54 protein-coding genes (1 of these 54 running past the window's edge) are annotated in these 55,303 nt (G+C 56.6%); 30 read left to right on the top strand and 24 right to left on the bottom strand.

What is annotated here, in order from left to right; translation table 11 throughout:
* The first annotated feature begins 155 nt into the window (after positions 1–155).
* Positions 156–410, top strand: coding sequence for an FAD assembly factor SdhE (locus tag ADIMK_RS02705; RefSeq protein WP_036183138.1), 255 nt, complete (start codon positions 156–158; stop codon positions 408–410).
* A 414-nt stretch (positions 411–824) separates the two neighbouring features.
* Here the strand turns inward: ADIMK_RS02705 and nadB are convergent, their stop codons facing one another.
* On the bottom strand, positions 825–2,432 hold the full coding sequence (nadB, locus tag ADIMK_RS02700; RefSeq protein ID WP_036183137.1) for an L-aspartate oxidase: 1,608 nt from the start codon (positions 2,430–2,432) through the stop codon (positions 825–827).
* Between the two features lie 246 nt (positions 2,433–2,678).
* Here nadB and rpoE point away from each other — a divergent pair, with 246 nt between their 5' ends.
* The 18 genes from rpoE (at position 2,679) to adk (ending at position 21,037) form a co-directional block, all read left to right on the top strand.
* The gene (gene rpoE, locus ADIMK_RS02695) at positions 2,679–3,266 is read left to right on the top strand and encodes an RNA polymerase sigma factor RpoE (protein WP_036183136.1); all 588 of its coding nucleotides are present in this window, start codon (positions 2,679–2,681) and stop codon (positions 3,264–3,266) included.
* A gap of 73 nt (positions 3,267–3,339) precedes the next feature.
* On the top strand, positions 3,340–4,164 hold the full coding sequence (locus tag ADIMK_RS02690; RefSeq protein WP_036183135.1) for a MucB/RseB C-terminal domain-containing protein: 825 nt from the start codon (positions 3,340–3,342) through the stop codon (positions 4,162–4,164).
* Between the two features lie 4 nt (positions 4,165–4,168).
* Complete coding sequence (locus ADIMK_RS02685; RefSeq protein WP_036183134.1) at positions 4,169–4,603, top strand: SoxR reducing system RseC family protein; 435 nt, start codon at positions 4,169–4,171, stop codon at positions 4,601–4,603.
* 42 nt (positions 4,604–4,645) lie between these two features.
* Positions 4,646–6,064, top strand: coding sequence for a DegQ family serine endoprotease (locus tag ADIMK_RS02680; protein WP_036183133.1), 1,419 nt, complete (start codon positions 4,646–4,648; stop codon positions 6,062–6,064).
* Between the two features lie 137 nt (positions 6,065–6,201).
* Positions 6,202–8,001 (top strand): translation elongation factor 4, encoded by a 1,800-nt coding sequence (lepA, locus tag ADIMK_RS02675; protein ID WP_036183132.1) that lies wholly within the window; start codon positions 6,202–6,204, stop codon positions 7,999–8,001.
* A gap of 8 nt (positions 8,002–8,009) precedes the next feature.
* The gene (lepB, locus tag ADIMK_RS02670; RefSeq protein WP_036183131.1) at positions 8,010–8,822 is read left to right on the top strand and encodes a signal peptidase I; all 813 of its coding nucleotides are present in this window, start codon (positions 8,010–8,012) and stop codon (positions 8,820–8,822) included.
* 11 nt (positions 8,823–8,833) lie between these two features.
* The gene (locus ADIMK_RS02665; RefSeq protein WP_036183129.1) at positions 8,834–9,211 is read left to right on the top strand and encodes a DUF4845 domain-containing protein; all 378 of its coding nucleotides are present in this window, start codon (positions 8,834–8,836) and stop codon (positions 9,209–9,211) included.
* Positions 9,208–9,897 carry a ribonuclease III gene (gene rnc / locus ADIMK_RS02660; RefSeq protein ID WP_036183128.1) on the top strand — a complete coding sequence of 230 codons (690 nt, stop codon included), beginning with the start codon at positions 9,208–9,210 and terminating at the stop codon, positions 9,895–9,897. Before ADIMK_RS02665 ends, rnc begins: the two co-directional genes overlap by 4 nt.
* On the top strand, positions 9,894–10,811 hold the full coding sequence (era, locus tag ADIMK_RS02655) for a GTPase Era (RefSeq protein ID WP_036183127.1): 918 nt from the start codon (positions 9,894–9,896) through the stop codon (positions 10,809–10,811). Before rnc ends, era begins: the two co-directional genes overlap by 4 nt.
* A 9-nt stretch (positions 10,812–10,820) precedes the next feature.
* Positions 10,821–11,504, top strand: a complete 684-nt coding sequence (gene recO, locus ADIMK_RS02650; protein ID WP_036183125.1) for a DNA repair protein RecO — start codon at positions 10,821–10,823, stop codon at positions 11,502–11,504.
* Between the two features lie 3 nt (positions 11,505–11,507).
* On the top strand, positions 11,508–12,281 hold the full coding sequence (gene pdxJ, locus ADIMK_RS02645) for a pyridoxine 5'-phosphate synthase (protein WP_036183123.1): 774 nt from the start codon (positions 11,508–11,510) through the stop codon (positions 12,279–12,281).
* Complete coding sequence (gene acpS / locus ADIMK_RS02640; RefSeq protein WP_036183122.1) at positions 12,278–12,658, top strand: holo-ACP synthase; 381 nt, start codon at positions 12,278–12,280, stop codon at positions 12,656–12,658. Before pdxJ ends, acpS begins: the two co-directional genes overlap by 4 nt.
* Before the next feature lie 208 nt (positions 12,659–12,866).
* Entirely contained in the window at positions 12,867–13,763 is an 897-nt protein-coding gene (gene cysM / locus ADIMK_RS02635; protein ID WP_036183119.1) for a cysteine synthase CysM, read from the top strand.
* Between the two features lie 238 nt (positions 13,764–14,001).
* Positions 14,002–16,269, top strand: a complete 2,268-nt coding sequence (gene relA / locus ADIMK_RS02630) for a GTP diphosphokinase (protein ID WP_036183117.1) — start codon at positions 14,002–14,004, stop codon at positions 16,267–16,269.
* Positions 16,266–17,072, top strand: a complete 807-nt coding sequence (mazG, locus tag ADIMK_RS02625; RefSeq protein WP_197027453.1) for a nucleoside triphosphate pyrophosphohydrolase — start codon at positions 16,266–16,268, stop codon at positions 17,070–17,072. Before relA ends, mazG begins: the two co-directional genes overlap by 4 nt.
* A gap of 3 nt (positions 17,073–17,075) precedes the next feature.
* Complete coding sequence (locus ADIMK_RS02620; RefSeq protein ID WP_036183115.1) at positions 17,076–17,459, top strand: hypothetical protein; 384 nt, start codon at positions 17,076–17,078, stop codon at positions 17,457–17,459.
* A gap of 77 nt (positions 17,460–17,536) precedes the next feature.
* The gene (ppc, locus tag ADIMK_RS02615; RefSeq protein WP_036183112.1) at positions 17,537–20,146 is read left to right on the top strand and encodes a phosphoenolpyruvate carboxylase; all 2,610 of its coding nucleotides are present in this window, start codon (positions 17,537–17,539) and stop codon (positions 20,144–20,146) included.
* A 237-nt stretch (positions 20,147–20,383) separates the two neighbouring features.
* Positions 20,384–21,037, top strand: coding sequence for an adenylate kinase (adk, locus tag ADIMK_RS02610; RefSeq protein ID WP_036183109.1), 654 nt, complete (start codon positions 20,384–20,386; stop codon positions 21,035–21,037).
* A gap of 48 nt (positions 21,038–21,085) precedes the next feature.
* On the opposite strand, the gene ADIMK_RS02605 is transcribed toward adk, so the two are convergent.
* The gene (locus ADIMK_RS02605; protein ID WP_036183107.1) at positions 21,086–21,676 is read right to left on the bottom strand and encodes a hypothetical protein; all 591 of its coding nucleotides are present in this window, start codon (positions 21,674–21,676) and stop codon (positions 21,086–21,088) included.
* 206 nt (positions 21,677–21,882) lie between these two features.
* Between ADIMK_RS02605 and rlmB the strand changes: the two genes are divergently transcribed.
* On the top strand, positions 21,883–22,635 hold the full coding sequence (gene rlmB / locus ADIMK_RS02600; protein WP_036183105.1) for a 23S rRNA (guanosine(2251)-2'-O)-methyltransferase RlmB: 753 nt from the start codon (positions 21,883–21,885) through the stop codon (positions 22,633–22,635).
* A 119-nt stretch (positions 22,636–22,754) separates the two neighbouring features.
* Positions 22,755–22,889 (top strand): hypothetical protein, encoded by a 135-nt coding sequence (locus ADIMK_RS22275; RefSeq protein WP_255344262.1) that lies wholly within the window; start codon positions 22,755–22,757, stop codon positions 22,887–22,889.
* Here the strand turns inward: ADIMK_RS22275 and ADIMK_RS02595 are convergent.
* The 20 genes from ADIMK_RS02595 to accB form a co-directional block, all read right to left on the bottom strand.
* Positions 22,886–24,070: an acetate/propionate family kinase gene (locus ADIMK_RS02595; RefSeq protein ID WP_036183103.1), complete on the bottom strand. Its 1,185-nt coding sequence runs from the start codon at positions 24,068–24,070 to the stop codon at positions 22,886–22,888. The two genes, ADIMK_RS22275 and ADIMK_RS02595, sit on opposite strands and share 4 nt — an antisense overlap.
* Positions 24,071–24,073: 3 nt before the next feature.
* Positions 24,074–25,021, bottom strand: a complete 948-nt coding sequence (locus ADIMK_RS02590) for a bifunctional enoyl-CoA hydratase/phosphate acetyltransferase (RefSeq protein WP_036183101.1) — start codon at positions 25,019–25,021, stop codon at positions 24,074–24,076.
* Between the two features lie 125 nt (positions 25,022–25,146).
* Entirely contained in the window at positions 25,147–25,512 is a 366-nt protein-coding gene (locus ADIMK_RS02585; RefSeq protein ID WP_036183098.1) for a histidine triad nucleotide-binding protein, read from the bottom strand.
* Positions 25,513–25,569: 57 nt separating this feature from the next.
* Positions 25,570–27,096, bottom strand: a complete 1,527-nt coding sequence (locus tag ADIMK_RS02580) for a SpoVR family protein (RefSeq protein WP_036183096.1) — start codon at positions 27,094–27,096, stop codon at positions 25,570–25,572.
* Positions 27,093–28,379 carry a YeaH/YhbH family protein gene (locus ADIMK_RS02575; RefSeq protein ID WP_036183093.1) on the bottom strand — a complete coding sequence of 429 codons (1,287 nt, stop codon included), beginning with the start codon at positions 28,377–28,379 and terminating at the stop codon, positions 27,093–27,095. The genes ADIMK_RS02580 and ADIMK_RS02575 overlap by 4 nt, the downstream gene beginning before the upstream one ends.
* A 64-nt stretch (positions 28,380–28,443) precedes the next feature.
* Positions 28,444–30,366, bottom strand: coding sequence for a PrkA family serine protein kinase (locus tag ADIMK_RS02570; RefSeq protein ID WP_036183091.1), 1,923 nt, complete (start codon positions 30,364–30,366; stop codon positions 28,444–28,446).
* A gap of 181 nt (positions 30,367–30,547) precedes the next feature.
* Positions 30,548–31,657, bottom strand: a complete 1,110-nt coding sequence (locus ADIMK_RS02565; protein ID WP_036183088.1) for a dihydrolipoamide acetyltransferase family protein — start codon at positions 31,655–31,657, stop codon at positions 30,548–30,550.
* Positions 31,626–32,642 (bottom strand): alpha-ketoacid dehydrogenase subunit beta, encoded by a 1,017-nt coding sequence (locus ADIMK_RS02560; RefSeq protein WP_051692355.1) that lies wholly within the window; start codon positions 32,640–32,642, stop codon positions 31,626–31,628. The genes ADIMK_RS02565 and ADIMK_RS02560 overlap by 32 nt, the downstream gene beginning before the upstream one ends.
* On the bottom strand, positions 32,639–33,718 hold the full coding sequence (pdhA, locus tag ADIMK_RS02555; protein WP_051692353.1) for a pyruvate dehydrogenase (acetyl-transferring) E1 component subunit alpha: 1,080 nt from the start codon (positions 33,716–33,718) through the stop codon (positions 32,639–32,641). Before pdhA ends, ADIMK_RS02560 begins: the two co-directional genes overlap by 4 nt.
* A 24-nt stretch (positions 33,719–33,742) precedes the next feature.
* A complete protein-coding gene (locus tag ADIMK_RS02550; protein ID WP_036183073.1) occupies positions 33,743–34,789 on the bottom strand; it encodes a Leu/Phe/Val dehydrogenase in 1,047 nt (348 codons plus the stop codon).
* Positions 34,790–35,081: 292 nt separating this feature from the next.
* Positions 35,082–35,882: a tetratricopeptide repeat protein gene (locus ADIMK_RS02545; RefSeq protein WP_036183071.1), complete on the bottom strand. Its 801-nt coding sequence runs from the start codon at positions 35,880–35,882 to the stop codon at positions 35,082–35,084.
* Positions 35,883–35,920: 38 nt separating this feature from the next.
* Positions 35,921–36,535 carry a LysE family transporter gene (locus ADIMK_RS02540; protein ID WP_036183069.1) on the bottom strand — a complete coding sequence of 205 codons (615 nt, stop codon included), beginning with the start codon at positions 36,533–36,535 and terminating at the stop codon, positions 35,921–35,923.
* Between the two features lie 74 nt (positions 36,536–36,609).
* A complete protein-coding gene (gene purD, locus ADIMK_RS02535; protein ID WP_036183067.1) occupies positions 36,610–37,899 on the bottom strand; it encodes a phosphoribosylamine--glycine ligase in 1,290 nt (429 codons plus the stop codon).
* A gap of 17 nt (positions 37,900–37,916) precedes the next feature.
* A complete protein-coding gene (gene purH, locus ADIMK_RS02530; RefSeq protein WP_036183064.1) occupies positions 37,917–39,500 on the bottom strand; it encodes a bifunctional phosphoribosylaminoimidazolecarboxamide formyltransferase/IMP cyclohydrolase in 1,584 nt (527 codons plus the stop codon).
* Positions 39,501–39,542: 42 nt separating this feature from the next.
* Positions 39,543–39,839 carry a DNA-binding transcriptional regulator Fis gene (fis, locus tag ADIMK_RS02525; protein WP_036183061.1) on the bottom strand — a complete coding sequence of 99 codons (297 nt, stop codon included), beginning with the start codon at positions 39,837–39,839 and terminating at the stop codon, positions 39,543–39,545.
* Positions 39,840–39,855: 16 nt separating this feature from the next.
* Positions 39,856–40,830 (bottom strand): tRNA dihydrouridine synthase DusB, encoded by a 975-nt coding sequence (gene dusB / locus ADIMK_RS02520; RefSeq protein ID WP_036183058.1) that lies wholly within the window; start codon positions 40,828–40,830, stop codon positions 39,856–39,858.
* Between the two features lie 180 nt (positions 40,831–41,010).
* A complete protein-coding gene (locus ADIMK_RS21185) occupies positions 41,011–41,994 on the bottom strand; it encodes a zinc-ribbon and DUF3426 domain-containing protein (RefSeq protein WP_051692350.1) in 984 nt (327 codons plus the stop codon).
* Positions 41,991–42,899 carry a 50S ribosomal protein L11 methyltransferase gene (gene prmA, locus ADIMK_RS02510; RefSeq protein ID WP_036183056.1) on the bottom strand — a complete coding sequence of 303 codons (909 nt, stop codon included), beginning with the start codon at positions 42,897–42,899 and terminating at the stop codon, positions 41,991–41,993. Before prmA ends, ADIMK_RS21185 begins: the two co-directional genes overlap by 4 nt.
* Positions 42,900–43,027: 128 nt before the next feature.
* Entirely contained in the window at positions 43,028–44,368 is a 1,341-nt protein-coding gene (gene accC, locus ADIMK_RS02505) for an acetyl-CoA carboxylase biotin carboxylase subunit (protein ID WP_036183054.1), read from the bottom strand.
* A gap of 37 nt (positions 44,369–44,405) precedes the next feature.
* Positions 44,406–44,864, bottom strand: a complete 459-nt coding sequence (gene accB / locus ADIMK_RS02500; protein ID WP_036183051.1) for an acetyl-CoA carboxylase biotin carboxyl carrier protein — start codon at positions 44,862–44,864, stop codon at positions 44,406–44,408.
* Positions 44,865–45,422: 558 nt separating this feature from the next.
* Here accB and ADIMK_RS02495 point away from each other — a divergent pair.
* Complete coding sequence (locus ADIMK_RS02495; protein WP_231516984.1) at positions 45,423–46,400, top strand: DUF2333 family protein; 978 nt, start codon at positions 45,423–45,425, stop codon at positions 46,398–46,400.
* Positions 46,401–46,447: 47 nt separating this feature from the next.
* The gene (locus ADIMK_RS02490; protein ID WP_036183047.1) at positions 46,448–47,218 is read left to right on the top strand and encodes a ParA family protein; all 771 of its coding nucleotides are present in this window, start codon (positions 46,448–46,450) and stop codon (positions 47,216–47,218) included.
* Between the two features lie 225 nt (positions 47,219–47,443).
* On the opposite strand, the gene ADIMK_RS02485 is transcribed toward ADIMK_RS02490, so the two are convergent.
* Entirely contained in the window at positions 47,444–48,004 is a 561-nt protein-coding gene (locus tag ADIMK_RS02485) for a hypoxanthine-guanine phosphoribosyltransferase (protein WP_036183044.1), read from the bottom strand.
* A 186-nt stretch (positions 48,005–48,190) separates the two neighbouring features.
* Between ADIMK_RS02485 and upp the strand changes: the two genes are divergently transcribed.
* Together upp and ADIMK_RS02475 are read left to right on the top strand one after the other, a co-directional pair.
* Positions 48,191–48,817: a uracil phosphoribosyltransferase gene (upp, locus tag ADIMK_RS02480; RefSeq protein ID WP_036183042.1), complete on the top strand. Its 627-nt coding sequence runs from the start codon at positions 48,191–48,193 to the stop codon at positions 48,815–48,817.
* A 10-nt stretch (positions 48,818–48,827) separates the two neighbouring features.
* On the top strand, positions 48,828–50,135 hold the full coding sequence (locus ADIMK_RS02475; protein WP_231516983.1) for a uracil-xanthine permease family protein: 1,308 nt from the start codon (positions 48,828–48,830) through the stop codon (positions 50,133–50,135).
* A 20-nt stretch (positions 50,136–50,155) separates the two neighbouring features.
* Here the strand turns inward: ADIMK_RS02475 and ADIMK_RS02470 are convergent, their stop codons facing one another.
* Positions 50,156–51,055 carry a helix-turn-helix transcriptional regulator gene (locus ADIMK_RS02470; RefSeq protein WP_036183039.1) on the bottom strand — a complete coding sequence of 300 codons (900 nt, stop codon included), beginning with the start codon at positions 51,053–51,055 and terminating at the stop codon, positions 50,156–50,158.
* Between the two features lie 355 nt (positions 51,056–51,410).
* Between ADIMK_RS02470 and ADIMK_RS02465 the strand changes: the two genes are divergently transcribed.
* The 5 genes from ADIMK_RS02465 to ADIMK_RS02445 form a co-directional block, all read left to right on the top strand.
* Positions 51,411–51,617, top strand: coding sequence for a Flp family type IVb pilin (locus ADIMK_RS02465; RefSeq protein ID WP_036183037.1), 207 nt, complete (start codon positions 51,411–51,413; stop codon positions 51,615–51,617).
* Between the two features lie 106 nt (positions 51,618–51,723).
* Positions 51,724–52,305, top strand: coding sequence for an A24 family peptidase (locus ADIMK_RS02460; protein ID WP_051692348.1), 582 nt, complete (start codon positions 51,724–51,726; stop codon positions 52,303–52,305).
* Positions 52,302–53,708, top strand: coding sequence for a DUF8689 domain-containing protein (locus ADIMK_RS02455; RefSeq protein WP_231516982.1), 1,407 nt, complete (start codon positions 52,302–52,304; stop codon positions 53,706–53,708). Before ADIMK_RS02460 ends, ADIMK_RS02455 begins: the two co-directional genes overlap by 4 nt.
* Positions 53,701–54,513, top strand: coding sequence for a Flp pilus assembly protein CpaB (cpaB, locus tag ADIMK_RS02450; RefSeq protein WP_036183279.1), 813 nt, complete (start codon positions 53,701–53,703; stop codon positions 54,511–54,513). Before ADIMK_RS02455 ends, cpaB begins: the two co-directional genes overlap by 8 nt.
* A 59-nt stretch (positions 54,514–54,572) precedes the next feature.
* Positions 54,573–55,303: the 5' end (the start) of a type II and III secretion system protein family protein gene (locus ADIMK_RS02445; RefSeq protein ID WP_036183031.1), read on the top strand. 895 nt of this gene lie beyond the right edge of the window; 731 of the gene's 1,626 nt are visible here — the first part of the coding sequence; it begins with the start codon at positions 54,573–54,575; its stop codon lies beyond the right edge, outside the window.

Raw genomic sequence — 55,303 nt, 5'->3', positions numbered from 1 at the left:
GCCAGGCACCTAATGATCCCGAAAGGGAGTGAAGAACCCCAGTACCGAAAGGTGCTGGGGTTTTTTGCGTCTGGGACAGGTGAAAAGCGCTGGTACTGGTCGAGTAAAGTCGGTTAAATACCTCGGGTTGGCATACCTGAGCAGCAGGAGGTGAGATGTATACAGAAGAAGACATTAGGCGTTTGGCCTGGCAAAGTCGTCGCGGAATGCTTGAGCTAGACGTTTTGTTTGTGCCGTTCGTGGAAGAGGCATTTCGTAGTTTGGATGCCGATGATCAAGATAGATTTGTAAAACTGCTGGCCTGTGAAGATCAGGACTTGTTTGTCTGGTTTATGCAGAGGGAAACTCCAGAGGATCCTGACCTTGCACGTATCGTTAAGATCATACTCCAGCGCGTTCAGCCCGCTTGAGCTGACATTTAAGAGATCATATCTACTGCCGGCTATGGTCGGCAGTGCTCATGTTATAGCTCTCTTCGCGCTCTTTATTGTTGGATTGGAGCTCTTTGTCCTGATTGTTTGCGTATTGACAGTGATGCTGTCAATGGCGATTGCTATCAGGCATTTTTTTCATTGCTCACCTGGTGAGCGCGTGGCTGGACTTAGCTGGTTTCCAGATCGAAAACGCTTATCCTTCTATCTCGAAAATGGGGAGTCACTGACGGTGGCTGAACTGCACCAGCGTGCGCTCATTCCGGGAATGATCGTATTAAAATTCGTACCGGATAACCGCTATTTACCTATTTGGTTAATAGTTACAGCGGATCAGTTGGACGCAGCTGCTTGGCGGCGCCTGTGCATAGTGCTGAAGTGGGCGCCGCCTGTTCAGCGTGACGCCTCGGGCCAAGGATAGTTGATCGGCGCAAGGATCGTATCCTGTCTCTCCGGTGCAAGTTCTGGGTAATCGAGCGTGTAGTGTAGCCCTCTACTTTCCTTTCGTAGCATTGCGCTACGTATAATCAGTTCAGAGACAGTAGCCAGGTTCCTCAGTTCGATCAGGTCACGGCTGACTTTGTAGTTGCTGTAGTATTCTGTGATCTCCTGCTGAAGCAATTCTATTCTATGTCGTGCTCGCTGTAGGCGCTTGTTGGTGCGCACGATTCCGACGTAGTCCCACATGAAACGTCGAAGCTCTTCCCAGTTGTGGGCGATGATAACGTCTTCATCCGAGTCTGTTACTTGGGACTCATCCCAGCAGGGTACTTCGGGGAGTTCCTGTTGTTCGGCGGCAAGTTCCATCGCTATCGCGTTAGCGGTCGAACGTCCGTATACAACGCATTCAAGTAGTGAGTTTGAGGCAAGTCGATTTGCACCATGCAGCCCGGTAAAGGCTGTCTCTCCGATTGCATAGAGCCCCTTGAGGTCTGACCGCCCTTGCTGGTCTGTTATTACGCCGCCACAGGTGTAGTGGGCGGCCGGAACTACTGGTATCGCTTCTCGTGTTATATCTATTCCGTAACTAAGGCAGCGTTCGTAGATAGTCGGGAAGTGGCTGCGTATAAAATCTGCCGGTCGGTGGGATATATCAAGATAGACATATTCACAGCCCAAGCGTTTCATTTCGTGGTCGATGGTGCGGGCGACAATGTCGCGAGGTGCAAGCTCGGCTCTTGGGTCGAACGTGGGCATAAAGCGTGTGCCATCGGGGAGTCGTAGTATGCCGCCTTCTCCTCGAACGGCTTCCGAGATCAGGAATGACTTTGCCTTGGGGTGGAAAAGGCATGTCGGATGGAACTGGTTGAACTCCATGTTGGCGACTCGGCAGCCGGCGCGCCAGGCCATGGCAATTCCGTCGCCAGTGGAGCCGTCAGGGTTGCTTGTATAAAGATAAGCCTTCGAGGCGCCGCCGGTTGCAAGAACAACGTGCTGTGCTTTGAAAACTTCAACGTGTCCTGTCAGGGCGTTTAGTACGTATGCCCCCACGCAAGCGTTTCTCGGTAGGTGGAGCTTGCGCCGCGTAATAAGGTCGATCGCGATGTGGTGCTCGAATAGGCTTACATTTTCTGCCCGGCTTGTTCTGGAGAGAAGTGTTTCTTCGACGGCGCGTCCTGTCGCATCGTTGGCATGAATGATACGGCGGTGTGAGTGTCCACCCTCCTTGGTGAGGTGATAGCTTGCAGCATCCTGAGTAAATGGCACACCTTGTTGAATGAGCCATTCAATGCCGTCGCGGCTGGCCGATACAGTGTGATTGACGGATTCGGGGCGGCTTAGCTCTGCGCCGGCTATGAGGGTATCTTGTATATGTGCGTCGACGCTGTCTTCCTCATCCAGTACGGCTGCTATGCCACCCTGAGCAAACCAGGTCGATCCGTTTTCCAGCTTGCTTTTGCTGAGTACACAGATGCGGGCTGTACTGGGGAGGTTGAGTGCCAGAGTGAGGCCCGCTGCGCCGCTACCGATAATCAGCACGTCATATTCATGCACACTCATCTACCCGCGTTGTCCTTCTATCCAATACGAAAGTTTTATTATGCACGCTGTGGCTCTGGCAAGGCAGCGTGTTCGCAAAAAAAACTCTACAGGTGGGAACTAAAAAGTGGGTGGCGGTTCTTACGTTCAGGATAGGGTCAGTACAGGATTCTTATTGCAATGCGTTAGTTGTGAACGACATACTCTTTGGATAAGCGCCCATTAGTCAGGGGCAGTGTATCGTGAGCGTGATGTAAAGGAATCTTTGTGTCGAACGAGAGTCAGGCCGCGGCTGACCAGAAACTTGTAAAACGAGTGCAGGCAGGTGATAAGCGCGCCTTTGATCTGCTGGTAAAACAGTACCAGCACAAAATAATCGGACTGGTCGGGCGTTACGTGTATGACCATGGTGAAGCGCTGGACGTCGCTCAGGAAGCTTTCATTAAGGCTTATAGGGCGCTGCCTAATTTTCGTGGTGAAAGCGCCTTTTACACGTGGCTATACCGCATCGCGATCAACACGGCAAAAAACTATCTGGTAGCGAGAAGCCGCAGACCGCCGGACACCGATGTTGATGTCGCGGATGCTCATTACATCGAGGGTGACAGCGAACTAAAAGATATCGAGACGCCCGAAAACAGCCTTTATCGAGATGAGCTGGAGAGGGTTGTCAAACAAACGCTGGACCAGTTGCCGGAAGATTTGAGGGTGGCGCTAACATTGCGGGAGTTCGAGGGTATGAGCTATGAGGACATAGCCAGCATTATGGATTGTCCGATTGGTACGGTCCGGTCCCGAATTTTCCGAGCGCGAGAGGCGATCGATAGAGAGATTAAGCCTTTGCTTGAGCCTTGATCCACTAGGCGTTAATAACGAAAGAGAAGTGTGTGATTCAACCGAAATGCGCCCGCATGTTGAGGAAAGAGCCATGAGTGAGTGTAAGGAAGGGCTATCGGCCCTGATGGATGGTCAGACTAGTGACTTTGAGACTCGGCGACTGCTGCAGCAGGTTGCAGGTGACGACGAGCTTGGACAAACTTGGCGCCGATATCAGGTTGTACGATCCGTGCTGCAGGGTGAAGCCTTAGGTCATGCTCGCGACGATCTGAGCGCGCGTATAGCGGCGTCTATCGATGTCGAGCCTGCTCATCACGAGAAGGTGTCTTCACACGATGGACAGAGCTTTTCTGGTATCTGGCGGTCGGTAGCGAGTATGGCGGTGGCAGCATCGGTAACTGCCGTGATCATACTCGGTGCGAACAACTTCGGTAGTGACAGTTCGACGCCGGCGCTGTCAGCGCCAAGCACTGCTTATGTGCCGCCGCCGACACCCATTTCAAATGACTTGGTGCGCGCTCAGTTTGGTGACATTACCCGGGTTACTCAGTCCTCGTCACAGCAGTCGGATGTGATCCGCCTGTCACAAGGGCTGAAGAGCTATATTGATCAACATCAACAGTTGTCGAAGGTTGGGCAACCACAATGGGAGACCGCCTGGATTCCAGATGGATATCACGCGGTACGTCATGACATGTTGCCGCACGGTGAATTGATGGTGTATTCAAACGGTGAAGGGACGATTTCCGTCACCGTTGAGCCGCGTCGATATCAACGCTCTTCTGAAGGTGTAGTTCAGTCGGACGGACTGGTGGCAGTAGGCCGTAGACAAGGCGATAATTTTGTAACCGTAGTGGGGGACATCCCGCTGATGATTGCAGATCGTATTGCGACTAACGTTACGCAGATAAGGTAGGGCGATGATCGAAGAGGTTGTGCACGTCTCTCGTGTCGAAGATGACAAAATCTGGATAGAAGCATCCCGTCAGAGTGCATGCTCGGCCTGCAATGCCAAAAAAAGCTGTGGACAGGGTGCGTTGTCCGACTGGATGTCGGGTAGCTCGGTCGAGTTGTCTGTTGTTAATCCGGCAGGACTTCGTCCCAGTATCGGGCAGGCCGTTGTCGTAGGTCTCGAAGAAGGGAGTCTTATTAAGGCTTCCGTTCTGATCTACATGGTGCCTTTGTTGGCGCTTGTTTGCTTTGCGCTGTTCGCGCGAGTGTTTGGTGCATCCGAGGGGCAGCAGATCGTTGCCGCCGTTGCGGGCTTGGCCGTGAGCTTTCCGGCAGTGCGCTGGTATACGTCCCGAGCCAGCGACGGTGACTGTTACCAACCGGTCCTCTTGCGCCTCGCCTAACGGTTCCCCCCACAATATTTATATTCAAGTAAAGTGATTTCGATGCTGAAGACTAAAGCTGTTGTACTCGTTTCGTTGGTTTGGCTGACGACCCTTGTGGCACAAGCAAGTCGAGCGGCCTCATTGCCAGATTTTACCGAGCTTGTTGAAGATTCCTCCCCTGCGGTTGTAAATATCAGTACTGTTCAAGCGACCGAATCTGAACGGAGTTCGGCGTTGGGGCAGTTTGGTGCTCCAGATAGTGAGGATATACCTGAGATATTCCGGCACTTTTTCCGCAACCTCCCCGATATGGAGCCTCGTCCCAAGCGTACGCCTCAGTCTTTAGGTTCGGGGTTTATTATCTCTGAAGATGGTTATGTACTGACCAATAACCATGTCGTTCAAGGTGCTGAGCGCGTACTTGTACGATTGAATGATCGTCGGGAGCTTGAGGCGGAGATCGTCGGCACCGACGAGCGCTCCGATGTGGCGCTGCTCAAAATCGAAGCGGAAGATCTACCTGTAGTCAAAATTGGTAAAGCAAGGGACCTCAGGGTAGGTGAGTGGGTTTTGGCTATCGGCTCTCCCTTTGGTTTCGATCATACTGTGACCGCCGGTATTGTCAGTGCCAAGGAACGCGCATTGGCAAATGAGACCTATGTACCCTTCATTCAGACGGATGTAGCGATTAATCCCGGTAATTCGGGGGGGCCGCTATTTAACCTTGATGGTGAAGTTGTCGGAATCAATTCGCAGATATACACCCGATCCGGCGGCTTCATGGGGTTGTCGTTTGCGATTCCGATCGATGTGGCAATGGATGTGGCCGATCAACTCAAGAGTCAGGGACATGTTAGTCGCGGCTGGCTCGGTGTGATTATCCAGGAGGTTAACCGCGACCTCGCTGAGTCGTTCGGTCTGGACAAACCGGCAGGTGCTTTGGTCGCCAAGGTATTGCCCGATAGTCCGGCACAGGCAGCAGGATTGCTCGAAGGCGATGTGATCACATCGTTCAATGGTCGGAGTATTGCGCTGTCGTCGGATCTTCCTCATCTGGTCGGTCGCGTAAAACCGGGGACGGAGGCGAAAATGGACGTCATCAGGGACGGAGAGCGTACGACAATTAATGTCGAAGTGGGTCTCCTTCCTGAGGATGGGCAAGCAGTAGGAGGCGAACCTCAGGTTAAGCCTGCAACCCTGAATCGTCTCGGTTTGAAAGTGGAACCCTTGAGTGATTCGTACCGGGAGAAGTGGAATGTTCGCTCGGGTGTCGTAGTGTCAGAAGTCGCTGATGGCGCGGGCGCCCGGGCGGGGGTTGTGGCTGGCGATGTGATCACTATGCTAAATGGCTCGCAAATCGAGAGCGTCCAGCAGTTTGCTGATGTGGTGGATGCCCTGCCGGAAGATCGTTCTGTACCGATGAGAATCGTGCGCCGCGGTAGCCCGTTGTTCATACCGCTGAAACTGGTTCAACAGTAGTTTATCAAGGGGCCTGAGGCCCCTTTTTTCATCCTGTCGATATCGGCATTACGTGCTGTAGAAAGGGAAATGCGATAAACTGCTGCGCTTCTTGTAATCCTGTTCTCCGACGTCAGTTCGAACCGAGTAGCCCTATTGTGAGCAAGCTGGACCATATACGTAATTTCTCAATCATTGCCCATATCGATCACGGAAAATCGACGTTGGCCGACCGCCTTATTCAAACCTGCGGCGGGCTATCCGAACGAGAGATGGCCGAACAGGTTCTGGACTCGATGGATATCGAGCGAGAGCGCGGTATTACTATCAAGGCTCAAAGCGTTACGCTCAATTACACCGCCGATAGTGGGAAAACCTATCAGCTCAACTTTATCGATACCCCGGGACACGTCGACTTCTCCTATGAAGTTTCGCGATCCCTGTCTGCATGTGAAGGTGCACTTCTTATCGTTGATGCAGCGCAGGGGGTTGAGGCACAGTCTGTGGCGAACTGCTACACCGCCATTGAGCAGGGGCTTGAGGTTCTGCCAATACTGAACAAGATGGACCTGCCCCAAGCTGAGCCAGAGCGTGTGCGGCACGAAATCGAAGAGGTTATCGGCATCGATGCCACCGACGCTATTGCGTGCTCGGCGAAAACCGGGATGGGGATCAAGGATGTGCTGGAAGCGCTAATCAAAGTGATTCCTGCACCGGAAGGGGATGTGGAAGCACCCCTGCAGGCACTTATTATAGATTCATGGTTCGATAACTATCTGGGCGTTGTCTCACTGGTCAGGGTCAAGCAGGGCACGCTCAAAAAGAAAGACAAGATACTGGTCAAGTCCACCGGACAGGTTCATCAGGCGGATCTGGTCGGCATCTTTACGCCAAAGCAGAAAGAAACGGGTGTATTGCGGGCCGGCGAAGTGGGTTTTGTAGTAGCGGGCGTCAAGGATATCCACGGCGCGCCAGTAGGCGATACATTGACCCACGCCAAGACCCCCGACGTGGATAGTTTGCCGGGTTTCCAACGTATCCAGCCTCAGGTTTATGCCGGCCTTTTCCCAACCAGTGCCGATGACTACGAGGATTTCCGTGAGGCGCTCGACAAACTGACGTTGAACGATGCGTCGTTGTTCTTCGAACCCGAAACCTCCGATGCGCTTGGTTTTGGCTTCCGTTGCGGCTTCCTTGGTATGTTGCATATGGAAATCATCCAGGAGCGACTTGAGCGTGAGTATGATCTCGATCTGATTACCACCGCCCCCACGGTTGTGTATGAAATCGAAATGGGCAACGGGGAAGTCGTCTATATCGATAGCCCCTCGAAGCTGCCTGATCCAGGGGCGATCAAGGAGATGCGGGAGCCTGTTGTCGAGGCAAATATCCTTGTGCCTCAGGAGCATTTGGGCTCGGTGATAGGCCTGTGTGTTGAAAAACGCGGTGTACAGAAAAACATGCAGTTCGTCGGCAGCCAGGTACAGCTTAGCTATGAACTTCCGATGGCCGAAGTCGTTCTCGACTTTTTTGACCGCCTCAAGTCTGTCAGCCGTGGCTATGCCTCTTTGGAATACAGTTTCAAGCGATTCGAGCCGGCTAAGCTCGTGCGCATGGATATTCTGATCAATGGCGAAAAAGTGGATGCGCTGGCGGTCATATTGCATCGGGATAACGCACTCTATCGTGGCCGCCTGCTGTGCGAAAAGATGAAAGAACTGATTCCTCGACAAATGTTTGATGTGGCAATTCAAGCTGCGTTAGGAGGAAAGATCATTGCTCGAACCACGGTAAAAGCACTGCGCAAGAACGTACTGGCAAAGTGCTATGGCGGTGACGTCAGTCGTAAGAAAAAGCTGCTGGCAAAGCAGAAAGAAGGTAAGAAGCGGATGAAGCAGGTAGGCCGGGTTGAGATTCCTCAAGATGCCTTCCTGGCTGTGTTGAAAGTGGATAACTGAGGCTAAGGATGAACTTCGATTTTGCCCTGATTTTGGTGTTGGCGACATTGGTCACCGGGTTGCTCTGGTTGTTGGACCTTGTGGCTTTTCAGCCGCGGCGACAGCAGCGGGTTGAAGAGGCTGAAATCAGGGCAGGTGGTGAATTGCCCGAGCAGACACGAAAAGAGCTCTACCAGCCCAGCGGATGGGCAGATTTGTCACGGTCGATGTTTCCGGTGCTGGCACTGGTTCTGATACTGCGCTCCTTTTTGTATGAGCCGTTTCAGATTCCTTCCGGGTCTATGCTTCCGACGCTTAAAATCGGCGACTACATTCTGGTCAATAAATATCATTATGGCCTTCGTCTTCCGGTTCTGAATACCAAAATCCTCTCTATCGAGGAGCCCGCGCGTGGTGATGTGGTGGTGTTCAAATATCCGGAACAGCCCAGCATCAACTATATCAAGCGTGTCGTAGGCTTACCGGGCGATGTCGTGACCTACAAAGATAAAGTGGTGTATATAAACGGCGAACCACAAGCGCAGGTATTGGAAGCTCAGTTACCGCCTCTCAATCCGGAGCGTTTGCTGGTGAACGAGACGTTGGGCGGTGTCGAGCACGAGATCTATCGGGATATAGGGCGGCCCACTTTGAACGCGCAGTGGACGGTCCCGGCGGGGCACTATTTCGTAATGGGTGACAATCGTGATAATAGCAACGATAGTCGCTATTGGGGCTTTGTTCCCGAAGAACTATTGGTTGGCAAGGCAGTGGCCGTCTGGATGCATTGGTCGGAGCTTCTAAGCCTTCCTGATTTCAGTGCGGTTCGTTCAATCAAGTAAAGGAGAACGGGATGAGCGTATACAGATCCGGAGAAAAAGGGGCGTCCATATTGGCGACGCTGATCGTCATCATGGTCGCTGGCGTGTTTTTTACGGTCGGGTTCAAGTTATACACCCCGTATATGGATCATTGGACGATCAAATCGATCGTAGAGAATGTGACGCTTGATCAAGATGAACTTAAAAAGCCGATACCAGAAATAAAACGTGATCTAGAGCGCCGTTTCGGTATAAACCAAGTTCGGTTGCCTGACCGTGAATCGCTGAAGATCGAGCTCGAAGAAGGCGTGTATCATTTCGATCTGAATTACGAACGACGAGTGCCGATGTTTTATAACGTCGACGCGGTGGTTGTCTTTAAAGAGCATTTTGAAGTTACAAAGCCTTGATAAAACCTACAGCTGAACTGGCTCGCCGACTGGGACATAACTTTTCTGATCCTGGTCTGTTCGAGCTTGCATTGACTCACCGCAGTTGCGGTAAGCGGAACAATGAACGTCTCGAGTTTCTCGGTGACTCCATCCTTAACTTTGTAATAGCCGAAGCGTTATATGCAAAGTTTCCGGCTGCCCGCGAAGGTCAGATGAGCCGACTGCGTGCCCGCTTGGTAAAAGGGGAAACGCTGTCAGAAATCGCGCGAGAGCTTGATATCGGTGATTATCTGCGTCTGGGATCCGGCGAGCTTAAAAGCGGCGGCTTCCGGAGGGACTCCATTTTAGCCGATGCGGTGGAAGCCATTATCGGTGCCATTTATCTCGATACGGATCTGAGTTGCGTCAGGACGTTTATACTTAACTGGTTCGAGTCTCGATTGCAGAGCCTGGATCTGAATGAAACGCTCAAGGATTCAAAAACCCGACTTCAGGAGTTTCTGCAATCCAGACGTGAGGCGTTACCCAACTACGAGTTGTTATCGGTCGAGGGTGAGGCGCACGCTCAGACATTTCATATCCGGTGTGAGGTCGCGCTTTTGAACAAACCGACAGAGGGGGTCGGCAGCAGTCGACGCCAGGCCGAACAGGAAGCCGCACGTGCTGCATTGATGGCTCTCGACGTAAAAGGGGGCAAGTCATGAGTGAGCAATATGATGACGTACAGGACACGCGCTGTGGCTATGTGACCATTGTTGGCCGTCCCAACGTCGGCAAGTCGACTCTGATGAATCGCATTCTTGGACAGAAGCTCAGCATCACATCTAAAAAACCACAAACGACACGCCATCAGATACTCGGGATCAAGACAGAAGATGATCTGCAGGTCATCTATGTGGATACGCCGGGACTGCATATCGATGACAAGGGGCGTGCGCTTAACCGCTACATGAACCGGGCCGCGTCCGAAGCGCTGCGGCATGTTGATGTCATCGTGTTTCTGGTTGACCGTACGGCCTGGACCGAAGAGGACGAGGCGGTTCTGGAAAAACTCAAGTTTGCTCGCTGTCCCGTCATTCTTGCGGTGAACAAGGTTGATTTGCTGAAGGACAAGAGTGCACTGCTGCCGCAGTTGGAACTGCTCTCCTCGAAGCTGGATTTCGCTGAAATTGTGCCTATATCTGCGGAAAAGGGGCACAACGTTGAGCATCTTGAAGAGGTTGTAGAGGGATTCATTCCGCAAGGGGTGCACCTCTACCCAGAGGATCAAATTACTGATCGAAGCTCTCGCTTCGTTGCAGCTGAGCTTGTGCGTGAAAAGCTGATGCGTAATCTTGGCGATGAGGTGCCTTACGGCACAACAGTCGAGATCGAGGAGTTTCAGCATGATGGTGCCTTGCTGACGATCAGTGCATTGATACTGGTGGAGCGTGAAGGGCAGAAGCGTATCGTCATTGGCAATAAGGGTGAGGTCCTCAAGGGGATCGGCCGTGATGCTCGTCAGGATATGGAGCGGATGTTCGACTGCAAGGTAATGCTCAACCTTTGGGTAAAGGTCAAGCGAGGTTGGGCGGACAATGAGCGTGCGTTGCATAGCCTGGGCTATAAGCACGAGTAACGCCCTGGCATGAGTCAGCGGGTCGAATCATCGGCCGGGTATGTTCTGCATACCCGGCCTTATCGTGAGAGCAGTCTACTGGTTGATCTCCTTACACTGGAAGAGGGGAAAATCAGTGCTGTTGCCCGCGGCGCCAGACGCCCCAAGTCACGTTTACGTGCAGCGCTCCAGCCTTTTCAAGTACTGCAGCTGGGGTGGCATGGTCGTCACGAGTTGAAGAACCTGGGCGGGGTGGAGCACGTCGAAGTGCAACCACCGCTCTCCGGTACTGCCCTTCTGTGTGGGCTGTATGTCAACGAACTCTTGCAGCGCTTGCTGCAGTCCGGTGAGTCTTGCCCGCGAATCTTCCTATACTATCGCTATGTATTGAATGAGCTCCAATCCGGTGAGGATATCGAAGGGGCTCTACGCACATTTGAGCGACAGTTGCTTGAAGAGTTGGGCTTTGGTCTTGGATTGCACGGGTTGGACACGCGCCTTGAGTACCGCTTCGAATCCCAGCTTGGTCTGGTGCCCGCGGTGGCCGGGCAAGGCGGTTATTCTGGGCGGTTGTTGGCCGCCATTGCCGAAGATAACTATCGGGATGAAGAGGTCCGTCGTTGTGCCAAGCGTTTGATGCGCCAGGCACTGGGCGATCTGCTTGGTGACCGTCCTTTAAACAGTCGTTTGCTATTTTCCAGAATAAAGGAGTGACACGTGGTAGATCCAAATCGTCTTCTTCTGGGCGTCAATATCGATCATATCGCGACCCTGCGTCAGGCTCGTGGTACCCGTTATCCTGACCCGGTCTACGGTGCTTTGTTGGCCGAGGAAGCCGGTGCGGATGGCATTACCGTCCATCTGCGTGAAGACCGACGACATATCCAGGAGCGTGATGTGCGTGTGCTGGCGCAAGTCCTGAACACGCGCATGAATCTTGAAATGGCGGTTACCGAAGAGATGATCGCGTTCGCTGAAGAGATTCGTCCGGCTCATGTGTGCCTCGTGCCGGAGAAGCGCGAAGAGTTGACCACGGAAGGCGGGTTGGACGTCTGTGGCCATTTCGATGAGGTTTCCGCAGCCTGCAAGCGCCTCTGTGCCATCGGATGTGAGGTTTCACTGTTTATTGACCCTGAGCCCAGCCAGATTGAAGCGGCGGCCCGTTGTCAGGCCCCGGTTATCGAATTGCATACCGGAGCCTACGCTGATGCTGAAACCAGCGAGTGCCAGCAAGCCGAGCTTGAGCGGCTAAAGCGCGCGGCGCGGCGCGCCCGAGAGCTGGGGCTGGTGGTGAATGCCGGTCACGGGTTGCACTATCACAACGTTGAAGCGGTGGCCGAGATTCCGGAGCTGCACGAGCTCAATATCGGCCATGGCCTGATCGCGCACGCGCTTTTCGTGGGGCTCAAACAAGCTGTGGCGGAGATGCGTGAGCTGATGGATCGTGCTCAGCAGCGTGTTCAGTCTCAGCGAGATGCTGTGCGCAGATGATCGCAGGACTGGGCACCGATATTGTCGAAATTGCTCGTATTGAGGCGGCGCTCCAGCGTACGCCTCGATTGGCTGAGCGTATTTTGACGGCAGATGAGTTAGTCGCCTACCAAAGTTCTAATAATCCTGCGCGATTTCTGGCCAAGCGCTTCGCTGCCAAAGAGGCGGCGGTGAAGGCTTTGGGTACCGGCATTGGGCGGGGGGTTGGCTGGCAGCAGTTAAGTGTGTCTCATGCTGACAGCGGACGACCGTTGATTGCCGTTACGGGCACTGCCGGCGAAATTGCCGCATCGCGTCGCATTGGCGCCTGGCACCTCTCGTACAGTGATGAACAGCATTACGTGATCGCAACCGTGATCGCTGAAATACTCCCCTGACTGGCAGGGTGTTTGCTTGCACGTAACGGGAGCGAGCCATCACCGGGATTTTTGTCGTTGTTGCGACAATAGCGGGGTTCTTGAGCATTAAGCTGGGCCAGTTGTGACCCTTCCGGTCGGCTGATATGATTCTCGTCCAAATGCGCAGGAATAAAGATAATTTTTTTTATTCCTTTTAGTTAGTGCAACCTCTTCTTGAGTCATAACCATGTCTGTGCAATATCCGACTATCGCCGACTGTGTCGGTCATACGCCGCTGGTCCGTTTACAGCGGATCAAGGCTGCCAACGACAATATCATCCTGTGCAAGCTGGAAGGCAACAACCCGGCGGGCTCGGTCAAGGACCGCCCTGCGCTGAGCATGATCGAGCTGGCGGAGATGCGTGGAGAGATTAAGCCCGGGGATACGCTGATCGAAGCCACGTCCGGCAATACCGGGATTGCGCTGGCTATGGCTGCTGCGATCAAGGGTTATCACATGACGTTGATCATGCCGGACAACATGAGCGACGAGCGTAAATCAGCGATGACCGCGTATGGCGCCGAGTTGATCGAGGTAACACAGGCAGAGGGGATGGAGCGGGCTCGCGACCTCGCGTTGGAAATGCAAGCCGCCGGCAAAGGCCGGGTGCTGGATCAGTTTTCAAACCCGGATAATCCCGAGGCTCATTACCGCAGCACAGGGCCTGAACTTTGGCAACAGACTCAGGGGACGCTGACCCATTTCGTCAGCTCTATGGGGACTACCGGCACCATCATGGGCACCTCTCGCTACCTCAAAGAGATGAATCCAGATATCCAGATTGTCGGCTTACAGCCCAAGGAAGGGTCCCAAATACCGGGGATTCGTCGTTGGCCGGAAGCCTATCTTCCCAAAATATTTGAAGCCTCAAGGGTAGATCGGGTGATTGATATCACTCAGCAGGAGGCAGAGAACTGCATGCGCGATCTGGCCCGGCGCGAAGGGATATTTTGCGGCGTCAGCTCAGGCGGTGCGGTAGCCGGTGCTCTGCGTCTGGCCGAGGAGGTCAAGGGCGCGACGATCGTGTGCATTATATGTGATCGGGGCGATCGTTATCTGTCGACGGGCGTGTTCAGCGGCTGAGTCAGTCGATGGCGGGTAGAGGCTAATCGCTCTATGCTGGTTAGATAGGCTGAACTTACTCGCTTGGCAGGGTCATAGAGATTAGAATAAGCCGCCGGCAGCCAGGGAGGCGAAAGGTGGGGCAGGCTCTGTTGGGCTCTCGTATCAACATCGCTTATCGGCGAGAGCTTTTTAATGACTGAGCTGTTGAAGTGCATATGGCGACGGCAGAAGCGCGAGACAGGAGTGGTATAACTCCATGGTAAAAGTTCGAGAAGACCACCCGATTCGGGAAGATGGCAGTGTTGATCTGGACCTCTGGCTGGAGCGTCTGGAAGAGCAGGTCAAACTGTCCGACCTGGCTCAGGTGCGCAAGGCCTGTGAGGTCGCGCGTCAGGCTCAGGCCGACGTGTCGCCCGAAGAGGATTTTTGGGGCAGCAGCACGCTGGGCAGCTTTCTGACCGGCCTTGAGATGGCGCAGATCCTTGCCGAGTTGCAGCAGGATCAGGAAACACTGGTCGCGGCTATCCTTTATCGTGCCGTGCGCGAGCAGAAGCTTGCGCTTGAGCGTGTCCGTAGTGAATTTGGTGAAACCATCGCGCATCTGATAGACGGTGTGTTGCAGATGGCCGCTATCGGTTCGCTCAAAAATCCACGTAGCGAAGAAAACGTATTAGGTACCGGAGTGGCGCAGGTCGATAACCTGCGCAAGATGCTGGTCGCCATGATCGATGACGTGCGTGTTGCATTGATCAAGATCGCTGAGCGGACCTGTGCGATTCGAAGCGTCAAGGACGGTTCACGCAAGAAACGTTATCTCGTGGCGCGAGAAGTATTCGATATCTACGCGCCGCTGGCCCATCGCCTGGGTATCGGCCACATCAAGTGGGAGCTGGAAGACCTCTCCTTCCGCTATCTCAAACCCAACGACTACAAGCATATAGCGCGATTGCTCGATGAGCGTCGGTTGGACCGGCAGCTGTACATCAATGAAGCGGTGGAACTGTTGCGCTCACGCCTCAAGGACGCTGGAATCGATGGTGATGTGATGGGGCGTGCCAAGCACATCTACAGCATCTGGCGCAAAATGCAGCGCAAGAATATCGATTTCAGCCAGGTGTACGATGTCCGTGCCGTGCGTATTCTTGTGCCCGAAATTCGCGACTGTTACACCGTTCTGGGCATCGTTCATGGCCTGTGGCGCAACATAGCGCATGAGTTTGACGATTATATCGCATCACCCAAACCCAACGGTTATCGTTCTCTACATACCGCCGTCTTCGGACCTGAAGGCAAGGTGCTTGAGGTTCAGATACGAACTTTCAACATGCATGAGGAAGCCGAGCTGGGGGTGTGCGCACACCACCTGTACAAGGGAACGGATACCAAGGCGCGACGCGATGGGTACGAGGAGAAGATCTCCTGGTTGCGTCAGGTGCTTGAATGGCACGATGAGCTGGGCGACAGCGAAGCCTTCGGTGATATGTTGCGAGGCGATGCGGTTCAGGATCGGGTTTACGTCTTCACGCCGGACGGACATGTGGTTGACCTGCCCAGCGGTGCCACGCCGATCGACTTCGCCTATCGCGTTCATACCGAGATTGGGCACCGTTGCCGGGGGGCTCGAATCAATGGACGTATCGTTCCGCTCAACCGCCAGCTGAAAACCGGCGATCAGGTTGAGGTTTTGACCGGAGAGGAACGCCCACGGCGTGACTGGCTTAACTCCAACCTGGGTTATGTCACCACATCCCGCGCGCGCGCCAAGGTCGCCCACTGGTTCAAGCTTCAGGCTAAGGACCAGAACGCCGATGCGGGTCGCGACATGGTGCAGCGTGAGTTTCGTCGCCTGGCAATCGATCTCCACCAGATCGATATGCCGATGGTCGCGCATCATCTGAACTACAAGCACAGCGAAGATATGTATGCTGCTGTCGGTGCGGGTGATCTGAGGCTGTCGCAGATTATTAACGAAGCGCAGCGCCAGGTTGAGCCCGAAAAACCGGAAGAGCAGCTCGATCTTGCCTTGCCCAGCGGTACCCAGGACGAGCCACGAAAAGGCGGCAGCGGTGTGCGTATTCTGGGGGTCGGAAACCTGCTGACAACCGTAGCGTCCTGCTGCAAACCGGTTCCCGGCGATCCAATTATGGGGTACATCACTCAGGGCCGCGGCATCTCCATCCATCGTGAGGATTGTAGCAACCTGCTGGCGCTGCGTGACCACGAGCCGGACCGGGTGATCGGTGTCGACTGGGGCGATGAGGAGAGCACGACCTATCCGGTGGATATCTCGATTGAGGCGTTCGACCGCTCAGGCCTGTTGCGTGATGTAATGATGGTGCTGGCCAACGAGCGTATCAACGTTCTTGCCGCTAATACCGCTACTGATCGCAAGAGCAATCTGGCCCGCCTGTCGCTAACCATCGAGATCAAACGTCTCGACATGCTCGGTCGCGTGATGGATAAGATCAATCAGATACAGAACGTTATGGATGTGCACCGGGAGCGTCGAGGGAGCCGTTCGTGACCTATTCCCTCGATGATCTGATCTACCTGATGCAGAGACTTCGGGACCCCGAATCGGGCTGTCCCTGGGATCAGGAGCAGAACTTTGCTTCGATCGTGCCCCATACGCTGGAGGAAGCGTATGAGGTCGCGGATACCATCGAGCGTGAGGATTGGCCCCATCTCCAGGATGAACTCGGCGATCTGCTGTTTCAGGTGATCTTCTATGCTCGCCTTGCAGAAGAGGAGCAGCGTTTCGATTTTCACGCCATCGTTGATCAATTGGTGACCAAACTCCTGCGCCGCCACCCCCATGTATTTCCTGATGGAACCTTGCGCGGTGAGCGTCGGCAGGACGAGATCGGAACTGCCGAGATCGGTGAGCGTTGGGAGTCGATCAAACAACAGGAGCGTGACGCCAAGGCGCGCTCCGGTGTTTTGGATGAAATTCCGATCGCCTTGCCAGGTCTGAGCCGGGCGGCCAAATTGCAAAAACGGGCTTCGAAAGTCGGCTTTGACTGGGGAGAAGCCCTACCCATATTGGACAAGATCGAGGAAGAGATCGCCGAATTGCGCGAGGCAATTCTGGCCGGTCGACAGCAGGAGATCGCGTCTGAAATGGGTGATCTACTCTTTGTACAGGTCAATCTGGCGCGTCACTTGGGCGTTGATCCTGAGCAGGCGATTCGGGCAACCAATGCCAAGTTCGAGCGACGCTTTCGCTATATTGAGCGGCAGGTTGAGCAGCGCGGTGGTGATTGGAGCCGTTTCAGTCTGGAAGAGCTCGATAACTGGTGGGACGAAGCCAAGGCCAAAGGGCTTTAGCCTATGTTGCGTCGTCCGGTTTTCGTCATCGCCCTGCTGGTCATTCTGGGGTTGGGATATGTCAGCTGGCAGAGGAGTGAGCAGCAAAAGGTCACACTTCAAAACGATGGCTTTACCCTTTCCCAAAGTCTGGGCGGCACACCCGAACTGGTTATCGATACCCAAGCGAGACAGATGGCGCTGGTTGGGCCTGATGGCTATGAACGCTTTGGTTTCGATGACTATCGCGGTGCAAACATTATCTCGAAAGAGCTAAGGGAGACAGAGGTCAATTACCGGATCGAGCTTAGCCTCAGTCAGCAGCGCACGCGTGCCATACGGTTTTCAACCGAATGGGAGGCGCGACGTGCTCTGGACCGGTTGTCTGAAATCCTGAACGCTCAATGACGGTACTTTAGCAGGGGTTGGCAGCGCGTTGCTTTGCGGTAGGATGGCATAAAGCGTCTTGATGAACGGAGCCATCCATGAGTGATCTGCACGAAGACCTGCGCGATGACGTGCGCATGCTTGGAGAAAGCCTGGGCCGAACCATCTCCAGCGATCTTGGGCCGGAGTTTCTCGAACGCGTAGAGTACATACGCCAGTTGGCCAAGGCCGGACGAAATGAGGAAGAGCCGGAGCATCTTCAGCTGCTCGAAGCGATTGGCCAGTTGCACGAAGATGAAGTGCTGCCGATAGCCCGTGCCTTCACCCAGTTTCTCAATCTTGCCAATATTGCCGAAGAGCATCACCGTGTTCGCCGTCGACTCGACAACGCATCGGCTCAAGACGCGCCCGACGAATTTCAGGACCTGTTGACCCATCTGCGAGAGCAGGGCTTCAGCGCTGACCAATTGGTCGAGACCCTCAAAACGCTGGATATCGATCTCGTACTGACTGCCCACCCCACGGAAGTAAACCGTCGTACACTGATTCAGAAGTACGATGGCATCACCGATTGCCTCAAGAAACTGGACCGGAAAGTCCCCTGCCAGACCCGGGTCGATGAGCTTGTCAGCCAGATCTGGCATACCGATGAGATACGAAAACAGCGCCCGACACCGGTCGACGAGGCCAAGTGGGGATTTGCGGTTTTGGAGAACTCGCTCTGGTCGGCTGTCCCGCGTTTCCTAAGGCGGCTCGATAACGAGTTGAGGGCGTCACTGGGCCAGGGGCTGCCGCTGGATTGTTGTCCGGTACGCTTTTCGTCGTGGATGGGGGGCGACAGAGATGGCAATCCCAACGTAACGGCCGAGGTAACAAAGGAAGTTCTGTTGCTGGCGCGCTGGGAAGCTCTGGATCTCTATATACGTTCGGTGGATGAGCTCCGCGGTGAGCTGTCGATGTTTCGGGCAACTGCGGAGATGAAGGCGCTGGTGGGTGAGGTTGATGAACCCTACCGCACCTTGCTGGGCTCGCTAAAGCATGACCTGCTGATCAGCCGCGAGGGCATAGAGTCGCAACTGGACGGTTTCCAACCTGAAGCAGAGCTGCCGATCAATACCCCGGAACAGCTGTTGGCGCCGCTCCAACTGTGCCACCGCTCGCTCATCGAGAGCGGCATGGCCAGTATCGCCGCTGGAAAGCTCGAGGACTTGATTCGCCGTGTGGCATGCTTCGGACTGACCATGGTGCGGCTGGATATCCGTCAGAACGCCGATCGTCATGCGGCGGTGCTTGATGAGTTGACGGGCTTCTACGGGTTGGGACGATACAGCCAGTGGAGCGAAGCTGACAAACAGGCATTTTTGCTTAGAGAACTGGCTTCGCGCCGCCCGTTGTTACCCCGGCATTGGCAGCCGACCGCTGAGGTGCAGGAGGTGCTCGACACCTGTCGGGTTGTTGCCGAGGCTGACCCCAAAGCGTTGGGCTCCTATGTCATCTCCATGGCCAGCCAACCCTCTGATGTGCTGTCGGTCATCCTGCTGCTGCGAGAACAGGGGATTCGGCATAATCTGCGAGTGGTGCCTTTGTTTGAAACGCTGGATGATCTCGATAACGCCAGAGCCTGCATCGAGGCGCTGTTCGAAATCGACTGGTATCGCAGTTACGCACAAGGGCACCAGGAGGTGATGATCGGCTACTCGGATTCGTCCAAGGATGCCGGTCAGCTGGCCGCGGCCTGGGGGCAATACCGAGCTCAGGAGGCACTGACGCGTCTCTGTGCTCAACACAATATCAAGCTGACACTCTTCCATGGCCGTGGCGGTACAGTGGGGCGCGGTGGCGGTCCGAGCCACACGGCGATACTGGCGCAACCGCCGGGTTCTGTGGCCGGTAGCCTGCGCGTCACTGAGCAGGGCGAAATGATCCGGTTCAAGTTCGGTGTGCCCGAACTGGCTATTCGAAACTTGGAACTCTATACCGGTGCTGTCCTGCAGGCCACGCTAGCGCCGGCGCCCGCCCCGGACGACGCCTGGCGTGAAAATATGGACGCACTGGCCGCATCGGGGCTAGCCTCCTATCGTGCGATTGTCCGTGACGACCCGCAATTCGTGCCCTATTTCCGTTCGGCCACGCCGGAACAGGAGCTGGCGAAACTCCCCTTGGGCTCACGTCCGGCGAAGCGTCGCGCCGACGGGGGCGTTGAGTCATTACGCGCCATTCCCTGGATTTTTGCCTGGACGCAGATACGTCTGATGCTGCCGGCCTGGTTGGGCTCCGATGCGGCTCTCGGGCAGGCCATCAAGGAGGGAGAGTTGCCACGTCTTCAGCATATGTATAGCCACTGGCCCTTCTTCCGCAGCTACATCGACATGCTGGAGATGGTGCTGGCCAAGAGCGATATCAATATCGCGGCATACTATGAGCAACGCCTTGTATCGCCAGAGCTGACAACGCTGGGCTCGGCGCTCAGGTCTCGGCTGTTGACCGCCGTCGAGCATGTCAAACGTATCAAGAGTGTGACCCATCTTCTGGACCATAACCCAGTCATCCGTCAGTCGATCGATGTACGCAACCCCTATATCGATCCGCTGCATTTTCTGCAGGCGGAGTTGTTATACAGAGACCGCAACCAGCCGGATCAGCGTCTGGAGCAGGCCTTAATGGTCACCATGGCCGGTATCTCCGCCGGGATGCGCAACACCGGCTAAAACTGCTGAGGTCTGTATCGGTTGAACTCTTAGGGCGTGATGGCGTACTCTGGTCGTTTCGGCCCGCCAAAGGCATGGTGTCTGTTAGTGCTAATGTCGAATTGAGGCCCGGTGTGAAGACGGGCTAAGGTTTGTGCCTCATAAGGCGGAGCCCATAACAAATTTCAGTATCCGACGGTCTAACGTCGGGTACTCCGGTTTGCTGGCTTAATGTAATTATCAGGAGACTATCTTCTTATGCGTATTATTCTTCTTGGCGCCCCAGGTGCCGGTAAGGGGACCCAGGCTCAGTACATCACCGAGAAATTCGGCATTCCGCAGATTTCGACCGGTGATATGCTGCGCGCGGCTGTCAAAGCCGGTACCCCTTTGGGCGTGCAGGCCAAAAAGGTGATGGATGAAGGTGGTCTGGTTTCCGATGAAATCATCATCGGATTGGTGAAAGAGCGTATTACCGAAACCGATTGTGCAAACGGATTCCTGTTTGATGGCTTTCCCCGCACAATCCCGCAGGCAGATGCCCTGAAAGAAGCGGGCGTCAATATCGACGCCGTTGTTGAGATCGACGTCGCGGACGAAGAGATCATCAAGCGTATGAGTGGCCGTCGTGTACACCCGGGCTCGGGTCGTACCTATCACATCGTGTACAACCCGCCGAAAGTTGAAGGCAAGGATGATGTGACCGGTGACGAGCTGGTACAGCGTGAAGACGATCGGGAAGATACTGTCCGTGCCCGCCTGAAGGTCTACCACGAGCAGACAGAACCGCTGATCAGCTACTACCGTGGCTGGACAGAAGAGGCGCCTGAAACGGCACCGAAATATGTCTATGTAGCCGGTGTCGGCAGCGTCGACGATATCCGTGACAAGGTATTTGAAGGCCTGGCGTAAGCTGGATGCCATCAACTGAAACGGGCTGCTGATGCAGCCCGTTTTCGTTTACGTCCTATCCAGAATCTCAAACGACTCGACAAAGATCAGTTCACAGGCTCCTTGACCTGTGTCGTCACGTGTAAGTGAGCTCTGCCAGCGCCAGCCATCGTTGCCAACAGCGCGGACCAGAAATCCTTCGAGCCGTATCAATGACCCGGGAACTGCATCGGCGATCTGCTCTTCGATCCAGTCATTTGCCGCAATCATGTGCATATTGGCACTGGAGCGCTCGATATCGCGTCGGGGAATCGGCAATTGTTGCGTCTTCCAGTGGTACCAGCGGCCAGACTGGGAGATTTCGATCTGTTCAAGCACCCGGTTATCCGACATGGGGCCCCAGCCAAGTGCCAGATCATACCGGGCCAGATCGGATTCCCGGTCCAGACTGTAGCGCTCTTGTCCGAGTACGCGGGCTTCCAGCTGGAACCCCGCCAGACGCTCGATCCGATAGCCTTCAAACTGGAATGACGAAGGGGAGATCTGCGCCTGAATCGGTGATGACGGGACCAGCACGCCATCGGGTTGGGTCTGTTCCGATTTTTGCAGGTAGAGCGTCGCGATCAATGCTATGACGGCGATAAACAATACTCTGCGCATGGGCCTGTTCCTTATCGGCAAAAGCGTGGGAGCGGGGTAGTGGCCTTATCGATTATGTTGTTTTCCTGATACAGGAACAACATCGTAGGTTTTATCAGATCATAACGGCCGAAGCGGATAAAAACGGCCCTCGTCTGGGATTCCTGTGCCGATTTGGGGATAATGTGCGCCTTCTAACCCAGTCACCGATTCGTCACGGAGTTGTCATGAAAGCGGATATCACCTTCGGCATCCACGCCGTCAGCACGTTGCTCAAGCGTGATCCGGGGCGCGTGCGTCGTCTGCTCCTGCTTCAGGGACGACTCGATAAGCGCTTGCAGGCGCTGGTGACAGACGCCGAGAGCGCGGGTATTCCGATCAAGCTGGTGCCACGTGCCAAGCTCGATGAACTCTCTCAGGGGGTGCATCAGGGTGTAGTCGCGGAGACTGCTGCGCTCCAGGCTGGTAACGAGCAGGATCTTGAGCGGCTGTTGGAGGGGTTGGAAGGGCAGGATCAACCGGCTCTGCTGCTGGTACTCGATGGCGTGACCGATCCGCATAATCTGGGTGCGTGTCTTCGTAGTGCCGATGCGGCGGGCGTTCAGGCCGTCATCGCGCCCCGCGACAAATCCGCACCGCTGAATGCGACGGCGATCAAGGTTGCTTGTGGCGCGGCAGAAGCGGTGCCCTATATTCAGGTTACCAATCTGGCCCGAACACTACAGCTGTTGCAGCAGTACGGAATTTGGATCACCGGGACCGCGGGCGAGACCGATGTTGAACTGTACGACGCGGATCTTAGTGGTCCCGTCGCGTTGGTGATGGGAGCCGAGGGAAAGGGGATGCGGCGTTTGACCCGGGAGCATTGCGATCAGCTGATCCGTATTCCAATGGCCGGCGAGGTCAGCAGTCTCAATGTATCGGTTGCGACGGGGGTGTGCCTGTTCGAAATTGTGCGCCGTCGACGGGTAGCAACGTAGTCAGGAACGTATATCAATCGACAGGATGTCAGAACATGCCCGCTCGTTTTCTTTGTGATCAATGCCGCGCTCTTAGCGACAGGCGGAAACCTTTGCCCGCACACAGCGGATTGCGCCCCATGCTTGATCTAAGCGGTCGCCAGCTCTACCGCTGCCGTCACTGCGGCGCCTTTGCAACGTCGCCCACCGAAGGGGGCGACGAATGGAGTTTCAACGTACATGGTCAGGTGGTCATGCCGGGCGGGGATGACTAGCCCGCCAGCAGCTCGGCGACACGCTGAGCGATCATCGCTTCTTCATTTGTCGGAATGACACGCACACTCACCGCCGAACCGTCGGTATCGATGCGCCGGTCATGGCGTTCGTTGGCGTTGGCGTCGAACTCGATACCCAGCCAGCGGCTGCGTGACAGTATGCGGGCACGCACGTCGGCATCGTTTTCGCCCACGCCACCGGTGAACACCAGCTGTTCGAGCCCCTCAAGTGCGGCGCTCAGTCGCCCAAGCTCCAGCGCGGCACGATAGCAGAACAGGTCGATCGCCTCCTGCGCTGCAGGCGATTCGGATTGATGCAGGGTGATCATGTCGGAACTGATACCGGACACGCCCAACCAGCCGCTCTGCTTGTAGATCAGGTCTTCAATCTGTTCCAGTCCCATCTGGTGCTCATGCATCAAATACAGCAGTACACCCGGATCAAGATTGCCGCACCGGCTACCCATAGGCAGGCCGTCAACCGCGGTAAAGCCCATGGAGCTTGCGATCGAGTGGCCATCTTTTATTGCGCACATGCTAGCGCCTGCTCCGAGATGGCAAACCACGGTTTTTAGCTGACCACAGCCTATGGCAGCCAGCTGATGCTGGATATAGTCATAGGAAAGACCGTGAAAGCCGTACTTGTGTACGCCCGCGTCGGAAAGTTCTCGCGGTATCGCGTACAGGCGCTCGAGTCGGGGCTGGCGACTGTGAAACATGGTATCGAAGCAGCCCACCCGAGGTATGTCGGGTGCAAGATCGCCGCACGCTTCCAGCAGCTTGAGGTTATACGGTTGATGCAGTGGCGCCAGCGGGATATACCGTTTCAGTTGCTCAAGCTCGGTCTCACCGATCAGAATCGGAGCGGAAAAACGGTCGCCGCCGTGTACGATGCGATGCCCTGTCGCCACCAGATTGACCTCGCTCAGGTGCTCCTGAAGCCAGCTTAATACATGCTTGAGGGCGGCCTGATGGCGTAGCTCAGGGTCGATTGCGCTGAAGTCCAGATCCAGGTGTTCAAGTGGTGCATCCCGCTCATCCATGATGTCAAAGCGAGCCGTTTCGCCAAGCAGATTGCCGAGCTTTAAGTGGTACAGGCAATGCAAGCCCTCGTCTCTGAGCGTATAGAGACCGCATTTCAGGCTGGATGAACCGCCATTTACCGTCAGAATGGTATCCATTGCTCAGATCTCCTTTGAGGCGTGCAGTACCATATGTGAGGCCAGTGCACAGGAGGCCAGTCGTCCCAGAGGCCCCTCTGCCCGGCTGGTCAGGATGATCGGAACCCGGGCACCGACGGCGATGCCGGCGGACTTCGCGTTCGCCAGGTAGATCAGCTGTTTGGCAATCATGTTGGCGGATTCGAGATCGGGTGCTAGCAGAATATCGGCCTCGCCGGAAACCGGCGAGTCGATATGCTTGTCGATTGCTGCCTGACGTGAGATGGCGTTATCGAACGCCAGCGGACCGTCGATGATCCCGCCGGTAATCTGGCGGCGGTCCGCCATTTTGCACAGGGCCGCGGCATCGAGCGTGCTTTGCATGTTCGGCTTCACTTTCTCCACGGCAGCCAGCACGGCGACCTTGGGCTCGGTGATGCCGAGAGAAAGGCAGAACTCGATGGCATTCTGGACTATATCGCGCTTGATCATCAGATCGGGCTCGACATTGATCGCGGCATCCGTAATGACCAGTGGTTTGTGATAGTTCGGTACATCAAACACGAACACATGGCTCAGGCGGCGCTCCGTGCGGATCCCCCGGGTCTTGTGTACGACTGCGCCGAGCAGCTCCGACGTGCCAAGGCTGCCTTTCATCAGTGCTTCGGCTTCGGACATGCGTACCAGCTCACAGGCGCGCTCGGCCGCCATGTGGCTGTGCTCGGTGGCAATGATTTTATAAGGCGAGAGGTCGATGCCTTCCTCTTCTGCCGCCGCCTGAATCTTGTGTGCTGGGCCCACCAACAACGGCTCGATCAGACCCTGTTCGGCCGCTTCAATGGCGCCTTTGAGGCTGTTGTGGTCCACCGGGTGGACGACGGCCGTGCGAATGGGACGGGCGCGACGCGCTTGCTCGATAAAGAACTCAAGCTGGTCATGAGCCGGTGGAGTACCGGTTTCGATGATCGCCATCCTTTGCTCCCTCTATTCAGTGATTAATGGACCATATGCTGTCGATATTACTGAATAATGATGCATTGCAGCAAAGGGTGTTTTAAACAGACTCCCCCGCCGGTAGCGGGGGAGGAGAGGCAGGCTCAGACAGGGGTCTTGAGCGTGTCCTGATAGGGTGGCCAACCCATCGGCTTGCCGCCGAGCAGGTGCAGATGAATATGGTAGACGGTTTGGCCGCCGTGGGTATTGCAGTTGAACACCGTACGGTAGCCGGTTTCCGAGAAGCCCTGCTCCTTGGCGATATCGCCCGCGACCTTGAGCATATAGCCGACCAGTTCGCAGTCTTCATCGGCTATATCGTTGATGGTCGGAATATGACGCTTGGGAATCACCAGCGCGTGAAAGGGCGCCTGGGGGTTGATATCGCGAAACACCGTCACACGGTCATCCTGATACAGGATATCCGCCGGTATCTCACCATCGACAATTTTGCAGAACAGACAATCCATCGGCTTCTCTCGGGTTGCAGGTTGAGAGGTCAGTATAGCCAGCGCAGTTGTGCCGGCTCAAGCAAGCTCGATCGTGCTCTCTCGGGGAGGGCAGTGGTAGGCGTGGATAACCTCGTTCTTGGGCGTCACTGACTCCAGCAGCACATCAAACCCCCAGAGCCTGTGGACATGCTTGAGCACCTCGTCGGTGGTATCGCCAAGCGGTTGGCCATTGTGCATGTAGTGACGCAGGGTCAGACTGCGATCACCGCGCACATTGACGTTATAGACCTGGATGTTGGGCTCTCGGTTGCCGAGATTGTATTGCGCCGACAGCTCCTCCCGCAGGCGGCGATAGCCCATCTCGTCATGTATCGCATCGACTCTCAGTGTCGGACGTTCAGCATCGTCGAGTATGGCGAACAGGCGCAGTTCGCGCATCAGACGCGGCGACAGGAACTGCATGATGAAGCTCTCATCCTTGTAGTTGCGCATCGCCTTGTCGAGGGTCTCTATCCAGTTGCTGCCGGCGATATCGGGGAACCACTCCCGGTCCTCATCTGTTGGCTTTTCGCAGATACGACGAATATCGCTCATCATGTGGAAGCCCAGGGTATAGGGGTTGATACCGCTGAAGTAGGGGCTGTCGAAAGGGGGTTGGTAGATAACGCTGGAGTGGGAGTGCAAAAACTCCATCATGAAGCCGTCAGTGACCAACCCCTCGTCATAGAGCTGATGCAGCAGGGTATAGTGCCAGAAGGTGGCCCAGCCCTCGTTCATGACCTGAGTCTGCTTCTGGGGATAAAAATACTGCGCGATCTTGCGAACGATGCGGATCACCTCGCGCTGCCAGGGCTCGAGTAGGGGAGCATTCTTCTCGATGAAGTAGAGCAGGTTCTCTTCGGGCTCTTTGGGATAGCGCACCACCATCGCCTCTTCGGAGACCTCCTTGCGCGGGATCGTATTCCACAGGTCGTTCAGGTGGCGCTGAATATACTCCTCCCTGGCCATCTGGCGTTCGCGCTCTTCGGCTGCGGTTAGCGGACGGGGGCGTTTGTAGCGGTTAACGCCGTAGTTCATCAACGCGTGACAGGAGTCCAGGAGCTGTTCCACCTCATCGACGCCATAGCGCTCTTCACACTGGCTGATGTAGTTCTTGGCGAATAACAGGTAATCGATGATTGCCGAGGCGTCGGTCCAGGTCTGGAAAAGATAGTTACCCTTGAAAAAGGAGTTGTGGCCGTAACAGGCGTGGGCGATTACCAGCGCCTGCATGGTGATGGTGTTCTCCTCCATCAGGTAGGCGATACAGGGGTTCGAGTTGATGACAATCTCGTAGGCGAGCCCCATCCGGCCGCGTTTGTAATTCTGCTCGGTGTCGACAAACTGCTTGCCGAATGACCAGTGGCTGTAGTTAAGCGGCATGCCGATGGAGGCATAGGCGTCCATCATCTGCTCCGAGGTGATCACCTCGATCTGGTTCGGATAGGTGTCCAGACCGAAATTCTTTGCCACACGGCCGATTTCGCGGTCGTAATCTTCTATCAGGTCGAAGGTCCACTCCGACCCGGTGGAGATGGGTTTGCGCTTTTTGGTGGCACTCATGCAGCACCCTCCGTACGCTTTTCAAACAACTTGCGAAAGACCGGGTAGATTTCGCTGGCATCGGTGATGTGCTGCATGGAGAACTCGTCCGGGAACGCCTGATGCACATGCTCGTACTCGTACCAGAGGTTCTGATGCGGACCTGTGGTGATCTCCACATAGGCGAAATACTGTACTTTCTTCAGTATGCGCTTCATCAGCAGGTCCGAGCAGGTGGCCGAGTCGCCATCCCAGTTGTCGCCATCCGAGGCCTGCGCCACGTAGATGTTCCAGTCGGCGGGGGAGTATCGCGCATCGATGATGTCGGCTGTCAGCTGCAGTGCGCTGGACACGATGGTGCCCCCGGTTTCGCGGGAGTAGAAGAACTCCTGCTCGTCGACCTCCTTGGCGTGGGTATGGTGACGCACGAATACCAGTTCGATCTGTTTGTAGTTCCGCTCAAGGAACAGGTACAGCAGGATGAAAAAGCGTTTGGCGATATCCTTGATGGTTTGTGTCATCGAGCCTGATACGTCCATGACGCAGAACATGACGGCCTTGCTTGAGGGTACCGGCACACGGATCAGGTTGTTATAACGCAGATCGAAATCATCGATAAACGGAAGGCGTCGCGCTTTCTTGTCCAGTTCGGCGATCTTATCCCTGAGCGCCTGCATCTCTTCCTGGGAAACCTCTCCGGTGGGTAGGGCCTCTAAGGCCCAAAGCTGTTTGCGCAGTTCGCGGATCTCCTTACGATCCTCCCGGCCCAGTGCTATTCGCCGGGCGTGCGCGGCTCTCAGAGAGCGCACAATATGCAGCTTTTCCGGTGAACCGCTGGTGCTGAAACCGGCACGGCGGGTTTCAAAAGAGGTTGCGTCCTTGAGCTGCTTGCGCACCAGATAGGGCAGTTCTAGATCTTCGAACATGAAGTCGAGAAACTCTTCCTGACTGATCGAGAAGGTAAAGTTATCTTCGCCCTCGCCCTGATTGCTGGCCTTCCCTTGACCTGCACCGCCGCCACCGCCGCCTTCGGGGCGCTGAAACTCGTCACCGGTCACGAACTCCTTGTTACCGGGGTAGATCCGAGTGTTCTTGCCTCCCTTGCCGTGGTGGAAAACAGGTTCCGAGATGTCACGACGCGGAATCGTCACCTCTCCACCGCGCTCGATATCGGAGATCGAGCGGTCATGAATCGCTTCCTCGACAGCACGTTTGATGTGCTGTTTGTAACGCCGCAGAAAGCGCTGCCGGTTGACAGTGCTTTTCTTCTTGGCATTGAGGCGCCGATCGATGATATAGCTCATACCGAAGACTCCCGTGGTCGGCGTCGAAAGCCGGACCGGAGTCCGGCACTGCCAAAACCTGTGTTTACTGGGACTTGCGTACGCGGATGTACCATTCTGAGAGCAGGCGGACCTGTTTCTCGGTATAGCCGCGTTGGATCATCCGTTTGACGAATTCGCCATGTTTCTTCTGTTCGTCGGAGGAGGCCTTCGGATTGAATGAGATCACCGGCAGGAGATCCTCGGTGTTGGCGAACATCTTCTTCTCGATCACGGTACGCATCTTCTCGTAGCTGTTCCAAGCCGGGTTTTTACCCATATTGCTGGCGCGGGCACGCAGTACGAAGTTGACGATCTCGTGTCGGAAGTCTTTCGGGTTGCTGATACCGGCCGGCTTTTCGATCTTTTCGAGCTCTTCGTTGATCGCCTGCCGATCAAGGATGTCACCGGTTTCGGGGTCGCGGTACTCCTGATCCTGAATCCAGAAGTCGGCATAGGTAACATAGCGATCAAAGATGTTCTGGCCGTATTCGGAATAGGATTCCAGATAGGCGGTTTGGATCTCTTTGCCGAGGAAGTCGATATATTTCGGCGCGATGTACTCTTTCAGATAACCCAGGTAGCGGTCCTGAATCTCGGTCGGGAACTGCTGCTGGCCTATCTCGCGTTCAAGAACGTAGAGCAGGTGAACCGGGTTCGCCGCTACTTCTGCTGCGTCGAAGTTGAACACCTTGGACAGGATCTTGAACGCGAAGCGTGTCGACAGGCCCTCCATCCCCTCGTCTACGCCTGCGGCATCCTTGTACTCCTGCATCGACTTGGCTTTCGGATCGGTATCCTTGAGGTTCTCGCCATCGTAGATGCGCATCTTCGAGTAGACGTTGGAGTTTTCCGGCACTTTCAGGCGCGACAGCACCGTGAACTGTGCCAGCATGCTCAGAGTATCGGGTGCGCAGGGTGCTTCGTGCAGCGAGCTGTTCTCAAGCAGTTTCTCGTAGATATGGATCTCTTCCGTGACGCGGGTGCAGTAGGGCACCTTCACGATATAGACACGGTCGATGAATGCTTCATTGGTCTTGTTGTTCTTGAATGTCTGCCACTCGGACTCGTTCGAGTGCGCCAGAATGATGCCGTCATACGGAATGGCACCCATGCCTTCCGTACTGTTGTAGTTGCCCTCCTGCGTGGCGGTCAGCAGCGGGTGCAACACCTTGATCGGGGCTTTGAACATCTCCACGAACTCCATCAGACCCTGGTTGGCCCGACAGAGTGCACCGGAGAAGCTGTAGGCGTCCGGATCGTGCTGTGGATACTCCTCGAGTTTTCGGATATCCACCTTACCGACCAGGCTGGAGATATCCTGGTTGTTTTCATCGCCCGGTTCTGTCTTGGAAATTGCGATCTGGTTGAGGATCGACGGGTAGAGTTTGACCACCTTGAACTGTGTAATGTCGCCGCCGTATTCATGCAGGCGTTTGACCGCCCAGGGCGACATGATGCCGCGCAGGTAACGAGGGGGAATGCCATATTCCTGTTCCAGAATTTCGGCATCCTCCTTCGGATTGAACAGTCCCAGAGGTGACTCGAATACCGGAGACCCTTTAATCGCGTAGAAGGGGATATGCTGCATCAGTGCCTTCAGACGCTCTGCCAACGAGGACTTACCGCCACCAACAGGGCCGAGCAGGTAGAGAATCTGTTTCTTTTCTTCCAGCCCCTGTGCGGCATGGCGGAAGTAGGAGACGATCGCTTCGATCGCTTCCTCCATTCCGTAGAATTCGTGGAAGGCGGGGTAACGCTTGATCACCTTGTTGGAGAAGATGCGGCTCAGGCGCGGCTCCATCGAGGTGTCGACAAGCTCAGGCTCACCGATCGCCTTAAGCATGCGCTCGGCCGAATTGGCATAGGCAATCGGATCCTCCTTGCACAGGTTGAGGTATTCCTGCAGGGTCATCTCCTCCTGCTGGATTGACTCATAACGCGCTTTGTAATGATCAAAAATACTCATTGCTCACCTTCCTGTACTCGGACGCTGATAATTCGCTTAACAACCTGATTTAAAAGTTGTTGTCGCTGCGTACTACGCCGCTTTCCTGTTTCAGTGTAGTTCAAAGCTCGTGGCTGCGAAGGCCGTTTCACAACTTCTTTGACAATCTCCTTTCGCTAAGGTTACCGGGCTCGGTTTTTGTTTATTTCTGCAGTCTCTGTACTACGAGCTGCATGAAATGTGCCGCTTCGGCGCCCGTTGCAGCTCGGTGATCGAAGGTCAGTGACAGGGGCAGGCGCCGTCTGGCCTGTATAACGCCTTCAAAAACAACCGCCTCGGTCAGTATTCGGCCCGCGCCCAATATAGCCACTTGAGGAGGCACGACAGTCGGTGTCGCATAACGGCCGCCAAACATGCCGAAGTTGCTCAGCGTTAACGTGGCGCCGAGCATTTCCGCAGGCGGGATTGAGCGACGGCGGACATCCTCACGCAGGCGATCAAGGCCCGCCCGCAGGTCTTCGGATGTGCGCTCTCCAACATTACGTAACACCGGCACGAACAGGCCCTGTTCGGTGTCCACCGCGACGCCAAGATCGAGCTGAGGGTGCAGGCGTCTGGCCAGTCGGTCACCGTCGAACCAGGCGTTGAGGGAGGGCTCGTGCTGACTGGCATACGCCAGTGCCTCGATCAGGCGCAGCGTGATATCCGTACCGGCTGGCCAGTGCTCGATATCCGCATCGTCATGCAAGGTGACGGCAACCACTTGCTCCCAGGCACTGGCAAGGGTGCGAGCCATCTGTTTACGTACGCCCCTTAAGGGTTCGAAGGGCCCGAGTCGTTCAGCCCGCTCGGCCGCTTGCTCGACCTCCTGCGCCGTCACCCGGCCGTTGCGCTGAGGCACGGTGTTGACGTCGATCTCCAAACGCTCGGCCAGCGCCCGCGCCGCCGGGCTTATCTGCTGCTCCCGGTAGCGACGGCTGCTGGGCGATGCACCAATAAAAAACTGCTCGCTGGCGGCGCGCTCCGCGGTACTTTGCTGTTTGAGTTCGCCGACTACGGTGCCGCTATCCCGGTCGATTTCACCGGCAAACTCCAGTAGGGGTTCCCCGGTGTGAATGGTGTCTCCGGGTGAGCCAAAAAGGTGCGCAATTGTTCCGTTTTGGGGCGAGGGTACCTCGATAATCGCCTTGGCGGTTTCCACCGACAGCAGAATCTGGTCGACCTTGACCTCATCCCCCTCCTTTACGTTCCACTCGAGTATCTCTGCCTCGGGCAATCCCTCACCCAGATCCGGTAGCTTGAAGTATCTCATCGCGGCCAGCCTCCAGTGATTTGTTCACAGCATCCAGTATGTCGCTGACACCGGGTAGATAGTGCATCTCGTTACGGTAATAGGGCATCACGGTATCGAGCCCGGTCACCCGAATGATGGGGGCGCGAAGCTGTCCCCAGAGTTGCTCACCCAGTACGGCCGATATATCGGCCCCTACGCCGCCTTTGCCCGGCGCTTCATGCACGATGACCGCGCGCCCGGTTTTGGCGACCGAGGCGAGCAGGGTGTCATAGTCGATAGGATTGAGGCTGGCGACATCGATCACTTCACAATCGATGCCCCGTTCTGCCAGTTGTTCGGCCGCGTCCAGACACTCGGGGATCATCGCGCCGAAACCGATCAGCGTGAGGTCAGAGCCTTCGCGTAGCGTGAAGCAGCGATCGATTGGCAAGGCTGCACCGTTATCTTCAACCAGCGTGCGACTGGCGCGGTAGATCCGCTTTGGTTCGAGAAAGATGACCGGATCGTCACTATGGATGGCGCCGAGCAGAAGCCCGTAAGCTCTTGCCGGCGAGGAGGGGATAACAACCCTCAACCCTGGGATATGGGCTAGTAACGCTTCGGTGCTTTCCGAGTGGTGCTCCGGTGCGTGAATACCGCCGCCGAAGGGCGCGCGCAATACCATCGGGCAGCTCAGGCGCCCTCGGGTGCGATGACGCATGCGTGCAGCGTGGCAGATCAGCTGTTCGAAGGCGGGGAAGATAAACCCCATGAACTGGATCTCGACCACCGGGCGCAGACCCTGTGTTGCCATGCCGACGGCGGTACCGGCGATCATGGTTTCAGCCAGCGGGGTATCCACCACCCGGTGGGCGCCGAAACGGTGTGCCAAGCCGTCGGTGGCGCGAAAAACGCCTCCATTATGGCCGATATCTTCGCCAAACAGGATGACTTCTGGATCATCTTGCAGTGATCTTGCCAGTGCGAGATTGACCGCTTCCAAAAGGCAGATGGGTTCGCTCATGCTGATCCTCCTCCGCGAATGCGGGCACTGTCTATCTGTCCGCTCAGCTGCTCGGGCCGCTCGGCGTACAGGTATTCGAACATGCACTCCACAGGCTCGGGTGGGGTTGCCAGATACTGTTCGACCGCTGACTGAACCCGATTTTGAGCCTCGTCCAGGCAGGCGCGCTCCTGCGCGTCATCCCAGAGCCCCTGATCGAGCAGGTAGTGACGTAAGCGGCGTATTGGATCGTTCTGCCAGGCCTCCTTGAGTTTTTCGGGGGCACGGTAGCGGCTAGCATCGTCGGCAGTGGTGTGGTCCGAGAGGCGATAGCTCAGGGCTTCGATAAGGCTGGGGCCTTTACCGGATCGGGCGCGTACCAGCGCGTGTTCGATCACCTCATGCAGAGCGATCGCGTCATTACCATCGACCTGTTCAGCGGGGATACCCGCTGCCAGTGCTTTTTGGGCCAGCGTCGGGGCGGCGCACTGCATATGGCGCGGAACCGAGATTGCCCACTGGTTGTTGTTGACGATCATCACCAGAGGCAGGTGCCAGACGCCGGCGAGGTTCAGTGCTTCGGCGAAATCGCCTTTCGAGGTGGCGCCGTCCCCGCACAGGCAGACGACAGCATGGGGCTGATGTCTATATTTCAGTGCCGCTGCAGCGCCGGCTGCATGCAGTGTTTGGGTCGCGATAGGGACCGCGTTGGGCAGGTCGCGCCCCATTGCGGCACCGCTGTTGCCGCGTTCATCCCCGCCCCAATACAGCAGAATATCGTGCATGGGGGTGCCACGTATCATCTGCAACGCGTGGTTACGGTAGTAGGGGACCAGAACATCGGCCGGTGTCATCAAGTGGCCAGTGACTACGTCAATCGCTTCGGCGCCCAGTGACGAGGCGTAGGTGCCGAGCTGGCCGGTGCGTTGCAAGGCGATCGCTTTCTGATCGAACTGCCGCGCCAGTACCATCCAGCGATAGTAGGTTGTCAGCGGTTCTGCGGCTGAGCACCAAGGTGGCAGTGTATCCAATGGTTTGCCATCGGCACTTAGGTAGCGTGTCAGGGCGATCTCGGTTTTGAATACGATGTCGCGCATGGGGTATCCCCTCGTTCCATTCGTTCAGGCGGCGTGGTGTCGAGATGTCTGACGGGCGTGCAGGCGCTGCTCGGCCAGTCGGTCCGCCAGTTTTTCGATCGGCAGGTCGAGCCTGATCGCGTCCTCAAGCAGGCGCTCGAGCGTACTGCCGACGCCTTGGATCTTGTCCAGAATCGCGTGTTCGGACGCGCCTGCGTGTTTCATCGCAACCTGAATCAGGCCGCCGGAGTTAATGATGTAATCGGGTGCGTAAAAGATACCGCGCTCGCGTAAACGCTCCCCGTCATCGTCACTGGCGAGCTGGTTGTTGGCACATCCTGCGACAATTTTGCAGCGCAGCTGAGGAATGGTTTTTTCGTTGAGAATCGCGCCTAAACCGCATGGGCAGAACAGGTCACAGGGTACTGAGTAGATCTCCTGCGGGGCTACGATTCTGGCATTGAACTGTTGTGCCGCAGCATCCAGTCGGCTCTGATCCAGATCGCTGACAACAAGGTGTGCTCCGGCATCGTGGAATTTCTGTGCGAGTGCCATGCCCACATGTCCCAAGCCTTGCAGTGCCACGCGCATTCCGTCCAGAGAGGGGCGGCCGAGCCCTACTCGGACAAACGCCTGAATGCCGCTGAATACACCGATCGCCGTGTAGGGGGATGGATCGCCACCGGCACTGGTGCAACTCACCCAGCGGGTCTCTCGGGCGATCACGTCCATGTCGCTCACCTCGCTGCCGCTATCCACCGCCGTAATGTAGCGCCCACCCAGGGTGTCCACGAATCGCCCGAAGGCCTGCATCAGCGCCGTACGGTCGAAGGGGCGATCCGGGCGCATCAGTACGGCTTTGCCGCCGCCGTGGGGCAGGTCGGCGAGTGCGGCTTTGTAGCTCATGCCTCGGGCAAGACGGATGACATCCGTCAGTGCTTCGTCTTCGTTGGCGTAGTGTATGAAACGGCAGCCACCTATTGCGGGGCCGCGTGCAGTGGAGTGGATGGCGACGATAGCGCGCATCCCGGTCGCAGCGTCAAGGCCGATATGGATGTCGGTCAGGCCTGCGTCTTCCATCTGTCTGAACATGACGGGATCCTCCGTAGCGGTCTAGATCAGGGAAAACGGTCGAGCCAAGTGTTTGAGGCAGGAGGGTAATCCGACGCCTCGTTTATCTTCTGGATAGCACAGAGTGGGATAAAGTTCAGGGCTGAAACGCACTATTTCAGCGCGTCGAAATCGGGTTGTGCAGGTGCGTGAGCAGGGCGGAGTGCGGTGCCCGGTATGGCCTGAGCGGTTTTCTATAACCGATGTTTTGCAGTGCAGCCAAAAGGAAAAAATATGTTGCCCGACAGCCGTTTGGGGTGAGTCTAGAGGATCCTCATTGGCGATTGGGGATGACGTCAATCATGTTCAGTTTGGGTGCCTGAGGTTCCAGATCGGGCATCATCGCCTGATTGGCTGAACTGGTGTAGAGGGTTTTCAGGTTCTGCTGGATCCGGGCAAAGCTGGGGTCGGTGGCGAAGGCTTGTTGCAGCGTCGTGATGGCATCGCCGACGTTGCCATCCGCGGCCTGTACGGCGGCCAGATTGTTGTATAGCTCCGGCACCCGTGGATTCAGTTTGATCTGTTCTCGCAGTAGTGTTTCGGCGGCATTCAAATCGCCGCTCTGCAGCAGGATGCGCGACTCAATCAACGAGGCTGTCAGATCCTCGGGCTTGAGTGTCTTGTATTCGGAGATGAGCGACAAGGCGGTGGAAAAGTCCCCCCGGTCTGTCAGTGCCAGCGCCGCTGTCAGGGTCTCTTCCGGCGTGCTGTGCGCACTAGGGTGTTCAATGCTGTCAGGTGCTGGGGGGATCAGCGAGTCGGTGTCATTGGCCGGCTCTACCGCTTCCCCCGAGAGTATGGCGCGTTGCTGGGCCAACCAGAGCTTGATCTCTTCGACTCTTGAGTACAGTGTCTCGTCGTCTATCGGTAGATCGCGGATGCGCAATGGCCCGGTATAGAGCTCCGCAACGGGTTTGCTGCAATCGTAAGACTGGTCTTTGCCAGCGCTCAGGCAGTAGTTGCCGGCACTATCCTGCGGCGTGTCCTGAAAGGCGCCACAGCCAGTGAGTATCAGCGGGAGTATCAGGGCAACAGCAAGACGCTCAAGAGTGGCTGAGGGTTTACCGCTACGCATGACAGGAATCTCCCTTCCTTTATGTATGTGGATACGATTCAGTGTGTAGCTGTGGAGAGTACCAGACCTGCCACGATCAATGCACTGCCTGAGAGCCTGTTCTGTAAGCGTACTGCTTTCGGGCTTTGCATCAGTGCACGCAGGCGTGAGGCCAGCCCGCTGTAACCGGTCATCACGCTCCAGTCCACAAACAGCAACGTGGCGGCGATGACGAGCAGTTGTGGCCCCTGAGGCAGCGCCGGGTCCATAAACTGGGGGACAAGTGCAACCAGAAACACCATCCCTTTGGGATTGGTGATATTGACCAGATAGGCACTGATAAAGCGCTGGCGCAGACGCTTCCGTGTGCCGGTGCCAGCGGCAAGGGCGCCCTTGGAGCGCCACAGCGAGATGCCCAACCAGATCAGGTAGCCGGCTCCGACCCATTTAATGCCGACGAACAGGGCAGGTGAGGCAGCGACTAGGCTTCCGAGCCCCACGGCGACAATCAACAGCTGTGTTCCGTATCCGGCGATCAGGCCTGCTACGGCTGGGGCGGCTCCCCGCACACCGTGGTTGAGGCCATAACTCATGGCGGTCGCGGCGCCAGCTCCGGGGGACAGGCTGATGAGGATTGCGGCGCTGAGCAGGGCCAGCCAGAGTTCTACGGACATGGTGCAATTCCTGATAAAAACGAGAACAGCCGCCCGAAGGCGGCTGCTTGATAGCCTAACTCAGAGACAGCGTTTTACTGGTCGGCTTTTTCGCGTGCAATCGCCCGATAGGCAATATCGGTACGGTAGTACGCGTCTTTCCAGCTGATCGTCTCGACCAGTTCATACGCACGTTTCTGAGCCTCGGTAACGCTATCGCCGAGTGCTGTTGCACACAGCACGCGACCGCCTGCGGTGACAACCTTGCCATCAACCAGCTGTGTGCCGGCGTGAAAGATCTTGGTGTCCGCCGGGGTACTGTCCGGCAGGCTGATTTCGTCACCTTTGGCATAGTCGCCGGGGTAGCCACCTGCTGCCATGACCACACCTACAGAGGGACGCGGATCCCATTTCGCATCGACCTTGTCCAGCGCCTTGTCGATGGCTGCATTGCACATCTCGACGAGACTCGATTGCAGACGCAGCATGATCGGCTGGGTTTCCGGATCACCGAAACGGCAGTTGTATTCAATCACTTTCGGTGTGCCGTCGGCCATGATCATCAGGCCGGCGTAGAGGAAACCGGTGTACTCATTGCCTTCGGCCGCCATGCCACGCACCGTGGGCATGATGACTTCAGCCATGACGCGGTCGTGAATCTCGGGTGTGACAACCGGTGCGGGAGAGTATGCACCCATGCCACCGGTATTGGGGCCGGAGTCGCCGTTGCCGACACGCTTGTGATCCTGACTGGTGGCCATCGGCAACACGTGCTCGCCGTCTACCATGACGATGAAGGACGCTTCCTCGCCGTCGAGGAACTCCTCGACCACAACACGATGACCGGCATCGCCAAACGCGTTGCCTGCCAGCATGTCACGGATCGCCTCTTCCGCCTCTTCCAGCGTCATCGCCACGATTACACCCTTGCCAGCGGCTAGACCGTCGGCCTTGACCACGATCGGTGCGCCTTTCTCGCGCACGTAGGCCAGCGCCGCATCCACGTCGGTGAAGTTCTGGTATTCGGCGGTGGGGATGTTGTGACGTGCCAGGAAGTCCTTGGTAAAGGCCTTGGAGCCTTCCAGCTGAGCAGCGCCGGCCGTGGGTCCGAACACGCGCAGGCCCTGCGCGTTGAACTTATCCACAATACCGGCGACCAGCGGCGCCTCCGGACCGACGATGGTCAGGTCGATGGCGTTGTCTGTGGCGAACGCAGCGAGCTCATCCAGCGCCATGACGTCGATGGCGACGTTCTGCAGCTTGGCTTCCTGAGCGGTTGCGGCGTTACCCGGTGCGACGAAAACGGTGTCCACCGCTTCGTCACGGGCAGCAGCCCAAGCCAGCGCGTGTTCGCGCCCGCCGGAGCCGATTACGAGAATTTTCATCAGCAGCTATCCCTGTATCAGTGACGGAAGTGGCGCATGCCGGTGAAGACCATCGCCATGCCGTGCTCGTCGGCAGCGTCGATTACTTCCTGGTCACGCATTGAGCCACCGGGCTGGATCACCGCGGTGATACCGGCTTCTGCGGCAGAATCAATGCCGTCGCGGAAGGGGAAGAAGGCGTCGGATGCCATGACGGAGCCTTTGACTTCCAGACCTTCATCACCCGCCTTGATGCCCGCAATTTTGGCGGAGTATACACGGCTCATCTGGCCGGCACCGATACCGATAGTCTGGCCGTTCTTGGCGTAGACAATGGCGTTGGATTTGACGAACTTGGCCACTTCCCAGCAGAACAGCAGATCGCGGATCTCCTGCTCGGAGGGCTGTTTTTTGGTGACGATCTTGAGCTGAGACGCATCGATCATGCCCAGATCGCGATCCTGCACCAACAGGCCACCGTTGACGCGCTTGTAGTCGAACGCGTGGGCGCGCTGGGCGTCCCACTCACCGCACTCAAGCAGACGCACATTGGGCTTGGTGGCGACGATATCGGAGGCTTCCTTGGTCACGCTTGGCGCGATGATCACCTCGACGAACTGACGCTCGACAATCACTTTCGCCGTTTCGCCGTCCAGCTCCCGGTTAAAGGCGATGATGCCGCCGAAAGCCGAAGTCGGGTCGGTCTGGAACGCACGGTTGTAGGCTTCAAGAATGTCGTTGCCTATCGCAACACCACAGGGGTTGGCGTGCTTGACGATAACGCAGGCCGGCTCTTTAAACGGCTTGACGCACTCCAGCGCGGCGTCAGTGTCGGCCACGTTGTTGTAAGAGAGTGCCTTGCCCTGCAGCTGGCGGGCGGTGGACACACTCGGCTCGGCCGGATTGGCTTCGACGTAGAATGCCGCACGCTGGTGCGGGTTCTCGCCATAACGCATATCCTGCGCCTTGATAAACTGGGTGTTGAAGGTGCGCGGGAAATCGGCCGGCTCCTCGGCATCGCCCTCGACGATGGCGCCCAGGTAGTTGGCGATCATGCCGTCGTAAGCCGCGGTGTGTTCGAAGGCTTTAACCGCCAGATCGAAACGGGTGCTCTGGCTCAGGCCGCCGTCGGCTTCGAGCTCCTTCAGAATAGCGTCGTAGTCAGAGGCGTTGACGACGATGGCAACATCCTTATGGTTCTTCGCAGCGGAGCGCACCATGGTCGGTCCGCCGATATCGATGTTCTCGATCGCCATCGGCAGATCGCAATCCGGACGGGCGATGGTCTGAGCGAAGGGGTAGAGGTTGACCACGACCATATCGATCGGATCGATACCGTGCTCACTCATCACTGCATCGTCAGTGCCGCGACGGCCTAGAATGCCGCCGTGAACTTTCGGATGCAGGGTTTTGACACGGCCAGCCATCATCTCCGGGAAACCGGTGTAGTCGGAAACCTCGGTCGCCGCAATGTCACTCTCGCGCAGCAGCTTGAAAGTACCGCCGGTAGAGAGGATCTCGATGCCGCGCTCGCTCAGGGCGCGGGCGAAGTCGACGATACCGGTTTTGTCCGACACGCTGATCAGCGCGCGGCGAATAGGGGTTGTGTTCTGCTCAGACATAATCTCGGGTTCGCTTCTCTCGGTTCGCTCGATTGCTCTCGATTAGAGCAGGCCGTACTGCTTCAGTTTTTTGCGCAGGGTGCCGCGGTTAAGGCCGAGGACTTCAGACGCACGGGTCTGGTTATCCTTCGTATACGCCATAACGCTCTCAAACAGCGGCGCTTCGATCTCAGACAGGACCATCTGGTACACGTCGGTAACCGGCTGACCGTCAAGCTGCTTGAAGTAGCTGGTCAGCGACTGGTGCACGGTGTCACGCAGTGTCTGCGCCGGCATGCCGGACTGCGGCTGGGTGGTGTGTGCATACTGTTCCAAATCTTTGCTATCCACTGTACTCATGTACCCAATCCTGGATTCAGGCGGCGGCCGACCCCGCCAATAAGGCGGTGACGGCTGTGACCTGATCACTTGCTGTTTCTAGTTGATTGAAATGCTTCCTGAACCCGGCAGCCTCCGGGTGTTGCTGCAGATACCAACCGACATGCTTGCGCGCAATGCGCACGCCCATGAAATCGCCATAGAAGGCATAGAGCGCCTCCAGATGGCCGGTCAATATCGACAGAATCTCTTCAGCCTGTGGTGCGGCCAGCTCCTTCCCCGTACGCAGATAATGGTCGATCTCGCGCAGTAACCAGGGGCGCCCCTGTGCTGCGCGGCCGATCATTACGGCGCTGGCGCCGGTATAGTCGAGAACTTCTCGCGCCTTGTGTGCACAGTCGATATCGCCGTTGGCGAATACCGGAATGGAGACTTGCGCACAAATGCGGGCGATGGTGTCGTACTCCGCTTCGCCCTGATAGCGATCGGCCCGTGTACGCCCATGCACGGCTAAAGCCGCAATGCCCGCTTTCTCGGCCATCTGGGCGATCTGCTCACCATTGCGCTGCTCCGGTGACCAACCGGTGCGGATCTTCAGCGTGACCGGTATGTCGACCGCATTAACAACCGCATCCAGAATTTCACCCACCAGGACTTCGTCGCGCAGCAACGCAGAGCCTGCAGCCTTGTTACAGACTTTTTTGGCCGGGCAACCCATATTGATATCGATGATTTGAGCGCCACGTTGAGCGTTCATGCGGGCCGCATCGGCCATCATCTCGGGATCGCCACCGGCTATCTGTACCGAACGGGGTTCGGCTTCGCCGGTATGATCCAGTCGCAGGGCGGATTTGCGGGAGTTCCAGAGGCGGGTGTCGGACGTGACCATCTCCGAGACGACCAGGCCTGCGCCCATGCGTCTGCAGAGTTGGCGGAAGGGACGATCCGTGACCCCAGCCATCGGTGCCAGAACGACCTGACTGTCAATGGAGTAAGGGCCGATTTGGAACATCACACACCTGCCAAAAGGGAAAAGAATACTGGCCCAAGCCGAGTGGCTTAGGTCGGGTTCGTTATTGGAAGGCGGCCAATGATACTCTTTCGGACAGGGGGCTCCAACCTGTTTTTGTCGATTTTTTGATCGATTTCGGGGTTGACCAATTGCGCATTTTGAGCTTCTTGCGAACGTTGCTTAACCAGCCGGGCGCAGGTTGAGTTCGTAGCTGATGGCGCGCACTCCTGGATCGGTTATCTCCAGCTGTACGTGCACCGGTGTCATCGGCTGCATCAGTTCTCCAGCACTGCCAGAGGCGAGGTATTCACGAGGCTGGAAGACCCGATGGGCGACCAGACGACCCTTGAGATCCGTAAAGGTTAGATCAAGGGCAGGGTAGGGCTGTGCAAAGGCTGCATCGTTACGCAGTTCGATATCGATACTCAGCGCGTCGGCAAAAGCCGGATGCGGTCGCACGACCATGCGTTGATTGACAATCGAACCATAGGCCTGAGGCCCCAGCGCACAGGGGATTGTGTCGCAGGCAAGGGCGTAGATCGGGTGCAGGTCCGGGGTGTGTGCAAGCGTGGCGCGCTCGAACCACAGATACTGTCCGGCCAACACCAATAGGGCCAGAATAGAGGCCAAGGCCCACCCTGTTGCAGCATAAGGGTCGTTCTGTTCCCGGCTGACCTCCAGCAGAATCGGTTCGGCATAGAGCTTGGGGATCAGGTCCTCTTCAATATTGGGCACTTCGCTTTCAACAACACTCGGCTCTATCGCTCGCGGATCCGGTGTTGAGTGCTGACGCTCGCGGGCAGACTGGGTAACCTCTTCGGTCTCGGGGGCTGCAGAGGCTTGTATTTCGGGTTCTGTATCCTTCACAGGGGCCGGCCCGGAGACTCCCTGTTGTGAACCCTGCTGGGCGACAACGTTGGGCTCCGAGGGCGGAGCGGGGCTTTTCGTTGGTGCCGAAGTGGTTGCTTGTGCCTGGCGCACCGGTGGGCGGGCAGGGGAGTGCTCCCGGCGCTTGCGCTCAAGACTGTCGGCTTCGCTACGGGCGTCAAACACCAGTAGGCAGGCGCCGCAGCGTACCTGCCCCTGGGCCAGATTCAGCTGCCCGGGGGTGACACGAAAGCGCGCGTGGCACCCGGGGCATTCGGTAATCAGAGGCTCGTTCATGCGTCCTGGCGTTTTGTCCCGGTCAGTCTGATCCAACCCTCTTTCTCAACGGCTGGCTCCATCTCAAACCACTGAGAGTAGGCGTTTGACACCGATTCGCCCTGATCGGCCAGCAAGCCCGAGAGCAACAGCTTTCCACCTGGGCGTACCAGTGCCTCAAGAGTGGGGGCCAGCTCGACCAGCGGGCCGGCCAGGATGTTGGCAACCAGCGTATCGGCTTTCACTGCCGGTGTTGCTCCAGGCAAGCTGACATTCAGCCGCGAAGACTCGAGCTTATTGCGCTCAAGGTTGTCGCGGGTAGCGGTGAGTGCTTGCGGGTCGATATCGACCGCCACCACGCGATCGGCACCAAGGAGTAGAGCGGCAATACCCAGGATGCCGCTGCCGCAGCCGTAATCCACAACCAGTTGTCCGTCCAGCGCCTGGCCATCCAGCCATTCAAGACACAGGGAGGTGGTTGGGTGAGTCCCGGTACCGAAGGCCAGCCCCGGATCGAGCATCATGTTCACGGCATCAGGGTCCGGAGCTTCTCGCCAGCTGGGGCAAACCCAGAGGCGGTTTCCAAAACGCATCGGATGGTAGCTCGCCATCCATTCCCGTTCCCAGTCCTTGTCCTCCAGAATTTCAGCCTTGAACTCCGGTGCTGCGCGGCCCTCGATTTCAGGCATCTGTTGTTGCGCCTCCCGCAGGAGGTCCAAGGTTTCCTGAAGGTCATGCTCGGCGGCAAACAGTCCGGTTACGACGGTCTGGCTCCACAGCGGGGTGGTGCCCAGATCCGGTTCGAAAATGGGCTGGTCTGCTGCGTCCTGATAGGTAACCGCAGCACATCCGGCAGCAAGCAGAAGATCTTCATATTGCTCGGCCTGCTCGGGGGCGGTCTCGACCTTAATCTGTAGCCAGGGCATTGGGGGCTCCGTCATTGCGATAAACTGAGTATGTATCAAACTCTGGCCTCAGGAAAACCATTGATCGGCCAGATAGAGTCAAAAAAGCCCGCAGCAGCGGGCTTTTTAAGGATGCGAAACGGAACCAATCAGAGGCCCAGTTTTTTCTCCAGATAGTGGATATTGACACCGCCGCGGGCAAAGTTGGCGTCGCGAACGATATCGTTGTGCAGCGGGATGTTGGTCTTTATCCCGTCCACCACCATCTCGTCGAGGGCGTTTTGCATGCGGATCAGTGCTGTCTCGCGATCTTCGCCCCAGGTGATCAGCTTGGCGATCAGGGAGTCGTAGTGAGGCGGGACAGTGTATCCACCGTACAGGTGAGAATCGACGCGCACACCGTTGCCGCCGGGCGCGTGGAAGTAGGTCACCTTGCCGGGGCTAGGCATGAAGTTGCGCGGATCCTCGGCATTGATGCGGCACTCAAAGGCGTGGCCGTTGAGCTTCACATCCTCCTGCTTGATCGACAGCGGCAGGCCGGAGGCTATACGCAGCTGCTCCTTGACGATATCGACGCCAGTGACCTGCTCGGTAACCGGATGCTCTACCTGAACACGGGTGTTCATCTCGATGAAGTAGAAGCCGCCATCCTCATACAGGAATTCGAATGTACCGGCACCGCGATAGCCGATCTCGACACAAGCATCGACACAGGACTTGAGAACCGCGGCACGTGCCTCCGGATCGATACCGGGTGCGGGTGCTTCCTCGACCACCTTCTGATGACGGCGCTGCAGTGAGCAGTCGCGGTCGTAAAGGTGGATAGCATTGCCCTGACCGTCGGCGAGCACCTGAACCTCCACGTGACGCGGACGCTCGAGGAACTTCTCCATGTACACAGTCTCGTCGCCAAAGGCCGCTTTGGCTTCGGTACGGGTAACCTGAACGGCATTGGTCAGGTGAGCCTCGGTGTGCACCACGCGCATGCCACGACCACCACCACCGGCGGCGGCTTTGATGATCACCGGGTAGCCGATGCGCTTGGCGGTCTTGTGAATCGCTTCGTTATCGTCAGGCAGTGGGCCGTCAGAGCCTGGAACTGTCGGGACGCCAGCCTTTTTCATCGCCTCGATCGCGGACACTTTGTCGCCCATCAGACGGATGGTGTCGGCGCGGGGGCCGATAAAGGTGAAACCGGATTGTTCAACCTGCTCGGCAAAACCGGCGTTTTCCGCCAGGAAGCCATATCCGGGGTGGATACCCACGGAATCGGTTACTTCAGCTGCGCTGATAATGGACGGAATGTTCAGGTAGCTCTGGGTAGAGGGCGCGGGGCCGATACACACCGCCTCGTCCGCCAGACGAACGTGCATCAGGTCGCGATCGGCAACGGAGTGCACGGCGACAGTCTTGATCCCCAGCTCTTTACAGGCGCGCAGGATACGCAATGCGATCTCGCCGCGGTTGGCTATGAGCACTTTATCGAGCATCGTTCAGAAATCCTCAGGTCGAGTTCGAGACGTCGGTTCAGGCGATAACGACCAGCGGCTGGTCAAACTCGACCGGCTGTCCGTCTTCTGCCAGGATCGCCTCGATTACGCCGGATTTGTCCGCTTCGATCTGGTTCATCATCTTCATCGCTTCGACGATGCAGATTACGTCACCTGCCTTAACGGTCTGGCCAACTTCGATGAAGGCCGGGGCAGTCGGTGACGGAGATCGATAGAAGGTACCAACCATCGGCGAGCGAACAGAGTGGTCAGCCGGTGCAGCAGGGGCGGCTTCTGCTGCCGGAGCGGCGGCCGGTGCCGCGGGCTGTACCGGAGCAGGAGCGGCGGCATACGGCATCGGCGCGTATGCAGCCTGGGGTACCAGGCTCGAGGTCCGGCTGATGCGAACCGACTCTTCTCCCTCTTTGATCTCGATCTCGTTGATGTTGGATTCTTCGAGTAGTTCGATCAGTTTTTTAACTTTGCGGATATCCATCGGAATAGAGTCTCGGACTTGGCTGTTAAGTTTGAGGATGACAACTTCACCTGCGGGTTGGGTACGTTTACCGCTGTGGCAAACGCGAAACGAAGAGTCCAACCCCGATCAGGCAGTTAAGAATAAAAGTGCGCATAAGTGTGCATTAAAGCGGAATATCTGTCCATGTGAATCATAAATATTCATGCATTAGGGCGTAGTTTGCCGACGTTTACAGCCAGTTTTGATTTCGATTGGCTGGTTTTTGCACATCAGTTTTCGGGATGGCGCCGATCTCCACGCCACATTTCAAGGCGATGACCAGACTTGGCTATTCGTTGACCGGTGCTGGGAAATTCGCCATAGTGCAACGCATCATAATACCCGCTCAAAGCTGTTGGATTTATCGCGGGATCGCCGGTTAGCAGTTGATTGCGCGAGTGCGAAATCCTGCATACAGCATGTCCACAAGGGGCGGCAGTGGCGATATAAGCATGAGGGATGCACGTGTTCGATAGTCTGCAACGTATTTGGTTCAAAATTTGGGATCCGCTTTGGAATCGACTCGCCGGTGGCCGGATGGTGAAAGGCGTTCTGGCGCTGGTGGTGGTTTACCTGCTGATCGCAACAGGATTCGGTATTTACTGGAGTTTTGAACCCGCGCGGTTCGATGTTGCCGCCCAGGCTAGCCAGCAGGCAGAGGCGCTTGGGCAGGAGCCCGTGGTCGGCTACTACACCAGCGAGGCGCTGATCAAGGTTACCGAGACGTTGCTCGACAAGCCCGGTGGTTATATCAGCAATGATCGTCTGCCGCCGGGCATCTGGTTGGATAATATGCCCAACTGGGAGTTCGGTGCACTGGTTCAGGCCCGCGATATGTCGCGGGCACTGCGCAAGACGTTCAGCCGCTCCCAGTCGCAATCCACGGAAGACCCTGATCTTGTCGTGGCAGAGCCGCAGCTGCATTTCGATGCCAACAGCTGGATTCTGCCGGATACGGAAGGGGAGTACCGCAAAGCGATCAAGGCACTGCGTGCGTATCAGGCCGGTTTGGCCGAAACTGGCGAGGATTCAGCCCAGTTCTATGCCCGAGCTGATAATCTGCGAGACTGGTTGGGGGATGTATCGACGCGTCTGGGCAGCTTGTCCCAGCGTTTGAGCGCCAGTGTCGGTCAGCGCCGCCTGAATACGGATCTGGCGGGGAGCCCCGGCGCTTCCCAGTCCACCAAAACTGCACATGAATCCGAAATCCAGACTCCCTGGACCGAGATCGACGATGTCTTTTACGAGGCACGCGGTACGGCCTGGGCGCTGATCCACCTGCTTGAGGCTGTCGAGAAAGATTTCGGGCCGACTCTGGAGAAGAAAAACGCCCGGGTTAGCGTCGACCAGATCATCCGCGAACTAGAGGCTACCCAGGCAACCATCTGGAGCCCGATGATTCTCAACGGAACGGAGTTCGGTTTCCTGGCCAATCACTCGCTGGTGATGGCCTCTTATATTTCACGCGCCAATGCCGCGATCATCGACCTGCGAGAGCTGTTGTCTCAGGGCTGATCGTGTGTGCACTGGCGCCTTCGCGCGCGAGCTAGAGGAATACAACGATGCGTCGAGTCGTGTTCAATCAGAAAGGCGGTGTGGGCAAGTCGAGTATTACGGTGAATCTGGCGGCAATCAGTGCTGCAAGAGGCAAGCGCACGTTGGTTGTAGATCTGGATCCACAGTGCAACTCGACCCACTATCTGTTGGGTGACGAGGCCAACTCACCCGATACCGACATACGCGATTTCTTCGAGTCGACATTGAGCTTTCAGCTCAAGCCTGCTGATCCGCAGAGTTATGTGCATCAAACGCCTTTCGACAACCTGTGGCTGATTCCGTCGCACCCCGATCTTGGGGATCTCCAGTCCAAGCTGGAGTCCAAGCACAAGATCTACAAGCTGCGAGAAGCGCTTGAAACGTTGCTCGAGAACTTTGATGCGATCTATATCGACACGCCGCCAGCGTTCAACTTTTTCACGCTGTCAGCGCTCTGCGCAGCCGAGCGCTGCCTAATCCCGTTTGACTGTGACGACTTTGCGCGGCAGGCGTTGTATAGCTTGCTCAATAACGTGCAGGAAACCCAGGCCGATCACAACGAAACGTTGGCGGTAGAGGGGATTGTAGTCAATCAGTATCAGCCGCGCGCGTCTTTGCCGCAGAAGATAGTCGAGGAGTTGCTGGCGGAGTCGCTGCCGGTACTGAAAACGCGTATACCGGCGTCGGTAAAAATGAAGGAATCTCATACAGCGGCCAAGCCGCTGATACAGCTCGCGCCCAAACACCGACTGACAGCCGAGTTCGTCAACCTTTATGAGGAGTTGCACCCCGAGTGATTCGGGTGCGGCTCCGGGGCTCTATGATCTGGCGATTTAGCGGGACAGGCGGCGCGAGGCGGGCGCTTTACGCCGTAGGCTGAAAAGCCAGATTGCCAGTGTCGCTGCCGATACCGCCAAGATGACGAGTTCCGTCATGAGTGACCTGTTAGTTATTGACCTGTTTCGATTCTAACCTGCGTACAGGGATCGGAAACTGAAAATTTTTGCTGTTCGCGCTAGGCGCTATTTCCCTTTTATGGCAAAAATGCCGGGCGCGTTACGCCAGTAACCCTGATAGTCCATGCCGTAGCCGAAAATATAGCGATCTTCGACCTCGAGCCCCACGAACTCGGCCTTGAGATTCGGGCGCGCCTTTCGGTCATGCAGTTTGTTGACCAGAACGGCGCACTGTACGTCGGCCGCACCTGCATCGCGGCAGTAGTCAATAATAGCGGCCAGCGTGTGTCCCTCATCAAGAATGTCGTCGATGATCAGAACCGGGCGGCCTTTGAAGTCGACCATGGGCGGAACCTTCCACTCCAGTTCATGACCGGAGGTGGTGTTGCGGTAGCGCGTGGCGTGCAGGTAACTGGCTTCAAGGGGGAAGTTGAGACGGGTCAGGAGTTGGCCGGCTATTACCAGGCCTCCGTTCATGACGGAAAAAACGACCGGGTTTGCATCCTGCATCTGCTCGGTAATGCTGTGGGCCATACGGTTGATAGCAGCCTCGACTTCGGCCTGACTGAATAGCAGATCGGATTCGATATAGGCTTGTTTGATGTGTTCCAGATCGACGTGGCTCATCTAGGTGCCCCTTGGTTTTAACCGGCCTGACGTCTGCCCAGGCGATAAAAGCGCAAAACGATAAAGCGGTTTAAGGACAAGGGCAACTCCTGTTAATGACAGGATGGGCGTGTTTGGTTAGTCTTTCGTCTAATTTTGATAGGTCGGTCAGCTTCAGGTGTCGACCGGGTAGAGAGGAAGTCAGTCATGAGTGTTCACGAGATCCGCCATCCGTTGGTGCGGCATAAACTGGGGTTGATGCGCTCTGTTAACAAAAGTACGCGCAGCTTCAGGCAGTTGGCGGCCGAGGTGGGGTGTTTGCTGACCTATGAGGCGACCAAGGATCTCGAACTGGAAGAGTATGAGATAGAGGGCTGGTGCGGCCCTGTTCAGGCAGAGCGTATAAAGGGTAAAAAGATCACAGTTGTACCGATTCTGCGTGCGGGGTTGGGCATGCTGGATGGTGTACTCGAGCTGGTGCCCAGTGCCAAGATCTCCGTGGTCGGGCTTTACCGTGACGAGGAAACACTTGAGCCCGTGGCCTATTTCGAGAAGCTCGCCAGTGACATCGATGCTCGCATGTCATTGATCGTCGATCCGATGCTGGCGACCGGGGGGTCGATGATCGCCACGATCGATATGCTGAAAAAGGCTGGTTGTGCCAGCATCCGTGCGCTGGTGCTAGTTGCCGCGCCTGAGGGTATCGCGAAAGTTCAGGCGGCCCACCCCGATGTGGATATTTTCACGGCTTCGATCGATTCCCACCTGAACGAAAACGGCTACATCATCCCGGGGTTGGGCGATGCTGGCGACAAGATTTTCGGAACCAAATAAGGGCGTGTCGATGAACGATATGAATATGATGGCGAACGCCAGCGGCAAGAGCTGGCGCACGGTTCTTGCCGGGGCTCAGATGCTGTTTGTCGCCTTTGGCGCCCTTGTGCTGATGCCGCTGCTGACCGGGCTGGACCCCAGTGTGGCCCTGTTTACGGCCGGGGTCGGAACGTTGCTGTTTCATCTGGTCACCGGCCTTAAAGTGCCGATTTTTCTGGCTTCCTCTTTTGTGTTCATAGCGCCCATCAGCTATGCCACTCAGACCTGGGGCGTGCCGGCAACCATGGGCGCGCTGATGGCGGCCGGGATCGTGTATATGCTGCTGGCGCTGGTGGTCAAGCTGCGTGGTGCCGGTATTATCCACAGAATTATGCCGCCGGTTGTGACCGGCCCTGTCATCATGATTATCGGTCTGGGGCTTGCGCCTATCGCAGTGAACATGGCGATGGGCAAGAGTGGCGACGGCTCGATCGATCTCTTCCCGTACAGCGACGCAATTCTGGTATCGATGATTTCACTGACCACCACGTTGCTGGTGTCCGTGTTTGCGCGGGGTATATTCCGCTTGCTGCCGATACTGTCGGGCGTATTCGTCGGGTACGCGGCGGCTTTTGTGATTGGTATGGTTGATCTCAGCGCAGTTCAGGCCGCTCCCATGGTGGCTGTACCCGCATTTGTGACGCCAGAGCTCAATTGGCAGGCGATACTCTTTATGATACCGGTGGCCATAGCGCCAGCTATTGAGCATGTGGGCGATATCATCGCTATCGGTAACGTCACGGGGCGTGACTACATTCGTAAGCCCGGTTTGCAGCGCACCCTGTTTGGTGACGGTTTGGCCACCAGTGTTGCGGCGCTGTTCGGTGGTCCGCCCAATACCACCTACTCGGAGGTGACCGGTGCGGTGATGCTGACCAAGGCATTTAATCCGGTGGTGATGCTGTGGGCGGCCGGGTTTGCGATTCTACTCGCGTTTGTTTCCAAGTTTGGCCTGCTGCTGCAGACCATTCCGGCACCGGTGATGGGCGGTATTCTGATTCTATTGTTCGGTTCTATCGCGTCGGTTGGTTTGAATACTCTGATCAAGGCGCATGTGGATCTGGCCAAGCAGCGCAATCTCGTGATCGTGGCAACGACACTGGTATTTGGTATCGGTGGCATGGCTATCGGTGCTGGCGATCTGAATCTGCAGGGTGTAAGCCTCTGCGGTATTGTGGCGATTGTGCTGAACCTGATTCTGCCGGGCGCGGATCCGGTTGCGAATGATCTCCATGAAGAGGATGAAGTGGTCGAGGATCTGCTCGAGCATACCCGCTAAATAAGGCTTGCGCCGCCGCTTCACTGGGAGCGGTGGCGTGCCCATCCCCCCGAAGCGGCTTCGCCCGGTTGGCTCAAGTTAGCCACCGCGTAGAGCTTGCCCTGACTGAGATCCCGTTGCGCCTCTTCGCTTTGTGAAACCAACTGTTCCTGAAAGGTCTTGGGCGTGACACCCAGGTATTTCTTGAACACGCGGCAGAAGTAGGAGTGGTCGCGATAGCCCACGGTGAGCGCCACATCCAGTATCTGCAAGTCTGGGTTTTCCAATAGACGGGTTGCTTCCTTGACGCGCAGTTGCTGCAGCATCTCCTGAAATGTCACGTCATAAGCCTTTTTAAACATGCGGCTGAATTGCAGCGGACGCATGTTGCAGAATTGAGCCAGGCGCTCCTCGGTGATGTGTTCCCCCAGATGCAGCTGCATGTAGGAGAGTGCCGGGTGCACCGCCCGGGTTTCAGCGGCATTGCTGGCATTGAACCGGGACTCCTCAGGGAGGCGCAGCATCGGGCTTACAGCACTCAGTGCCGTGGGGTCGTGAGCGGCCTCCTCAATGCAGTTCGATAGTGCGCCAATCTGGTATTCAGCGGCTGATCGTGTCATGGGTTTCAGAAAAATATCCCACACCCTGACCCTCAGTGCCCATACCATCAACGATTCGGAGTGCTGCTCAGTCATCATGATGATCGGCAGGCGGGGGTAGCGCTCATGCAGCTCGCGCATCAGCATCAAGCCGTGCATGTCGGGGTAATCAAAGTCAAAACAGATCGCACAGGGGGAAAGGGTCCTGTGATCGAAAACCGGGTTGTGCGGGTCCAGATTTTCGATTTGAAAAGTCGCTTTGAACAGTTCCAGCAACGTGGTGGAGCGTTCCGAGCTGCGAAGATCGATCCACAGCACGGGAATCTGACAGCGTTGAGCCATGACGTACAAACTCCCACTATTATTGTTGCATACCGCTTTGGGTGGGTCCGCCCGGTCGTTACATCCTTGGTTCCTGTGTTTCAGTGTAGTTAAGGTTTCTTAACGCCTATTACTGTCTTTCCGTCATTCTTTTCATACAAATACCGTTTTTTAACCGATTGTGTTCATCCACGAATGGCGGTGTTTCGTATCTGTTACAGCGCTGGTCAAAATAGTCCTACTTTTTACGCAAGATAATCCCAGCTCGATTTACACCCCCTACCTATAGTCATTCACGTGCCGTGTGACGACCTGCTGTAAAGCGGTTGAGCCGGAGTATTCGGCCTTGAATGGCTTAATCAAAGAGGGCGGAACAATGAACGTTATCACTCAGAAAATGGTGGACTTCTTCAAGGAAGAGGAGGGACTGACGACCGTGGAATATGCAATCGCCGGTAGCTTGGTGGCGGCTGCTGTGATTACCGCGTTTACCAACCTTGGATGTGAAGTCGGAGAGGTCATTCAGTACCTGGCTGATGTGCTCAGCACTCCGGATACCGCAGCTAAAGCGGGTGCGTGTTAACAGACTATGGGGGCCGGTTGGTCAGCTGCTTCGCACGTACGCCTGATGACAGGTGAACGATTCACCGGAGCATTTCAGTTCAGCAGGGTAAGAGGGGGAGAGGATCATGTTGTCATTTTATACATACGACGGCTCTACGCTCCTCTTGTTGCTGATACTGGCGTTGGCGGCACTGACGGACTGGCGTCGCCATCGCATTCCCAACTGGCTTACCTATGGAGCCCTGATAGTGGGACTGCTCCTGCAATATACCTTCCTTGATGGCGAGGGATTGCTGACCGGCCTTAAAGGTGCAGGCGTGGGGCTGATCATGTTCCTGCCGTTCTACCTGACCGGTGGTATGGGGGCTGGAGACGTAAAACTGATGGCCGCTGTTGGGACGTATCTCGGTCCGATGGCGGTCTTTACCTCAGCCTGCTTTGCTCTGGTGGCGGGTGGTTGTGTTGCTCTGTATCTAATCCTGCGCAGCGGTGAGCTGACCAGTCTGTACCGCCGATATCTGGTCATGATCACTGCCCGCACGCTGGTACCGGCGGAGCCCGGATCAGTGGCCCGCCACCGTTTTCCCTTTTCGTCTGCTATCGCCACCGGAACCCTTGTGTATCTGGGGCTGACCGGCGGACTGGATTTCTATCACCTGTTCACTCAGGTCGGCTACCAGCTTCAGGCGTTGGGAGTGATGCAATGAATATTTCAATGACGACTGATCAATCCATGTCGGCTGCCGTGTCGGCAGAGGGCGTACAGCGGTCTGCGCTTGAAGGGCTCAGGACCCTCGCGCCAAGGCCTTTGACGCTGGATGATACCGGCCTGAGTCGGCATTTTCTGACCGAACTGCTGATCAAGCATCTTTATGATGCTGGGTTGCTGACCTCCAAAAAGCTGATGCAGAGAACTGCACTGGCGGGCCCGGTGCTGGAGGGGCTGATCGAGTTTCTGCGCAAGGAGGTGCTGATTGATGTGCACGGCCAGGGATTTGATAATCGTGAACTCAGTTACGGCCTGACACAGAGAGGTCGGGACGTTGCCATCGATGCCTTTGCCCGTAGCGGATATTTGGGGCCTGCGCCGGTGCCGGTGGAGCGCTACCGGGAGTTGGTTCGGGCGCAATCGGTGCATGGCAGTAAGGTTACGGCTACATCCCTGAACCGGGTGTTCGAATCGGTTGTTCTGCGCGATGCGCTCAAGGAGCAGTTGGGCCCTGCGATGAACTCGGGCCGAGCCATCTTTATTTATGGCCCTGCCGGTACCGGCAAGACCTACATCACCCAGAAACTGACCGGTCTGTTCGATGACAGTTGCCTGATCCCCTATGCGATCTCCGTCAACGAACAGGTGGTGTCATTGTTTGATCCGCTGCTGCATCAGCCGATCGAGGAAGCGATCCACACCCCCAGTCTGTTGTTCGATCAGGGGTACGATGCCCGCTTCGTCAACTGTCGACGGCCCCGGGTTGTCACCGGCGGCGAGTTGGGCATGGATATGTTGGAGATCCACTTCAATCCGGTAACCAAAGAGTTTCAGGCACCGCTTCAACTGAAAGCGAACAACGGTATCTTCATCATCGACGATATGGGACGTCAGCGGGCCACTCCGATGGAGATATTCAACCGCTGGATCGTGCCGATGGAGGAGAAGCGCGATTACCTGACCCTCGGTGCCGGGCGACATTTCCAGACACCTTTCGATCAGATTCTGGTGTTCTCTTCCAACATCAATCCCTTGGATCTTGCCGACGAGGCGTTCCTGCGACGTATCGGCTACAAGATCTATTTCGGATATCTGGAGCGGGATGAGTACGCGCAGATCTGGCAACAGGTGTGCGCAGAAAAAGGGATCGCCTTTGATCCCGGTCTGCTCGAGTTCGCCATCTCTGAATTGCACGCACGGCGCGATGTTGCGCTTCGTCCTTGTCATCCCCGCGATCTGCTGGGTATGGCTCAGGACCGCGTGCGTTATCTCGGCGGCGATGCCGCATCACTTGACGCTCAAGCCCTGACCTGGGCCTGGGACAGCTACTTCGTATCACTCGATGCCGAAGTGGAAATGTCGCCAAGCCCTGCAGCCGGGAGGAGGAATGATCATGTTTAAGGGTAGAACCTTACTGCTGCTGACCCTGTCGATCGTGTTCGCCGTTGGTGCGGCGTTCTACGCCAACTCCTGGTTGAAGCAGCAACTGCCGGGCAGCAACACCGCCGTGGCCGCCGAAGGCCAGCCTGTCGTCTACGCGGCGATGGATATCCCCTACGGCCAGCCGATAGAGCGCCGTCACCTGAAGATTCAGTTGCTGCCGGAGGATCTTGTACCGGCCAATAGCGTGGCCGATCCCGCCGAGATCGAGGGGATGATCCCCACTCAGGACATCCTCGTGGGTGATGTTATCCGCCGGCAGCGACTGAGCGAGCATCAAGAGGGCGCCACGCTGGCGGCGCTGATCGATCCGGAGAAGCGAGCCTTCACGGTACGCGTCAATGATGTGGTCGGTGTCGCAGGGTTTCTGTTGCCGGGTAACCACGTCGATGTGATCGCCACCAAGAACGAAGGCGGCGGTGTCAAGGCGCGTACGGTGCTCAAGGATATCAAGGTGCTGGCCGTCGATCAGAAAGCACGCACCGACAAGAACGACCCCATTGTCGTTCGGGCTGTCACGCTTGAGCTGACACCGAAGGAGTCTGAAGAACTGGCCAAGGCACGCGACGAAGGACGCATACAGCTGACCTTGCGCAACCCGATGAGTGAAGAGGTTGCCACGCCGACTATCGAGCCTGCCCCGGCGCCTGCGCCTGTGGCTCAGGCTGAACCCCCGAAAAAGCAAAAGACACGCACCTACAGTGCCCCTCCGTCTGTGATCGTGATCAAGGGCGTTGAATGGGAGCGCAAACAGGTACCGATGTAGTCCCGGCGCGCCGTTGGATGTGGCAACCGAAGATCGGACGTGAGCGAGGAGATTGGATCATGGCTAAGCGCACAGAACCCACTAGAGCTAGGGTGGAAGCAAACGACAGTTGGCAGGCGTTTCTGCTGCCGGCTGCCCTGATGATTCTGCTGCTGGCGGTGTTGATCGGGCGGGAGGCGAATGCGGCAACAGCCGTCGAAGCCGACGCTGATACGATGGTGCAGCACTTCTCGGTGCCGCTCTACAAATCGAAGGTTGTCCAACTCAACGGTCCGGTTCAGAAAGTATCGATCGGGAACAAGGAGGTGGCCGACATACTGGTAATGAGATCCCAGCAGATCTATGTACTTGGCAAGGGCATCGGCACGACCAACGTGCTGCTCTGGGACAAGAACAACCGCCTGACCGCGTCCATCGACGTCGAGGTCACGCCGGATATAAACGGTCTGAAGGCGAAGCTCTACGAGATGGCGCCGAATGAGCGGATCAAGGTGAACTCCTCCCAGGGCTCGATCCTGCTCAGCGGTGAAGTGACCAATATCGGCACCATGGATATGGCGGTGCGTCTTGCTGACAGCTTCCTGCAAAAGCCCACCAAAGAGGGGGCGAGCCAGAGCGGTGAAGTGGTCAACCTGCTGAAGGTTGGCGGCTCCCAGCAGGTGATGCTCAAGGTGACGGTGGCCGAGATGTCGCGCAGTGTCATGCGCCGCCTGGGGGTGAAGTTTCACGCCCTCGACGTGAGTGATGACCGCTGGCTGGTCGGTGGCAGCAGTCAGCCGGGATCACTCTC

Origin of the sequence: Marinobacterium lacunae, from assembly GCF_000705555.1 — a bacterium.
In the GTDB taxonomy this organism is placed as follows: Bacteria; Pseudomonadota; Gammaproteobacteria; order Pseudomonadales; family Balneatricaceae; genus Marinobacterium_D; species Marinobacterium_D lacunae.
This window is presented reverse-complemented; position numbering and strand designations above follow the sequence as displayed.

Coding starts and splice junctions, on each gene's coding strand:
- ADIMK_RS02590 (WP_036183101.1), bottom strand. CDS start 25,021: ATGGCGATCATCGAAACCGGTACTCCACCGGCTCATGACCAGCTTGAG.
- purH (WP_036183064.1), bottom strand. CDS start 39,500: ATGTCTGAGCAGAACACAACCCCTATTCGCCGCGCGCTGATCAGCGTG.
- ADIMK_RS02685 (WP_036183134.1), top strand. CDS start 4,169: ATGATCGAAGAGGTTGTGCACGTCTCTCGTGTCGAAGATGACAAAATC.
- ADIMK_RS02565 (WP_036183088.1), bottom strand. CDS start 31,657: ATGAGATACTTCAAGCTACCGGATCTGGGTGAGGGATTGCCCGAGGCA.
- fis (WP_036183061.1), bottom strand. CDS start 39,839: ATGAGTACAGTGGATAGCAAAGATTTGGAACAGTATGCACACACCACC.
- ADIMK_RS02495 (WP_231516984.1), top strand. CDS start 45,423: ATGGTGAAAGGCGTTCTGGCGCTGGTGGTGGTTTACCTGCTGATCGCA.
- ADIMK_RS02465 (WP_036183037.1), top strand. CDS start 51,411: ATGAACGTTATCACTCAGAAAATGGTGGACTTCTTCAAGGAAGAGGAG.
- prmA (WP_036183056.1), bottom strand. CDS start 42,899: ATGCCCTGGCTACAGATTAAGGTCGAGACCGCCCCCGAGCAGGCCGAG.
- ADIMK_RS02705 (WP_036183138.1), top strand. CDS start 156: ATGTATACAGAAGAAGACATTAGGCGTTTGGCCTGGCAAAGTCGTCGC.
- dusB (WP_036183058.1), bottom strand. CDS start 40,830: ATGTTCCAAATCGGCCCTTACTCCATTGACAGTCAGGTCGTTCTGGCA.
- recO (WP_036183125.1), top strand. CDS start 10,821: ATGAGTCAGCGGGTCGAATCATCGGCCGGGTATGTTCTGCATACCCGG.
- ppc (WP_036183112.1), top strand. CDS start 17,537: ATGAGTGATCTGCACGAAGACCTGCGCGATGACGTGCGCATGCTTGGA.
- ADIMK_RS02570 (WP_036183091.1), bottom strand. CDS start 30,366: ATGAGTATTTTTGATCATTACAAAGCGCGTTATGAGTCAATCCAGCAG.
- pdhA (WP_051692353.1), bottom strand. CDS start 33,718: ATGCGCGACATCGTATTCAAAACCGAGATCGCCCTGACACGCTACCTA.
- adk (WP_036183109.1), top strand. CDS start 20,384: ATGCGTATTATTCTTCTTGGCGCCCCAGGTGCCGGTAAGGGGACCCAG.
- ADIMK_RS02665 (WP_036183129.1), top strand. CDS start 8,834: ATGAGCGTATACAGATCCGGAGAAAAAGGGGCGTCCATATTGGCGACG.
- ADIMK_RS02620 (WP_036183115.1), top strand. CDS start 17,076: ATGTTGCGTCGTCCGGTTTTCGTCATCGCCCTGCTGGTCATTCTGGGG.
- ADIMK_RS02485 (WP_036183044.1), bottom strand. CDS start 48,004: ATGAGCCACGTCGATCTGGAACACATCAAACAAGCCTATATCGAATCC.
- accC (WP_036183054.1), bottom strand. CDS start 44,368: ATGCTCGATAAAGTGCTCATAGCCAACCGCGGCGAGATCGCATTGCGT.
- ADIMK_RS02580 (WP_036183096.1), bottom strand. CDS start 27,096: ATGAGTGCCACCAAAAAGCGCAAACCCATCTCCACCGGGTCGGAGTGG.
- ADIMK_RS02595 (WP_036183103.1), bottom strand. CDS start 24,070: ATGGATACCATTCTGACGGTAAATGGCGGTTCATCCAGCCTGAAATGC.
- accB (WP_036183051.1), bottom strand. CDS start 44,864: ATGGATATCCGCAAAGTTAAAAAACTGATCGAACTACTCGAAGAATCC.
- ADIMK_RS02560 (WP_051692355.1), bottom strand. CDS start 32,642: ATGAGCGAACCCATCTGCCTTTTGGAAGCGGTCAATCTCGCACTGGCA.
- rlmB (WP_036183105.1), top strand. CDS start 21,883: ATGAAAGCGGATATCACCTTCGGCATCCACGCCGTCAGCACGTTGCTC.
- ADIMK_RS02540 (WP_036183069.1), bottom strand. CDS start 36,535: ATGTCCGTAGAACTCTGGCTGGCCCTGCTCAGCGCCGCAATCCTCATC.
- ADIMK_RS21185 (WP_051692350.1), bottom strand. CDS start 41,994: ATGAACGAGCCTCTGATTACCGAATGCCCCGGGTGCCACGCGCGCTTT.
- relA (WP_036183117.1), top strand. CDS start 14,002: ATGGTAAAAGTTCGAGAAGACCACCCGATTCGGGAAGATGGCAGTGTT.
- upp (WP_036183042.1), top strand. CDS start 48,191: ATGAGTGTTCACGAGATCCGCCATCCGTTGGTGCGGCATAAACTGGGG.
- ADIMK_RS02470 (WP_036183039.1), bottom strand. CDS start 51,055: ATGGCTCAACGCTGTCAGATTCCCGTGCTGTGGATCGATCTTCGCAGC.
- ADIMK_RS02545 (WP_036183071.1), bottom strand. CDS start 35,882: ATGCGTAGCGGTAAACCCTCAGCCACTCTTGAGCGTCTTGCTGTTGCC.
- acpS (WP_036183122.1), top strand. CDS start 12,278: ATGATCGCAGGACTGGGCACCGATATTGTCGAAATTGCTCGTATTGAG.
- ADIMK_RS02455 (WP_231516982.1), top strand. CDS start 52,302: ATGAATATTTCAATGACGACTGATCAATCCATGTCGGCTGCCGTGTCG.
- ADIMK_RS02680 (WP_036183133.1), top strand. CDS start 4,646: ATGCTGAAGACTAAAGCTGTTGTACTCGTTTCGTTGGTTTGGCTGACG.
- cpaB (WP_036183279.1), top strand. CDS start 53,701: ATGTTTAAGGGTAGAACCTTACTGCTGCTGACCCTGTCGATCGTGTTC.
- ADIMK_RS22275 (WP_255344262.1), top strand. CDS start 22,755: ATGCTTGATCTAAGCGGTCGCCAGCTCTACCGCTGCCGTCACTGCGGC.
- purD (WP_036183067.1), bottom strand. CDS start 37,899: ATGAAAATTCTCGTAATCGGCTCCGGCGGGCGCGAACACGCGCTGGCT.
- ADIMK_RS02690 (WP_036183135.1), top strand. CDS start 3,340: ATGAGTGAGTGTAAGGAAGGGCTATCGGCCCTGATGGATGGTCAGACT.
- ADIMK_RS02475 (WP_231516983.1), top strand. CDS start 48,828: ATGAACGATATGAATATGATGGCGAACGCCAGCGGCAAGAGCTGGCGC.
- ADIMK_RS02550 (WP_036183073.1), bottom strand. CDS start 34,789: ATGTTCAGACAGATGGAAGACGCAGGCCTGACCGACATCCATATCGGC.
- ADIMK_RS02585 (WP_036183098.1), bottom strand. CDS start 25,512: ATGGATTGTCTGTTCTGCAAAATTGTCGATGGTGAGATACCGGCGGAT.
- lepB (WP_036183131.1), top strand. CDS start 8,010: ATGAACTTCGATTTTGCCCTGATTTTGGTGTTGGCGACATTGGTCACC.
- ADIMK_RS02460 (WP_051692348.1), top strand. CDS start 51,724: ATGTTGTCATTTTATACATACGACGGCTCTACGCTCCTCTTGTTGCTG.
- era (WP_036183127.1), top strand. CDS start 9,894: ATGAGTGAGCAATATGATGACGTACAGGACACGCGCTGTGGCTATGTG.
- nadB (WP_036183137.1), bottom strand. CDS start 2,432: ATGAGTGTGCATGAATATGACGTGCTGATTATCGGTAGCGGCGCAGCG.
- cysM (WP_036183119.1), top strand. CDS start 12,867: ATGTCTGTGCAATATCCGACTATCGCCGACTGTGTCGGTCATACGCCG.
- ADIMK_RS02605 (WP_036183107.1), bottom strand. CDS start 21,676: ATGCGCAGAGTATTGTTTATCGCCGTCATAGCATTGATCGCGACGCTC.
- ADIMK_RS02490 (WP_036183047.1), top strand. CDS start 46,448: ATGCGTCGAGTCGTGTTCAATCAGAAAGGCGGTGTGGGCAAGTCGAGT.
- ADIMK_RS02575 (WP_036183093.1), bottom strand. CDS start 28,379: ATGAGCTATATCATCGATCGGCGCCTCAATGCCAAGAAGAAAAGCACT.